General features: G+C 73.1%; 59 protein-coding genes (1 of these 59 running past the window's edge). 49 read left to right on the top strand and 10 right to left on the bottom strand.

From position 1 onward, the window contains the following. The 26 genes from fusA to map form a co-directional block, all read left to right on the top strand. Positions 1–1,186, top strand: the 3' portion of a protein-coding gene (fusA, locus tag VMF70_00815) for an elongation factor G (protein ID HTT66543.1). It extends 911 nt beyond the left edge of the window; 1,186 of the gene's 2,097 nt are visible here — the last part of the coding sequence; its start codon lies off the left edge, out of view; the stop codon is at positions 1,184–1,186. Positions 1,187–1,191: 5 nt separating this feature from the next. After that, positions 1,192–2,400 carry an elongation factor Tu gene (gene tuf / locus VMF70_00810; GenBank protein ID HTT66542.1) on the top strand — a complete coding sequence of 403 codons (1,209 nt, stop codon included), beginning with the start codon at positions 1,192–1,194 and terminating at the stop codon, positions 2,398–2,400. A gap of 5 nt (positions 2,401–2,405) precedes the next feature. After that, positions 2,406–2,714: a 30S ribosomal protein S10 gene (gene rpsJ / locus VMF70_00805; GenBank protein HTT66541.1), complete on the top strand. Its 309-nt coding sequence runs from the start codon at positions 2,406–2,408 to the stop codon at positions 2,712–2,714. A gap of 2 nt (positions 2,715–2,716) precedes the next feature. Then, positions 2,717–3,340 (top strand): 50S ribosomal protein L3, encoded by a 624-nt coding sequence (gene rplC, locus VMF70_00800; protein HTT66540.1) that lies wholly within the window; start codon positions 2,717–2,719, stop codon positions 3,338–3,340. Continuing rightward, entirely contained in the window at positions 3,337–4,272 is a 936-nt protein-coding gene (gene rplD, locus VMF70_00795) for a 50S ribosomal protein L4 (protein HTT66539.1), read from the top strand. Before rplC ends, rplD begins: the two co-directional genes overlap by 4 nt. Before the next feature lie 3 nt (positions 4,273–4,275). Further along, entirely contained in the window at positions 4,276–4,575 is a 300-nt protein-coding gene (gene rplW / locus VMF70_00790) for a 50S ribosomal protein L23 (GenBank protein ID HTT66538.1), read from the top strand. 4 nt (positions 4,576–4,579) lie between these two features. Next, positions 4,580–5,419 (top strand): 50S ribosomal protein L2, encoded by an 840-nt coding sequence (gene rplB / locus VMF70_00785; protein ID HTT66537.1) that lies wholly within the window; start codon positions 4,580–4,582, stop codon positions 5,417–5,419. Next, positions 5,419–5,763, top strand: a complete 345-nt coding sequence (gene rpsS, locus VMF70_00780; protein ID HTT66536.1) for a 30S ribosomal protein S19 — start codon at positions 5,419–5,421, stop codon at positions 5,761–5,763. The genes rplB and rpsS overlap by 1 nt, the downstream gene beginning before the upstream one ends. Next, the gene (gene rplV / locus VMF70_00775) at positions 5,760–6,116 is read left to right on the top strand and encodes a 50S ribosomal protein L22 (protein ID HTT66535.1); all 357 of its coding nucleotides are present in this window, start codon (positions 5,760–5,762) and stop codon (positions 6,114–6,116) included. Before rpsS ends, rplV begins: the two co-directional genes overlap by 4 nt. A 2-nt stretch (positions 6,117–6,118) precedes the next feature. Then, positions 6,119–6,778 carry a 30S ribosomal protein S3 gene (gene rpsC, locus VMF70_00770; GenBank protein HTT66534.1) on the top strand — a complete coding sequence of 220 codons (660 nt, stop codon included), beginning with the start codon at positions 6,119–6,121 and terminating at the stop codon, positions 6,776–6,778. A gap of 2 nt (positions 6,779–6,780) precedes the next feature. After that, positions 6,781–7,191 carry a 50S ribosomal protein L16 gene (gene rplP / locus VMF70_00765; GenBank protein ID HTT66533.1) on the top strand — a complete coding sequence of 137 codons (411 nt, stop codon included), beginning with the start codon at positions 6,781–6,783 and terminating at the stop codon, positions 7,189–7,191. 4 nt (positions 7,192–7,195) lie between these two features. Beyond that, positions 7,196–7,420, top strand: coding sequence for a 50S ribosomal protein L29 (rpmC, locus tag VMF70_00760; protein HTT66532.1), 225 nt, complete (start codon positions 7,196–7,198; stop codon positions 7,418–7,420). Next, a complete protein-coding gene (rpsQ, locus tag VMF70_00755) occupies positions 7,417–7,692 on the top strand; it encodes a 30S ribosomal protein S17 (GenBank protein HTT66531.1) in 276 nt (91 codons plus the stop codon). The genes rpmC and rpsQ overlap by 4 nt, the downstream gene beginning before the upstream one ends. A gap of 9 nt (positions 7,693–7,701) precedes the next feature. After that, positions 7,702–8,070, top strand: a complete 369-nt coding sequence (rplN, locus tag VMF70_00750) for a 50S ribosomal protein L14 (protein ID HTT66530.1) — start codon at positions 7,702–7,704, stop codon at positions 8,068–8,070. Between the two features lies 1 nt (position 8,071). Beyond that, positions 8,072–8,461, top strand: coding sequence for a 50S ribosomal protein L24 (rplX, locus tag VMF70_00745; GenBank protein ID HTT66529.1), 390 nt, complete (start codon positions 8,072–8,074; stop codon positions 8,459–8,461). Positions 8,462–8,467: 6 nt separating this feature from the next. Then, on the top strand, positions 8,468–9,187 hold the full coding sequence (gene rplE, locus VMF70_00740) for a 50S ribosomal protein L5 (protein ID HTT66528.1): 720 nt from the start codon (positions 8,468–8,470) through the stop codon (positions 9,185–9,187). Positions 9,188–9,204: 17 nt separating this feature from the next. Continuing rightward, positions 9,205–9,390: a type Z 30S ribosomal protein S14 gene (locus VMF70_00735; protein ID HTT66527.1), complete on the top strand. Its 186-nt coding sequence runs from the start codon at positions 9,205–9,207 to the stop codon at positions 9,388–9,390. A gap of 49 nt (positions 9,391–9,439) precedes the next feature. Further along, complete coding sequence (rpsH, locus tag VMF70_00730; GenBank protein ID HTT66526.1) at positions 9,440–9,832, top strand: 30S ribosomal protein S8; 393 nt, start codon at positions 9,440–9,442, stop codon at positions 9,830–9,832. A 9-nt stretch (positions 9,833–9,841) separates the two neighbouring features. Continuing rightward, positions 9,842–10,390, top strand: a complete 549-nt coding sequence (rplF, locus tag VMF70_00725) for a 50S ribosomal protein L6 (protein HTT66525.1) — start codon at positions 9,842–9,844, stop codon at positions 10,388–10,390. Between the two features lies 1 nt (position 10,391). Beyond that, positions 10,392–10,763 (top strand): 50S ribosomal protein L18, encoded by a 372-nt coding sequence (gene rplR / locus VMF70_00720; protein ID HTT66524.1) that lies wholly within the window; start codon positions 10,392–10,394, stop codon positions 10,761–10,763. Positions 10,764–10,766: 3 nt separating this feature from the next. Then, a complete protein-coding gene (gene rpsE / locus VMF70_00715; protein HTT66523.1) occupies positions 10,767–11,393 on the top strand; it encodes a 30S ribosomal protein S5 in 627 nt (208 codons plus the stop codon). Beyond that, positions 11,383–11,601, top strand: a complete 219-nt coding sequence (gene rpmD / locus VMF70_00710; protein HTT66522.1) for a 50S ribosomal protein L30 — start codon at positions 11,383–11,385, stop codon at positions 11,599–11,601. Before rpsE ends, rpmD begins: the two co-directional genes overlap by 11 nt. Further along, positions 11,601–12,059 (top strand): 50S ribosomal protein L15, encoded by a 459-nt coding sequence (gene rplO, locus VMF70_00705; protein HTT66521.1) that lies wholly within the window; start codon positions 11,601–11,603, stop codon positions 12,057–12,059. The genes rpmD and rplO overlap by 1 nt, the downstream gene beginning before the upstream one ends. Positions 12,060–12,062: 3 nt before the next feature. Beyond that, a complete protein-coding gene (gene secY / locus VMF70_00700; protein ID HTT66520.1) occupies positions 12,063–13,376 on the top strand; it encodes a preprotein translocase subunit SecY in 1,314 nt (437 codons plus the stop codon). A 199-nt stretch (positions 13,377–13,575) separates the two neighbouring features. Further along, positions 13,576–14,136, top strand: coding sequence for an adenylate kinase (locus tag VMF70_00695; protein ID HTT66519.1), 561 nt, complete (start codon positions 13,576–13,578; stop codon positions 14,134–14,136). Beyond that, positions 14,133–14,903: a type I methionyl aminopeptidase gene (gene map, locus VMF70_00690; protein HTT66518.1), complete on the top strand. Its 771-nt coding sequence runs from the start codon at positions 14,133–14,135 to the stop codon at positions 14,901–14,903. Before VMF70_00695 ends, map begins: the two co-directional genes overlap by 4 nt. Before the next feature lie 28 nt (positions 14,904–14,931). Here map and ftcD read toward each other — a convergent pair whose 3' ends face one another. Together ftcD and VMF70_00680 are read right to left on the bottom strand one after the other, a co-directional pair. Further along, positions 14,932–16,437 carry a glutamate formimidoyltransferase gene (gene ftcD / locus VMF70_00685; protein HTT66517.1) on the bottom strand — a complete coding sequence of 502 codons (1,506 nt, stop codon included), beginning with the start codon at positions 16,435–16,437 and terminating at the stop codon, positions 14,932–14,934. 60 nt (positions 16,438–16,497) lie between these two features. Continuing rightward, entirely contained in the window at positions 16,498–17,331 is an 834-nt protein-coding gene (locus tag VMF70_00680; protein HTT66516.1) for an inositol monophosphatase family protein, read from the bottom strand. Between the two features lie 35 nt (positions 17,332–17,366). On the opposite strand from VMF70_00680, the gene trpS reads away from it, so the two are divergent. The 5 genes from trpS to VMF70_00655 are packed head-to-tail and all read left to right on the top strand — an operon-like array spanning position 17,367 to position 22,783. Then, positions 17,367–18,350 (top strand): tryptophan--tRNA ligase, encoded by a 984-nt coding sequence (trpS, locus tag VMF70_00675; protein ID HTT66515.1) that lies wholly within the window; start codon positions 17,367–17,369, stop codon positions 18,348–18,350. Then, a complete protein-coding gene (locus tag VMF70_00670) occupies positions 18,347–19,381 on the top strand; it encodes an NAD(P)-dependent oxidoreductase (GenBank protein ID HTT66514.1) in 1,035 nt (344 codons plus the stop codon). The genes trpS and VMF70_00670 overlap by 4 nt, the downstream gene beginning before the upstream one ends. Further along, entirely contained in the window at positions 19,382–20,563 is a 1,182-nt protein-coding gene (locus tag VMF70_00665) for a PilT/PilU family type 4a pilus ATPase (GenBank protein HTT66513.1), read from the top strand. After that, entirely contained in the window at positions 20,560–21,462 is a 903-nt protein-coding gene (locus VMF70_00660; protein HTT66512.1) for a dihydrodipicolinate synthase family protein, read from the top strand. Before VMF70_00665 ends, VMF70_00660 begins: the two co-directional genes overlap by 4 nt. Before the next feature lie 37 nt (positions 21,463–21,499). Further along, on the top strand, positions 21,500–22,783 hold the full coding sequence (locus VMF70_00655) for an adenylosuccinate synthase (protein HTT66511.1): 1,284 nt from the start codon (positions 21,500–21,502) through the stop codon (positions 22,781–22,783). 52 nt (positions 22,784–22,835) lie between these two features. On the opposite strand, the gene VMF70_00650 is transcribed toward VMF70_00655, so the two are convergent. The 4 genes from VMF70_00650 to VMF70_00635 form a co-directional block, all read right to left on the bottom strand. After that, a complete protein-coding gene (locus tag VMF70_00650) occupies positions 22,836–25,130 on the bottom strand; it encodes a polysaccharide biosynthesis tyrosine autokinase (protein ID HTT66510.1) in 2,295 nt (764 codons plus the stop codon). A 65-nt stretch (positions 25,131–25,195) separates the two neighbouring features. Continuing rightward, entirely contained in the window at positions 25,196–25,672 is a 477-nt protein-coding gene (locus tag VMF70_00645) for a hypothetical protein (protein ID HTT66509.1), read from the bottom strand. Continuing rightward, entirely contained in the window at positions 25,669–26,529 is an 861-nt protein-coding gene (locus VMF70_00640; protein HTT66508.1) for a hypothetical protein, read from the bottom strand. The genes VMF70_00645 and VMF70_00640 overlap by 4 nt, the downstream gene beginning before the upstream one ends. After that, the gene (locus tag VMF70_00635) at positions 26,529–26,807 is read right to left on the bottom strand and encodes a PqqD family protein (GenBank protein HTT66507.1); all 279 of its coding nucleotides are present in this window, start codon (positions 26,805–26,807) and stop codon (positions 26,529–26,531) included. Before VMF70_00635 ends, VMF70_00640 begins: the two co-directional genes overlap by 1 nt. A gap of 205 nt (positions 26,808–27,012) precedes the next feature. Here VMF70_00635 and VMF70_00630 point away from each other — a divergent pair, with 205 nt between their 5' ends. From VMF70_00630 to VMF70_00620, 3 genes are read left to right on the top strand one after another with little or no spacing between them, the layout of a single operon-like run. After that, a complete protein-coding gene (locus VMF70_00630; protein HTT66506.1) occupies positions 27,013–28,347 on the top strand; it encodes a glycine--tRNA ligase in 1,335 nt (444 codons plus the stop codon). Continuing rightward, on the top strand, positions 28,344–29,798 hold the full coding sequence (locus VMF70_00625; protein HTT66505.1) for a hypothetical protein: 1,455 nt from the start codon (positions 28,344–28,346) through the stop codon (positions 29,796–29,798). Before VMF70_00630 ends, VMF70_00625 begins: the two co-directional genes overlap by 4 nt. Before the next feature lie 20 nt (positions 29,799–29,818). Continuing rightward, positions 29,819–30,535: a hypothetical protein gene (locus VMF70_00620; protein HTT66504.1), complete on the top strand. Its 717-nt coding sequence runs from the start codon at positions 29,819–29,821 to the stop codon at positions 30,533–30,535. A 57-nt stretch (positions 30,536–30,592) separates the two neighbouring features. Here the strand turns inward: VMF70_00620 and VMF70_00615 are convergent, their stop codons facing one another. Further along, positions 30,593–31,069: an Hsp20/alpha crystallin family protein gene (locus VMF70_00615; GenBank protein ID HTT66503.1), complete on the bottom strand. Its 477-nt coding sequence runs from the start codon at positions 31,067–31,069 to the stop codon at positions 30,593–30,595. Between the two features lie 198 nt (positions 31,070–31,267). On the opposite strand from VMF70_00615, the gene VMF70_00610 reads away from it, so the two are divergent. The 9 genes from VMF70_00610 (at position 31,268) to VMF70_00570 (ending at position 38,821) form a co-directional block, all read left to right on the top strand. Continuing rightward, positions 31,268–31,546 (top strand): hypothetical protein, encoded by a 279-nt coding sequence (locus VMF70_00610; protein HTT66502.1) that lies wholly within the window; start codon positions 31,268–31,270, stop codon positions 31,544–31,546. Further along, positions 31,543–31,815 (top strand): hypothetical protein, encoded by a 273-nt coding sequence (locus VMF70_00605; GenBank protein HTT66501.1) that lies wholly within the window; start codon positions 31,543–31,545, stop codon positions 31,813–31,815. The genes VMF70_00610 and VMF70_00605 overlap by 4 nt, the downstream gene beginning before the upstream one ends. A gap of 58 nt (positions 31,816–31,873) precedes the next feature. After that, complete coding sequence (locus tag VMF70_00600; protein ID HTT66500.1) at positions 31,874–32,788, top strand: histone deacetylase; 915 nt, start codon at positions 31,874–31,876, stop codon at positions 32,786–32,788. A gap of 43 nt (positions 32,789–32,831) precedes the next feature. Next, the gene (locus VMF70_00595; protein ID HTT66499.1) at positions 32,832–33,857 is read left to right on the top strand and encodes a dipeptide epimerase; all 1,026 of its coding nucleotides are present in this window, start codon (positions 32,832–32,834) and stop codon (positions 33,855–33,857) included. Positions 33,858–33,974: 117 nt separating this feature from the next. Beyond that, entirely contained in the window at positions 33,975–36,425 is a 2,451-nt protein-coding gene (gene priA, locus VMF70_00590; GenBank protein HTT66498.1) for a primosomal protein N', read from the top strand. 197 nt (positions 36,426–36,622) lie between these two features. Then, the gene (locus tag VMF70_00585) at positions 36,623–36,988 is read left to right on the top strand and encodes a hypothetical protein (protein ID HTT66497.1); all 366 of its coding nucleotides are present in this window, start codon (positions 36,623–36,625) and stop codon (positions 36,986–36,988) included. Then, the gene (locus VMF70_00580) at positions 36,966–37,466 is read left to right on the top strand and encodes a Fur family transcriptional regulator (protein HTT66496.1); all 501 of its coding nucleotides are present in this window, start codon (positions 36,966–36,968) and stop codon (positions 37,464–37,466) included. The genes VMF70_00585 and VMF70_00580 overlap by 23 nt, the downstream gene beginning before the upstream one ends. A gap of 16 nt (positions 37,467–37,482) precedes the next feature. Then, complete coding sequence (locus VMF70_00575; protein HTT66495.1) at positions 37,483–38,097, top strand: arginine decarboxylase, pyruvoyl-dependent; 615 nt, start codon at positions 37,483–37,485, stop codon at positions 38,095–38,097. A gap of 16 nt (positions 38,098–38,113) precedes the next feature. Next, positions 38,114–38,821, top strand: a complete 708-nt coding sequence (locus VMF70_00570; protein ID HTT66494.1) for a cytochrome c biogenesis protein CcdA — start codon at positions 38,114–38,116, stop codon at positions 38,819–38,821. Between the two features lie 191 nt (positions 38,822–39,012). On the opposite strand, the gene VMF70_00565 is transcribed toward VMF70_00570, so the two are convergent. The 3 genes from VMF70_00565 to ggt are packed head-to-tail and all read right to left on the bottom strand — an operon-like array spanning position 39,013 to position 44,603. Continuing rightward, positions 39,013–40,785 (bottom strand): ABC transporter ATP-binding protein, encoded by a 1,773-nt coding sequence (locus VMF70_00565; protein HTT66493.1) that lies wholly within the window; start codon positions 40,783–40,785, stop codon positions 39,013–39,015. Continuing rightward, entirely contained in the window at positions 40,785–42,851 is a 2,067-nt protein-coding gene (locus tag VMF70_00560) for a S9 family peptidase (protein HTT66492.1), read from the bottom strand. The genes VMF70_00565 and VMF70_00560 overlap by 1 nt, the downstream gene beginning before the upstream one ends. 27 nt (positions 42,852–42,878) lie before the next feature. After that, positions 42,879–44,603 (bottom strand): gamma-glutamyltransferase, encoded by a 1,725-nt coding sequence (ggt, locus tag VMF70_00555; protein ID HTT66491.1) that lies wholly within the window; start codon positions 44,601–44,603, stop codon positions 42,879–42,881. Between the two features lie 84 nt (positions 44,604–44,687). Between ggt and VMF70_00550 the strand changes: the two genes are divergently transcribed. From VMF70_00550 to VMF70_00525, 6 genes are all read left to right on the top strand, one after another. Beyond that, complete coding sequence (locus tag VMF70_00550) at positions 44,688–48,770, top strand: sugar-binding protein (protein ID HTT66490.1); 4,083 nt, start codon at positions 44,688–44,690, stop codon at positions 48,768–48,770. 94 nt (positions 48,771–48,864) lie between these two features. After that, positions 48,865–51,300 carry a PAS domain S-box protein gene (locus tag VMF70_00545; protein ID HTT66489.1) on the top strand — a complete coding sequence of 812 codons (2,436 nt, stop codon included), beginning with the start codon at positions 48,865–48,867 and terminating at the stop codon, positions 51,298–51,300. A gap of 15 nt (positions 51,301–51,315) precedes the next feature. Further along, on the top strand, positions 51,316–52,260 hold the full coding sequence (gene murQ, locus VMF70_00540) for an N-acetylmuramic acid 6-phosphate etherase (GenBank protein ID HTT66488.1): 945 nt from the start codon (positions 51,316–51,318) through the stop codon (positions 52,258–52,260). Continuing rightward, complete coding sequence (locus VMF70_00535) at positions 52,253–53,398, top strand: anhydro-N-acetylmuramic acid kinase (protein ID HTT66487.1); 1,146 nt, start codon at positions 52,253–52,255, stop codon at positions 53,396–53,398. The genes murQ and VMF70_00535 overlap by 8 nt, the downstream gene beginning before the upstream one ends. Then, a complete protein-coding gene (locus VMF70_00530; protein ID HTT66486.1) occupies positions 53,395–54,810 on the top strand; it encodes a glycoside hydrolase family 3 N-terminal domain-containing protein in 1,416 nt (471 codons plus the stop codon). Before VMF70_00535 ends, VMF70_00530 begins: the two co-directional genes overlap by 4 nt. After that, positions 54,810–56,561, top strand: coding sequence for a sodium:solute symporter family protein (locus VMF70_00525; GenBank protein ID HTT66485.1), 1,752 nt, complete (start codon positions 54,810–54,812; stop codon positions 56,559–56,561). Before VMF70_00530 ends, VMF70_00525 begins: the two co-directional genes overlap by 1 nt. Positions 56,562–56,816 lie beyond the last annotated feature (255 nt).

Raw genomic sequence — 56,816 nt, 5'->3', positions numbered from 1 at the left:
CTGCCGCGAGGCGAAGGACGACGCGCCGTTCGCGGCGCTGGCGTTCAAGATCATGACCGACCCGTTCGTCGGGAAGCTGACGTTCATCCGCGTGTACTCCGGCGTGCTGGACTCCGGCTCCTACATCTACAACCCGGTGCGGGACCGCAAGGAGCGGGTGGCCCGGCTGCTCCAGATGCACGCCAACAAGCGCGAGGAGATCGAGGAAGTGCGCGCCGGCGACATCGCCGCGGTCATCGGGCTGCGGGACACCAAGACCGGCGACACGCTGTGCGACGCGGAGGACGCGATCATCCTCGAGGCGATGCGGTTCCCCGAGCCGGTGATCGACGTCGCGATCGAGCCCAAGACCAAGGCCGACCAGGACAAGCTGGGCACCGCGCTGCAGAAGCTGGCCGAGGAGGACCCCTCCTTCCGGGTCCACGTGGACCACGAGACGGGGCAGACGATCATCTCGGGCATGGGCGAGCTGCACCTCGAGATCATCGTCGACCGGATGAAGCGCGAGTTCAAGGTGGACGCCAACGTGGGCCGGCCGCAGGTGGCCTACCGCGAGACGATCCGCAACCGCGTGACCGACATCGAGGGCCGGTTCGTCCGGCAGACGGGCGGCCACGGCCAGTACGGCCACGTGGTCATCAACCTCGAGCCGTCGGAGAAGGGCGCGGGGTTCGTGTTCGAGGACAAGATCGTCGGCGGCGTCATCCCCAAGGAGTTCATCCGGCCGGTGGAGGCGGGCATCACCGAGGCGCTCGAGAACGGGGTGCTGGCGGGCTACCCGGTGGTGGACGTGAAGGTGGAGCTGGTGGACGGCTCGTATCACGACGTGGACTCGAGCGAGATGGCGTTCAAGATCGCGGGCTCCATGGCGTTCAAGGAGGCGGCGCGCCTGGCCAAGCCCGTGCTGCTCGAGCCGGTGATGGACGTGGAGGTCGTGGTGCCCGGCGAGTACCTGGGCGACGTGATGGGCGACCTCAGCAGCCGCCGCGGCCGCATCGGGGGGATGACGCAGCGCGCCGACGCGCACGTCATCGGAGCCTCGGTGCCGCTGGCGGAGATGTTCGGGTACTCGACCACCCTGCGCTCGATGAGCCAGGGGCGGGCGGTGTACTCGATGCAGTTCTCGCACTACGAGGAAGTCCCGAAGTCGAAGGCGGACGAAATCATCACCAAGATGAAGGGTTAACGACCATGGCCAAGGCGAAGTTCGAGCGGACCAAGCCGCACGTGAACGTGGGCACGATCGGACACGTGGACCACGGGAAGACCACTCTCACCGCGGCCATCACCAAGGTGGCCGAGATGCAGGGGCTGGCCAAGTACGTGTCGTACGACGAGGTCGCCAAGGCCTCGGAGTCGCAGGGCCGGCGCGACGCCACCAAGATCCTCACCATCGCCACCAGCCACGTGGAGTACAGCACCGCCAAGCGGCACTACGCGCACGTGGACTGCCCGGGCCACGCCGACTACGTCAAGAACATGATCACCGGCGCGGCGCAGATGGACGGGGCGATCCTGGTGGTGAGCGCGGTCGACGGCCCGATGCCGCAGACCCGCGAGCACATCCTGCTGGCGCGCCAGGTGAACGTGCCCGCCATCGTGGTCTTCCTGAACAAGGTGGACCTGGTGGACGACCCCGAGCTGCTGGACCTGGTGGAGCTCGAGGTGCGCGAGCTGTTGAGCAAGTACGAGTTCCCGGGCGACACGCTCCCGGTGATCCGGGGCAGCGCGCTGAAGGCGCTGTCGGCCAAGGACGTCAACGACCCCGAGGCGAAGCACATCATCGAGCTGATGGACGCGATCGACGCCTCCATCCCCGAGCCGAAGCGCCAGGTGGACAAGCCGTTCCTGATGCCGGTCGAGGACGTGTTCAGCATCACCGGCCGCGGCACGGTGGCCACCGGCCGCGTGGACCGCGGCAAGATCAAGGTGGGCGAGGAGGTCGAGATGGTCGGCCTCGGCGCCACCAAGAAGACCGTGGTCACCGGCGTCGAGATGTTCCGCAAGCTGCTCGACGAGGGGCAGGCGGGCGACAACATCGGCCTGCTGCTGCGGGGCGTGGAGAAGAACGAGATCGAGCGCGGCATGGTGCTCGCCAAGCCCGCCTCGATCACCCCGCACACCAAGTACAACGCCGAAGTCTACGTGCTGACCAAGGAAGAGGGCGGCCGCCACACCCCGTTCTTCAAGGGGTACCGGCCGCAGTTCTACTTCCGGACCACCGACGTGACGGGCTCGGTCGAGCTGCCGGCCGGCGTCGAGATGGTGATGCCGGGCGACAACGTGCAGATGCTGATTCAGCTGATCACGCCGATCGCCATGGAGGAGCAGCTGCGCTTCGCGATTCGCGAGGGCGGCCGCACCGTCGGGGCGGGCGTCGTGACCAAGATCCTGGAGTGACGACGGTGAAAGGCCGCATCCGCATCCGCCTCAAGGCGTTCGATCACGCGGTGATCGACCAGGCCTCGGCGGACATCGTGCGCACCGCGGAGAAGACGGGCGCCCAGGTCTCGGGGCCGATCCCGCTGCCCACCAAGACGCAGCGCTGGACCGTGCTCCGCAGCCCGCACGTGGACAAGAAGAGCCGCGAGCAGTTCGAGCTGAAGACGCACAAGCGGCTGATCGACATCCTGGACTCGCGGCCGCAGACGGTGGATGCGCTCACCAAGCTCGACCTGCCGGCCGGCGTGGACGTGGAGATCAAGGTGGAATAGCGATGGACGCGATCATCGGCCGTAAACTGGGGATGACGCAGCTGTTCGCCGAGGACGGGACCGCGACGCCGGTGACGGTGATCGAGGCGGGGCCCTGCCCGGTCGTGCAGGTGCGGCCCGCGCGCGAGGGCCAGCCGGCGCGCGTGCAGCTCGGCTTCGGCGCCGCCAAGGCGAAGCGCTCGACCAAGGCCGAGCGCGGCCACGCCGCCAAGGCCGGCCTCGACGCCGCGCCCCGGGTGCTGCGCGAGTTTCCCGCGCGCGGCGAGGCGCCCGAGCGCGGGGCCGTGGTCACCGTCGCCGCCTTCGCCGCGGGCGAGCGGGTCAAGGTGACCGGCGTCTCCAAGGGCCGCGGCTTCCAGGGCGTGGTGCACCGCCACCACTTCGGCGGCGGCCCCGCCACCCACGGCAACACCCGCTTCCGCAAGCCGGGCTCGGTCGGCGCCGGCACCGACCCGTCGCGGGTGATCAAGGGCAAGCGGATGCCCGGCCACATGGGCGCCGAGCGGTCCACCGAGATCAACCTGCTGGTGGCCAAGGTGGACGGCGAGAAGAACCTGCTGTACGTGCGCGGCGCCGTCCCCGGGCCGATGCGCGGCATCGTGACGGTGTCGAAGGAGGGCGCGTGAGCGACGCGCCGAACACCCGCCGGCCGGCCGCCGGCGCGGAGGCCGCGCTCGAGGCCCTGGCCTACGCCGCGGACGGCACCCGCCGGCCGCGCGCGGTGCGGCTGCCGGCCGATCCGTTCGACGGCACGGTCCACGCGGCCGCGCTGCACCAGGCGGTGACCACGTTCCTGGCCAACCAGCGGCAGGGCACCGCCCAGACCAAGACCCGCAGCTTCGTCACCGGCGGCAACCAGAAGCCGTGGCGGCAGAAGGGCACCGGGCGGGCGCGGCAGGGCTCCACCCGCTCGCCGCTGTGGCCCGGCGGCGGCACGATCTTCGGCCCGCTCCCCCGCGACTACCGGCGCGGCATCCCGCGCAAGGTGCGCCGGCTGGCGAGGCGCTCGGCGCTGAACGCGCGCGCCCGCGAGGTGGCGATCCACGTCATCGCGCCCCTCCAGTTCGAGGAGCCGAAGACCCGCCGCGTGGCCGAGCTGCTGGGCAAGATGGGCATCGAGGACCGCCGGGTGCTGGTGCTCACCGAGGCGCAGAACCCGAACCTGCTGCTCTCCGCGCGCAACCTCCAGAACGTGGCGGTGATGCGCTACGCCGACGCGTCGGCCTACGACATCCTGCGGGCCGAGGCGCTGGTGATCGAGGAGCCGGCGCTGGGCGCGCTGGAGCCGGGGAGCGAGGCGTCGGCCATCGCGCCGGCACCGCGCGAGAAGCCGCCGAAGCGGACCAAGGCGGAGACCCGGCCGGCCAAGGCCAAGGCCGCGCCGCCGGCCCGGAAGGCGGCGGAGAAGAAGGGCGCGGCCCCGGCGAGGGCGGCCGCGAAGCCGGCGAAGGCCGAGGCGAAGAAGCCGGCGGCCAGGAAGCCGGCGCCGAAGGCGAAGGCGCCCGCGCGCGAGACCAAGAAGGGCAAGTCCGGCAAGAAGCCGGGGAAGAAGGAGTAGGCCATGCCGGCGCTGTATCGCGCGATCGTCAAGCCGCTGGTGACGGAGAAGTCGTCGGCGATGTACGAGAACCGGAAGATCTACACCTTCCGGGTCGACCCCGCCGCCACCAAGCCCGAGATCCGCGACGCGATCGAGCACCTGTTCGCCGTCACGGTGAAGGACGTGCGGACGATGCAGATGCGCGCCAAGGAGCGCCGGGCCGGCGGCCTGGGCCGCGGCCGGACGGGGCGCCGCCCCAAGTGGAAGAAGGCGATCGTCGTCCTGAAGGAGGGCGACGTGATTCCGATCTTCGAGGGCTGACGCCATGGGCATCCGCCAGTTCAAGCCCGTCACGCCGGGCACGCGCTTCCGGATCATCTCGGACTTCGACGAGATCACCAAGAAGGCGCCCGAGGAGTCGCTCCTGGAGCCGCTGCGCTCGCAGGGCGGCCGCAACAACCAGGGGCACGTCACCACCCGCTACCGGGGCGGCGGGCACAAGCGGATGTACCGGCGGGTGGACTTCCGCCGCGACAAGTTCGGCATCCCCGGCAAGGTGGCCGCGATCGAGTACGACCCCAACCGCTCGGCGCGGCTGGCGCTGATCCAGTACAGCGACGGCGAGAAGCGCTACATCCTGCACCCCCGCGGCCTGGCCGTGGGCGACGCGGTCAACTCCGGGCCGGGCGCCGACATCCGGCTCGGCAACGCGGTGCCGCTGGCCGAGGTGCCGCTGGGCACCACGGTGCACAACGTCGAGCTCAAGCCCGGGCGCGGCGGGCAGATGGCCCGCTCGGCCGGCGCCGCGGTCCAGGTGGTGGCCAAGGAAGGCGCGATGGTCACGCTCAAGATGATGAGCGGCGAGGTGCGCCTGGTGCGCGGCGTGTGCCTGGCCACGATCGGCCAGGTGGGCAACGTCGAGCACGAGCTGGAGAGCATCGGCAAGGCGGGCAAGTCGCGCTGGCTCGGCCGGCGCTCCAAGGTCCGCGGCGTGGCGAAGAACCCGGTGGACCACCCGCTGGGCGGCGGCGAGGGGAAGTCGAGCGGCGGCCGGCCGCCGGTGAGCCCGTGGGGCAAGCCGGAGGGCGTGAAGACCCGGCACAAGAAGAAGGCCAGCAACAAACTCATCATCCGCGGCCACAAGCGCGGGAAGGCGACGCGATAATGTCCCGCAGCGTCAAGAAGGGCCCGTTCGTGGACGAGCGGCTGCTCAAGCGGATCCACGAGCTGAACACCAAGAACGAGAAGCGGGTGCTCAAGACCTGGTCGCGGGCGTCCACCGTGACCCCCGACTTCGTGGGCCACACGCTGGCCGTCCACAACGGCAACAAGTTCGTGCCGGTGTACGTGAGCGAGAACATGGTCGGCCACAAGCTGGGCGAGTTCGCGCCGACCCGGCTGTTCCGCGGCCACAGCGGCAAGATGTCGGCCGACAAGAAGGCCAAGCTGGAGGCCGAGGGCGGCGCGCCGGCCGCGACGCCGGCCCCGGCGGCGGCGGCGAAGCCATGACCGAGGCGCGGGCGGTCCAGCGGACGCTGCGCCAGTCGGCGCGCAAGGTGCGGCTCGTGGTGGACCTGATCCGCGGGCGGCCGGTGGGCGAGGCGTTCTCGATCCTCAAGTTCAGCAAGAAGGGCGCCGCGGTGCCGGTGCGGAAGGTGCTGCTGTCGGCCGTGGCGAACGCGAAGATCAAGGCGGAGCGGGCGTCCGAGCGGTTCGACGAGGACCGGCTGTTCGTGAAGACGGTGATGGTGGACGAGGGCCCGACCCTGAAGCGGTTCATGCCGGCGGCGATGGGGCGCGCGACGCCCCTGAAGAAGCGGACCAGCCACGTCACCATCCTCGTGGCGACCAAGGAGCGTTAGCGGTGGGACAGAAGACGCATCCCCATGGTTTCCGGCTCGGCATCGTCAAGCCGTGGCGTTCCCGCTGGTTCGCGAACCGGGACTTCCCGGCGCTGCTCAAGGAGGACGAGCTGATCCGCACCTACCTGCGGACCCGGCTCCAGCACGCGGCCATCAGCGACGTGCACATCGAGCGCAAGCCGGGCAAGGTCCTGGTGACGGTGCACACCGGGCGGCCGGGCGTGGTGATCGGCAAGCGCGGGGCCGAGGTGGACAAGCTGCGCGACGAGCTGGCGCAGCTCACCAGCAAGGAAGTGGGGATCAACGTCGAGGAGATCAAGCGCCCCGAGCTGGACGCGCAGCTGGTGGCCGACAACGTCGCGCACCAGCTGGCGCAGCGCATCAGCTTCCGCCGCGCGATGAAGCGCGCCGTGCAGTCGGCGATGCGGATGGGCGCCCAGGGGATCAAGATCAAGTGCGGCGGGCGGCTGGGCGGGGCGGAGATCGCGCGGGTGGAGGGCTACCACGAGGGGCGGGTGCCGCTGCACACGCTGCGGGCCGACGTGGACTACGCCACCGCGACCGCCAAGACGACCTTCGGCACCATCGGCGTCAAGACCTGGATCTTCAAGGGCGAGGTCGTGGAAGACGCGCGCGGCCGCACCTACAGCACGGGGGCCTGAGCATGCTGGCGCCCAAGCGGGTCAAGTTCCGCAAGCAGATGAAGGGCCGGATGCGGGGGGTCGCGACCCGCGGCCAGACCGTGGCGTTCGGGCACTTCGGGCTCCAGGCGCTGGAGGCGGGGTGGGTCACGAACCGGCAGATCGAGGCGGCCCGCGTGGCGATGACGCGCAGCATGAAGCGCGGCGGCAAGCTGTGGATCCGGCTGTTCCCCGACAAGCCGATCACCAAGAAGCCGGCCGAGACGCGGATGGGGAAGGGCAAGGGCAACCCGGAGGGCTGGGTGTGCCCGGTGAAGATCGGGCGGATGCTGTTCGAGATCGAGGGCATCGAGGAGGCGCTGGCCAAGAAGGCGCTGGCGCTGGCGTCGGCCAAGCTCCCGATCAGCACCCGGTTCGTGAAGCGGGAGGTGTGAGGCAGTGGCACTGACCAAGCTCACCACGGTGCAGATCCGCGAGCTGACGGATGCGGAGCTCACGGCCAAGCTGGCCGAGTACGAGAAGGAGTCGTTCGGCCTGCGCTTCAAGGCGGCGACCGAGGTGCTCGGCAACCCGATGGATCTGAAGACCGCGCGGCGCACGGTCGCCCGTCTCAAGACGGTGCTGGCCGAGCGCGCCGCCAAGGCGAAGGCGAAGGCCCCATGAGCGAGGCTCGGCAGGAGCGGCCGCGGGCGCAGCGCAAGACCCGGACGGGCACGGTCGTGAGCGACCGGATGAACAAGTCGGTCGTGGTGACGATCGGCCGCCGCGTGACCCACGGCCTGTACGCGAAGCAGGCGACGCGCAGCAGCCGGGTGGTGGCGCACGACGAGCGCAACGAGGCGCACGTCGGCGACCTGGTGCGGATCATGGAGACCCGGCCGCTGTCGAAGACCAAGCGCTGGCGGGTCGTCGAGATCGTCGAGCGGGCGAAGTAGGAGGCGGCCGTGGTCCAGCAGGAATCGATCCTCAGGATCGCCGACAACTCGGGCGCGAAGCGGGCCCTGGTCATCCGGGTGCTCGGCGGCTCGAAGCGCCGGTACGCCGGGCTGGGCGACGTGGTGATCGTCGCCATCAAGGACGCCCTGCCGACCGGCACGGTGAAGAAGGGCGAGGTCGCGCGCGCGGTCGTGGTGCGCACCGCCAAGGAGACGCGGCGCAAGGACGGCAGCTACATCCGGTTCGACGAGAACGCCGCGGTGATCATCGACGAGCAGGGGGAGCCCCGGGCGACCCGCATCTTCGGGCCCGTGGGCCGCGAGCTCAGGGAGAAGCGGTTCATGAAGATCGTGAGCCTGGCGCCGGAGGTGCTCTAGCATGCGCCGGCTGGTGTATCGCAAGCGCGAGCGCGCCAAGGGGAAGCCGGTGCGGCGGGCGCGGGCCCGGCTCCACATCACCAAGGGCGACCTGGTGGTGGTGATCTCGGGCGAGGAGAAGGGCAAGCGCGGCAAGGTGCTGCGCGCGCTGCCCGCCAAGGGCCGGGTGGTGGTGGAGGGCGTGAACATCGTCAAGCGCCACCGCCGGGCGCGGCAGCAGGGCGAGGAGAGCCAGATCGTGGAGTTCGCCGCGCCGATCGCCGCCTCCAAGGTGATGCTGATCGATCCCAAGGACGACCACCCGACCCGGGTGCGGCGCCGGGTGGACACGGACGGGACGGTCGAGCGCGTGTCGGTGCGCTCGGGCGAGCCGATCCCGCGGAACCGGTAAGGGACCATGGCGGAAGAGACGAAGCCGGAAGCGGCGGAGCCCAAGGCCGCGAAGCCTCCCAAGCCGCCGCGCGAGCAGAAGGGCGGCAAGAGCGGGGGCAAGGGCAGGGATGCGGAGGCGGCGGCCGAGCCCAAGGGCCCGCCGGTGGTGTACGAGCCGGCGCCGCCGGCCCGGCTCGCCATCACCTACGCGGAGCGGGCGCGGCCGGCGCTGGCGCGCCGGTTCGGCTTCACCAACCCGCACCAGATTCCGCGGGTCGTGAAGGTGGTGCTGAACGTCGGGCTCGGGGAGGCGCAGAAGGCGCCCAAGGCGCTCGAGGCGATCGTGGCCGAGATGGGCCAGATCACCGGGCAGAAGGCGATGGTGACCCGGGCCAAGAAGGCGATCTCGAACTTCTCGCTCCGGGCCGGGATGCCGATCGGCGCCAGCGTGACCCTGCGGGGGGCGCGGATGTGGGAGTTCCTGGACCGGTTCATCAACATGGCGGTGCCGCGCATCCGCGACTTCCGCGGGCTGCCGACCCGGAGCTTCGACGGCCGGGGGAACTACACCTTCGGCATCAAGGAGCAGATGATCTTCCCGGAGATCGACTTCGACAAGGTCGAGCGGATCCACGGGATGGACATCACGATCGTGACCAGCGCCGGCCGCGACGACGTGGCGATGGCGCTGCTGCGGGAGCTGGGCGTGCCGTTCCACGGCGAGCAGCCGGTGGACGTGAGCTGATTCGAGGCGGGGGAGCGATGGCCAAGAAGTGCTGGATCGAGAAGGTCAAGCGGGCGCCGAAGTTCAAGGTCCGCGCGTACCACCGCTGCCAGCGGTGCGGCCGCTCGCGCGCGACCCTGCGCAAGTTCGGCCTGTGCCGCATCTGCTTCCGGGACCTGGCCCTGCGCGGCGAGATCCCGGGCGTCCGGAAGAGCAGCTGGTGACCGCGGATCGGACCGTCCGGTTGAGGAGGAGTCGAGCGAACCTATGAGCATGACCGATCCCGTCGCAGACATGCTGACCCGGATCCGCAACGCGTGCCTGGCGCGGCACCGGCGGGTCGACGTCCCGGTGTCCAAGCTCAAGGTGGAGATCGCGCGGTTGCTGCGCGACAACCACTACATCCAGGAGTTCAGCGTCCTGGACGACGGCCGCCACGGCCTGCTGCGGCTGTACCTCAAGTACCACGACGGCGACGAGCCGGTGATCCGCGAGCTGAAGCGCGTGTCGGCGCCGGGCCTCAGGCGCTACGTCGGCGTGCGGCAGATCCCGCGGGTCCGCAACGGCCTCGGGATGGCGATCCTCTCGACCCCGCAGGGGCTGATGAGCGACCGCGACGCGCGGACGGCGCACGTGGGCGGCGAGCTGCTCGCCGTGGTCTGGTAGGAGGGCGCCGTGTCGCGCATCGGCAGGAAGCCGGTTCCGCTGCCCAAGGGCGTCACCGCCACGGTGGCCGGCGGCACCGTCTCGATCAAGGGCCCCAGGGGCGAGCTGACGCACCGGGTGCCGGGCGACCTCGCGGTGAAGCTCGAGGACGGCCAGGTGGTCGTGAGCCGGCCGTCCGACGACGCGTGGCACAAGTCGCTGCACGGGCTCACGCGGACCCTGGTGGCCAACATGGTCGAGGGCGTCACCAAGGGATACGAGAAGTCGCTGGAAATCGTGGGCGTGGGCTACCGCGCCGAGACGAAGCCGTACGGCGTGGCGCTGGTGGTGGGCTACTCCCACCCGGTGGAGTTCAAGGCGCCGGCCGGCATCAAGATCACGGCCGACCAGCCCACGGTGGTGAAGGTATCGGGGAGCGACAAGGAGCTGGTGGGGCGGGTCGCGGCGGAGATCCGCGCCGTGCGGCCGCCGGAGCCCTACAAGGGCAAGGGCATCCGCTACACCGGCGAGCACGTCCGGCGCAAGGCCGGCAAGACCGGGGCGGGGGCCACCAAGTAGCATGAGACCGGTACGCAAGCCCAAGTCGGCGAACCAGCACCGCCGCCGGCGGCACCTCAGGGTGCGGCGCAAGATCAGCGGGACGATGGAGCGGCCGCGGCTGGTGGTGTATCGCTCGCTGAAGCACATCTACGCCCACCTGGTGGACGACGACCGGGGCGTGGTGCTGCTCGGCGTCGCCGACAACTCGGAGAAGGTGGAGCCGGCGGCCAAGGGCAAGGTCGGGCGGGGCTACGCCGTCGGGATGGCCCTCGCCCAGCGGGCGAAGGAGCGCGGCATCACCAGGGTGGTGTTCGACCGGGCGGGCTACGCCTATCACGGGCGCGTCAAGGCAGTCGCCGAAGGCGCGCGCAAGGGCGGACTGGAGTTCTAGAGGATGGCCAGGGAGCCAGGGCAGCAGGGACAGCACGGGCCGCACGGGCCGCAGGGGCCGCAGGGCCAGCACCGCGATGCGCCGCGCCGCGACCGGCGCGACCGGGACCGCGACCGCGAGAGCGAGCTGATCGAGAACGTGATCAGCATCAACCGCGTCGCCAAGGTCGTGAAGGGCGGCCGGCGCTTCAGCTTCAATGCGCTGGTGGCCGTGGGGGACGGGGCGGGCCACGTGGGCGTCGCGACCGGGAAGGCGAACGAGGTCAGCGAGGCGGTGCGCAAGGCGGTCGAGGCCGCGCGCCGCGCGCTCGTGGGCGTGCCGCGCACCGGCGCGACCATTCCGCACGAGATCATCGGCAAGCACGGCGCGGGCCGGGTGCTGCTCAAGCCGGCGGCGTCCGGGACCGGCGTCATCGCCGGCGGGCCGGTGCGCGCCGTGCTCGAGTGCGCCGGCGTCCAGGACATCCTGACCAAGAGCCTGGGCAGCAACAACCCGCACAACATGGTGCGGGCCACGCTCGACGGCCTGAAGCACCTCACCACCGTGCAGCGGGTCGCCAAGGAGCGGGGCGTCGAGGTGTCGTCGCTGGGGTACCGGGCGCGCCAGGGGGAGCCGGGCCGTGCCAGCTAAGTCGAAGGCGCGGGCGGCCGGGGGCCGGCTGCGGGTCGAGCAGGTGCGGAGCGGCATCGGGCATCCGGCGGCGCACCGCCGGACCCTGCGCGCCATCGGCCTCAAGCACCACCAGGACGTCGTGGTGGTGGTGGACTCGCCGTCGCTCCGCGGCATGCTGAACCAGGTGCGGCACCTCATCGAGGTGACGCCGGTCGGGGAGGGCTGATGGCCGACAAGGTCGTCGAGAGGGTCGGTCTCGACACGCTGAAGCCGCCGAAGGGCTCGGTCCACCCGCCCAAGCGGCGCGGCCGCGGCCCCGGGTCCGGGCACGGCAAGACGTCCGGGCACGGGCACAAGGGCCAGAAGGCCCGCACCGGGGGGCACGTGCGCCCCGGGTTCGAGGGCGGGCAGATGCCCCTGATCCGGCGCGTCCCGAAGCGCGGGTTCACGAACCCGTTCAAACAGGCCGCGCAGCCCGTGAACCTCAAGGCGCTCGGCGCGTTCGCCGGCCGCGAGGTGACGGCGGCCGCGCTGGCCGAGGCGGGGATCGTGGCCGACGCGGACCGGCCCGTCAAGGTCCTGGGCGACGGCGAGGCGCCCCAGGGGCTGGTGATCAAGGGGCTCGCCGTCTCCGCCCCGGCGCGCACCAAGATCGAAGCCGCCGGCGGGAGAATCGAGGAGTAGCCGGTGACCGCGCCGCGGATCCCGAACCTGTTCAAGATCCCCGAGCTCAAGGAGAAGATCCTCTTCACGCTCCTGTGCCTGCTGCTGTACCGGGTGGGCTCCCACATCACCGTGCCGGGCGTGGACGTCAACGCGCTCACGCAGTTCTTCAAGAGCCAGGGCGGCGGTCTGCTGGGCATGTACGACATGTTCGTGGGCGGCGGGCTGTCGCGCGCGACCGTCTTCGCCCTCGGCATCATGCCGTACATCTCGGCCAGCATCTTCTGGCAGCTGATGGGCGCGGTCTTCCCGTACGTCGAGAAGCTCCAGCGGGAGGAGGAGGGGCGGAAGAAGATCACCCAGTGGACGCGCTACCTCACCGTCGGGCTCGCCGCCGGACAGGCGTGGGGCATCGCGATCTTCATCGAGGGCGTCGTCCAGGGCGCGGTGGCCGCGCCGGGCTGGGGCTTCCGGCTCACCACGGCCTTCGTGCTCACCGTGGGCGGCGTGTTCGTGATGTGGCTCGGCGAGCAGATCACGGAGCGCGGCCTCGGGAACGGGATGAGCCTGCTGATCTTCTTCTCGATCGTGCAGGGCGGCTGGCCGGCGATCGGCAAGACGGCGGAGTACCTGCGCACCGGCGCCGTGGACTGGCCGCGGCTCGTGGTGCTGGCCTTCATCATGCTGATCGTGGTGTGGGTGACCGTGGCCATCACGGTGGCGGCGCGCCGCATCCCGATCCAGATCCCGCGCAAGGTGATGGGCCGAGGACGGATCCGCGAGGGGCAGAAGTCGTTCATCCCGCTGCGGATCAACTCGGCCGGCGTGATGCCGATCGTGTTCGCGCAGTCCATCATCATCGTGCCGGGCACCCTGGCCCAGTTCTCCAACGTGCAGGCGCTGAAGGACCTGGCGGAGTACTTCCAGCCGGGCTCCTGGGTGTACTACGTGCTGTACACGGTGCTGATCGTGTTCTTCACCTACTTCTACACGGCGATCATCTTCAATCCGGTGGACCTGGCGGAGAACCTCAAGAAGCAGGGCGGGTTCATCCCCGGGGTGAAGCCCGGCTCGCGCACCGCCGAGTACATCGACCACGTGCTGTCGCGCGTCACGCTGCCCGGCGCGATCTTCCTCACGGCGATCGCGGTGATGCCGATCATCATCTTCGACAGGTTCAACGTCCCGTTCCGGTTCGGCGGCACGGCGCTGCTGATCGTGGTGGGCGTCGCGCTCGACACCGTCCAGCAGATGCAGCAGCACATGATCCTGCGGCAGTACGACGGGTTCATGAAGGAGGGAAGGGTCAGATTCCGCGGGCGGCAGAGATACATGTGACGGAAGGTGAGAGGTGAGAGGTGAGGAGTGAGAGGCTCCCGTGAGAGGTGAGAGGTGAGAGGCGGCGGTGGGCCTCTCACCTCTCGCGTCTCACCGGCCGTGACCCCTTGACCTTCTCACGCTCTGCCTCTCACTTCTCACCTGCCCGTCTCACCGCTCACCTTTCACCTCTCACGCTCTTCGGGCCTTCATGCACCTCATGATCCTCGGAGCCCCCGGCTCCGGCAAGGGGACGCAGGGCAAGCTGCTGGCCGAGCATCTCGGGATCCCCCAGATCTCGACCGGCGAGCTGCTGCGGGCGGCCGTGAAGCAGGGAACGCCCCTGGGCCGCCAGGCCAAGGGCTACATGGACCAGGGGCTGCTGGTGCCCGACGACGTGGTGCTCGGGCTGATCCGCCAGATCCTGGAGTCGAAGGAGGGGGCGCGCGGCGTGCTGATGGACGGCTTCCCGCGCACGGTGCCCCAGGCGGCGGCGGTGGACCGGATGCTGGCCGGCCGCGGGGACCGGGTGGACGTGGTCCTGCTGCTCGAGGTCGCCGAGGACGAGCTGGTGCGGCGGCTGCTGGGGCGCGCGGCCAAGGAGGGCCGCAGCGACGACAACCTCGAGTCCATCAAACAGCGCCTCAAGGTGTATCACGAGCAGACGGCGCCGCTGGTGGCGCACTACGACGGGCAGGGCGTCGTGAAACGGGTGCCCGGGACGGGCGGCGTGGACGAGATCCAGGTCAGGGTGCGGGAGGTCGTGGGGGCCGTGGCGTGATCACCATCAAGTCGTCGCGCGAGATCGAGCTGATGACGCGGGCCGGCCACGTCGTGGCCGACGTGCTCGCGCTGGTGCGCTCGCGGGCGGCCGCGGGCGTCTCGACCTGGGATCTGGATCAGCTCGCCGAGGAGTTCATCCGCTCCCACGACGGCGCGACGCCGTCGTTCAAGGGGCTGTACGGGTTCCCCGCCACGCTGTGCACCTCCCTCAACGCCGAGGTGGTGCACGGGATCCCGAGCCGCAAGCGCCTCCTCGCGGAGGGCGACATCCTCAGCGTGGACGTCGGCGCCTGCATCGGCGGCCTGCACGCCGACGGGGCGCTGACCGCGATGGTGGGCGAGGTGGCGCCCGAGACGCGGAAGCTGCTCGAGACGACGGAGCGTGCCCTCGCCGCCGGCATCGCGGCCGCGCGCGCCGGCGGGCACGTGGGCGACATCGGGAGCGCGGTGCAGCGGGTGGCGGAGGCCGAGCGCTACGGCGTGGTGCGGGAGCTGGTGGGCCACGGGATCGGCAGCCAGTTCCACGAGGAGCCGCAGATTCCGAACTACGGGATGCCGCACCGCGGCCCGCGGCTGCTGGCCGGGATGACGCTGGCGATCGAGCCGATGGTCAACCTGGGCCGGCCCGAGGTGCGCACCCTCCCCGACAAGTGGACGGTGGTCACCGTGGACGGTTCGCTCTCGGCCCACTTCGAGCACACGGTGCACGTCACCGAGAACGGGCCGCAGATCCTGACGCTCCCCTCGGCGGTGCCGGTCGGGTAGACGCGCAGGACTTCGGAGTCCTCGCCCGTCAGCCGCCGATCGCCGCCTCCACGAACCCCGTCGCGCGGGCGACGTCGCCCTCAGCCTCGGCGATCAGTCGCCGGGCCTCCTCCACCAGCGGGGCCGCCTCCGCGGGATTCGGCATCCCGGCCACGTTGATCCGCACGTTGTAGGCGGCGCCGCGTGCGGCCGCACCCGCCAGCAGCGCCCCCACGCCCGCGTCGCTCACCGCGTTCCGGTTGCCGGCCTCCGCCGCCCGCGCCGCCAGTTCAGCCACGTCACGGGCCGCGCGCAAGGTCTCCAGCGGCACCCGGGCCGCCCCGATCAGCGCCCTCTGAATCGCATCCTTGCGCGGCGCCTCGGGCTCCCTGGCCAGCGCATAGGCCGCGCTCACCGCGTTGAACGCCGCCGCGTCCTCGTCCCCCAGGCGCATCAGCCGCACCCTGAGCGCCTCCGCGCGCTCGAGCAGCTGTCGGAACTCGCCGTCCACGGCCGCGTACTTCTTGCGCCCCACGGTCAGCCGCCCCACCATCGCCGCCAGCGCGGCCGCCATCGCGCCGGCCACCGCCGACACCGTGCCGCCGCCCGGCGCGGGGCTCGACGACGCCACCGCGTCCATCCAGTCACCGAGCGTCGGGCCCGCGGTCGAGCGCACCTTGGCCTCCAGCACGTGCGCGGCCACCGGCTCCCGCAGCCGCAGGTGCCGCTCCGTCGCGCCGTGCAGGCAGCGCTCCGGCACCATCCCCACGATCTCGCTCCATGCCGCCTCGGTGCCCAGATCGCGCGCGGCCGCCGCCACGGCCTCGAACGCCACGTGCGGCGGCGTCACGTCGATGTCCACCAGGTTCATCGAGACCTGCGCCTCGCCGCCCACCAGCAGCCCGAGCGCCTTCACCGCCGGCAGGCCGCCGGTGGCGGTGCGGACCTTCTTCGCGATCGCCTTGGCGACCGCCGGGTCGGCGGTCCCGAGGTACACGTTGTAGGCCACCAGGAACGGGCGCGCGCCCACCGCCACCGCGCCCGCCGACTCGTGGATCCTCGCCGGCCCGAAGTCCGGCGCGTGCGCCGGATCGGTGCCGATCAGCTCGCGCAGGCCCTCGAACTCGCCCTTCCGCACGTCGGCGAGGTTCGCCCGCTCGGGCCGCGTCGCCGCCCGCTCGTACAGGTAGACCGGGATCGCCAGCTCGGCGCCCACGCGCTCGCCGAGCCGCCTGGCCAGGGCCACGCAGTCGTCCATCGTCGCGCCCTCGAGCGGGATGAACGGCACGACGTCCGCGGCCCCCATCCGGGGATGCTCGCCCCGGTGCGTCCGCAGGTCGATCCGCTCGGAGGCGAGCTTCACGCCCCGGAAGGCGGCCTCCACCGCCGCATCGGGTGGCGCCACGAACGTGAAGACGGACCGGTTGTGGCTGGGGTCGGCCTGGGCGTCGAGCAGCCGCACGCCGGGGACGGAGGTGAGGGCGGAGCGGAGGGCGTCGAGCAGCTCGGCGTTCCGGCCTTCACTGAAATTGGGGACGCATTCGACGAGGGGCATGGCAGGTCAGAGTGAGAGGTGAGGGGTGAGAAGTGAGAGGTTCAAGTGAGCGGTGAGAGGTCAGGTGAGAGGTGAGACGGAGTCCGTCTCGTTCAGCAGCTTGAGGAGCCACCCGTGAATCGCCGGATTCCCGGCCACGATGGGGCCCTGGCGGACGACGTCGGTCTCGCCGGCGAGGCCCGTCACCAGTCCTCCCGCCTCGCGCACGATCAGCGTGCCGGCGGCCACGTCCCACGGCGCGAGCGACAGCTCCCAGAAGCCGTCGAACCGGCCGGCCGCGACGTCGCACAGGTCGAGCGCCGCCGAGCCGGGACGCCGGACGCCGCCGGCGCTCCCGACGACGGCCGCGAACTGCTCCCGGTAGCGCGGCCACTCGTCCATGAACCGGTACGGGAATCCGGTACCGATCAGCGCGAGCCTCGGCTGGGCCACGGCGGACACGTGGAGGCGCGCCTCGTCCTGCCACGCGCCGCCGCCCTCGAGCGCGTGATAGCGGATGCCCGTCGACACGTGGTGCACGACGGCCGCCACGTGCCGCCGGTCCACCAGCGCGCCGATGGACACGGCGTACCAGGGGAAGCGGTGGAGGAAGTTCGTCGTGCCGTCGAGCGGGTCCACGACCCACGTGAGTCCGGAAGGCAGGCTCGCCGCGCTCGCACCTGCCGCGACCGGCGTCAGCTCCTCGCCGACGATCGCGCCGCCGGGGAACGCGCGCGTCAGGGTCTCGGCGATCAGCCGCTCCGCCTCCCGGTCCACCTCGGTGACGAAGTCCGCACGCCCCTTCTCGGACCACTCCTCGGGCGCGAGCCGGCCCTCCTCGCGGCGCAGGAACGCCGCGGCCCGATCGGCCGCAAGTTGCGCCGCCGCCAGCAGTTGGCGCGCCTCGAGTTTCACTTGCCACACCTCCCGCGGTTCCTTAGCTTGCCCTGATGCACCGGGTCTTCAGCGGCATCCAGCCCTCGGGCGAGCTGCACGTCGGCAACTACCTCGGGGCGGTGAGGAACTGGGTCGCCCTGCAGTCGGATCACGAATGCATCTTCAGCATCGTGGACCTCCACGCGATCACCCAGCCGTACGAGCCCAGGGAGCTGGCCGGCCGGACGCTGGAGATGGCGGTGGGCCTGCTCGCGGCCGGCATCGATCCGGAGCGCGCCACGCTGTTCGTCCAGTCGCACGTGCCCCAGCACACCGAGCTGGCATGGGCCCTGGGCGCCGTCACCCCGCTCGGCGAGCTGGAGCGGATGACCCAGTTCAAGGACAAGTCCGCCCGCGAGGAGACCGTCCCCGCCGGCCTGCTCAACTACCCCGTGCTGCAGGCCGCCGACATCCTGCTCTACCTGGCCGACCGGGTGCCGGTCGGCGAGGACCAGCTCCAGCACCTGGAGCTGGCCCGGGAAATCGCCCGGCGCTGGAACGCGCGCTACGGCACGGAGTTCTTTCCCGAGCCCCAGCCGCTGCTGTCGAAGGCCCGCCGCATCGTCGGCCTCGACGGCAAGGCGAAGATGTCCAAGAGCCTCGGCAACACCATCGGCGTCCTGGACACGCCGGAAGTGATCTGGGAGAAGCTCCGGCCCGCGATGACCGATCCCGCGCGCAAGACCAGGCGCGACCCCGGCACGCCGGAGATCTGCAACATCTATTCCCTGCATCAGCACCTCTCCACGCCGGCCCAGATCGAGCACGTCGCGACGCAGTGCCGGACGGCGGGATGGGGATGCCTCGACTGCAAGCGCGTGCTGGCGGACAATATGATAGCGGCCCTCGCCCCCGTCCGGGAGCGTGCCCTGGAGCTGAAGGCGCGGCCCGAGCGCGTGCGCGACATCCTCGCCGCGGGGGCCGGGCACTGCCGGACGCTGGCCGAGAAGACGCTGCGCCGGGTGCGCGACCTGATGGGGTTCGCGCCGTCGGCGTGACGACGCCCCGCCGCCTGGTGCTGGACCTCGCGTCGCAGCGGCCGCTGTGGCGGCCCCCCGAGACGTTCCTGCGTGCGCTGGCCGCCGCCGCGGGCGACGCCTGGCGGGTGGAATCGGTGGCGGCCGCGAACGACAGCGACGGGGACGGGGCGGGCGGCTCGCCGGAGGCCGTGGCTGTTGCCGCCGGGGCGGAGATATACATTGGGTGGGGCATCCCCGAGGCGGTGCTCGAGGCCGGGCGCGGGACCCTGCGCTGGGTGCACAGCGCGGCCGCGGGGGTGAGCGGGAGCCTCGGCGCGGCGCTGCGGCAGTCGGGCGTGGTGTTCACCAACTCGGCCGGCGTGCACGCGGAGCCGATCGCGGAGTGGGTGCTGGCCGCGGTGCTGCACTTCTTCCGCGCGATGGACCTCGCCGCGGCCGCGCAGCGCGAGCGCCGCTGGGCGAAGGCGGAGCTGACCGGGCTGCCGAGTCCGTTCCGGGAGCTGGCGGGCAGCCGCGTGGCGGTGTACGGCCTGGGGGGCATCGGGCGCGCCGTGGCGGCGCGGCTGGCGGCGCTCGGCGCCGCGGTGCGCGGCGTGCGGCGCCGGCCGGCGCTGGGCGGGCCGGCGGGCATCCCGGTCGTGGGACCGGGCCAGGCGACGTGGGCGCTCGAGGGCGCGGCGGCGCTGGTGGTGGCGGCGCCGCTCACGGGCCATACGCGCGCGGCGATCGGCGCGGCGGAGCTGGCGCTGCTCGCCGACGGCGCGGTGGTGGTGAACGTGTCGCGCGGAGCCGTGGTGGACGAGGCGGCCCTGCTGGCGGCGCTCGGGTCCGGCAAGCTGCGCGGCGCCGCGCTGGACGTGTTCGAGCGCGAGCCGCTGCCGCCGGAGCACCCGTTCTGGGGCCATCCGCGCGTGCTGGTGCATCCGCACGTCGCGGCGGCGACGGCGGGCTTCTGGGCCCGCGAGCAGGCGCTGGTGCTCGAGAACTGGACGCGGTACCGGGAGGGGCGGGAGCTGTTGAACGTGGTGGACACGGGCGCGGGGTACTGAATGGAGAAGATCATCAAGGCCGCGGTCGATCGCGGGGCGTCGGACCTGCACATCAAGGCGGGCGACGTGTTCCGCGCGCGGATCGACGGGAAGCTCGTCCCCCTCACCAAGCAGCGCCTGACGCCGGAGCAGACGAAGGCCATCGCGCTCCAGTTCATCCCCAACGTCGAGGACCAGGCCCGGATCGACCGGATCCAGGACTACGACTGCTCGTGGGGCGCGCCGGGCATCGGCCGGTTCCGGGTGAACATCCTGCGGCAGCGGTCGTCGTTCATGATCGTGATGCGGGTGATCCCGTTCGAGGTGCCGACCTTCGAGTCGCTCCACCTCCCGCCGGTGCTCGCCACCGTCGCCGCCGCCGAGCGCGGGATGATCCTGGTGACCGGCGTGACGGGCTCCGGGAAGAGCTCCACGATGGCCGCGATGATCGACTGCATCAACCGCACCCAGCAGAAGCACGTGGTCACCCTGGAGAACCCGATCGAGTTCCTGCACCGGGACATCAACTGCAGCCTGACCCAGCGCGAGGTCGGGACCGACACCGAGAGCTTCCGCACCGGGCTCCGGGCGGCGCTGCGCCAGGACCCGGACGTCATCCTGATCGGCGAAATGCGCGACCCCGAGACGGTCGACACGGCGATGAAGGCGGCGGAGACCGGCCACCTGCTGGTGTCCACGCTCCACACGCCCGACGCGACCACCACCGTCGCGCGCGTGGTGGGGATGTTCCCGCCGGAGGAGCAGGATATCGTGCGCGTCCGGCTCGCCGACACCCTGCACGCCGTGGTCTCGCAGCGGCTGCTGCGGCGCAAGGACGGCCACGGGCGGGCGGCCGCCGTCGAGGTGATGCTGGTCACGGCGACGATCAAGGACCTCATCCTGGACAAGAACCGCACCGGCGAGATCCGGGAGTTCATCGCCGAGGGCCGCGAGCAGTACGGGATGCAGACCTTCGACCAGCACCTGATGGAGCTGGTGCAGGAGGACGTGGTGGACTACGACGTCGCGCTGGCGCACGCGACGAACCCGTCCGACTTCGAGCTGCAGATGAAGACCTTCCGCCGCCGCTCCCGGCTCTCGACCAAGGCGCGGGTCCCGGCCGACCGGGGCTCGGGCGCCAAGGCCGCGCCGGAGCGGCCGGAGGGCTTCACCGACGACCTGTCGAGCATGCTGCCCTCGTGAAGGCCGAAGCGCTGCACGGAGTCCTCGCACCGGTCACCACGCCGTTCGACCGCGAGACGGGCGACGTGGCGCCGGTCGCGCTGCGCTCGGCGGCGCGCGAGCTGCTGGCCCGCGGGCTGCACGGGATCGTGGTGAGCGGGAGCACCGGCGAGGGGCCGCTGCTCGACGACGACGAATCGGCGCGCCTGGTCGAGTGGCTGCGGGACGTGGTGCCCGACGACCGCTGGCTGGTGGCCGGCACCGGCGCGGAATCCACCCGCGCCACGATCCGCGCCACCGAGCGCGCCGCGGCGGCCGGCGCCGACGCGGCGCTGGTGCGGCCGCCGGCCTATTTCGGGCCGGCGCTCTCGCCGGCGGCGCTGGTGGGCCACTTCGTGCGGGTGGCCGACGCCAGCCCCATCCCGATCCTGGTCTACAACATCCCCAAGCACACCCACGTGATGCTGCAGGACGGCGTGCTGCGCTCGCTGGCCGAGCACGAGCGCATCGCCGGCTTCAAGGATTCCTCGGGCGACCTCAAGCTGCTGGCCGCCTATCGGGCGGCGGCGCCGCGGCTGCGGGCCCTGGTCGGCTCTGGCTCGCTGTTCTACCCGGCGCTGGAGCTGGGGGCCGACGGCGGCATCCTGGCCGTCGCCTGCTTCGCCGCCGAGCAATGCGCGCGGCTGTATCGCGCCTTCCGCGCCGACGACCGCCGGTCGGCCGGCGCGGAGCAGGAGCGGCTGGTGCCGCTGGCGCGCGAGATCGTCGGGGAGCTGGGCGTGCCGGGCGTGAAGGCGGCGATGGACCTGGTGGGCCTGGAGGGCGGCCCGGTGCGGCCGCCGCTGCTGCCGCTGGACGCCCGCCAGCGCTCGCGCGTGGCGGACCTCCTGGCCACGGCCGGCCTCAAGGCCGCGGCCTAGGTCACCCGACACCCTTACCCCCGACACCCTTCTGCTGATGTTCTCCCCCGACATCCGCTGCATCGTGGTGGTCGGCGCCCAGTGGGGCGACGAGGGGAAGGGCAAGGTCGTGGACGCCCTCGCCGAGCGCGCCCAGCTCGTGGTGCGCTACCAGGGCGGCGCGAACGCGGGCCATACGGTGGACGCGCCGGGCGGCGAGTTCGTGCTGCACCAGATCCCGGCCGGCATCCTGCATCCGGGCACGGGCTGCGTCATCGGCAACGGCGTGGTGCTCGACGCCGAGACGCTGTTCCACGAGATCGACGCCCTCGTCGGGCGCGGCGTCACCGTCCAGGGCCGGTTGACGGTCAGCGATCGCGCGCACCTGGTGCTGGCGTACCACAAGCTGCTCGACGCCGAGAGCGCGCGCAGCAAGAAGATCGGCACCACCGCCCGGGGCATCGGTCCCGCGTACGAGGACAAGTACGGGCGGCGCGGCGTGCGGGTCGGCGACCTCCGACACCCCGAGATCGTCGCCAAGCTGGTTCGTGCCGGCTGCGAGCGCGCCAACGCGATGCTGGCCCAGTCGGGCTCGCGCAAGCGGTGCGAGCCCGGGGAGGTGGAGGGCCTGCTATTGGAGCTGGCGCCGCGCCTGCTGCCGTTCGTGGGCGACGCGGGCAAGCTGGTCGCGGACACCCTCGCTGCCGGCGGCCGCGTGCTGCTGGAGGGCGCGCAGGGCGCGCTGCTCGACGTGGACCACGGCACCTACCCGTTCGTCACCTCGTCCCACACCACGGCGGGCGGGGCGGCCGTGGGGGTGGGCATCGGGCCGACGGCGATCGACGCGGTGCTGGGCATCGTGAAGGCCTACACCACCCGCGTGGGCAACGGCCCGCTTCCGACCGAGGCGGCGCCGGCGGAAGGGGAGCGGCTCCGCTCGCTGGGCGACGAGTTCGGTGCCACGACGGGGCGGCCCCGGCGGTGCGGCTGGTTCGACGCGGTCGTGGTGCGCTACGCGGCGCGCGTCAACGGGCTCTCGGGACTCGCGGTCACCAAGCTGGACGTGCTGGACAGCTTCGAGACGGTGCCGGTGTGCACGCACTACCGGCTGGGCAGCGAGCGGCTCGACGAGCTGCCGGACAACGTCGCGACCCTCGATGGCGTGGAGCCGGCGTACGAGCTGATGCCGGGCTGGCGGCGGACGACCGGCGAGGCGCGGCGGCTCGCGGACCTGCCGGATGCGGCGCGGCGCTACCTGGACCGGCTCGAGGAGCTGGCGGGCACGCCGGTGAAGTACGTGGGCGTGGGAACCAGGCGGGAGCAGCTCATCGCCGTCGAATGATGGGCCGTGACCGTCCCGACGGCCCCGACGTCGGAACCCGCGTCGTCCTGCTTCAGACCCCCAGCTTGCCCCGCAACGCCGCGAGGCGTCCCGGCGGTCCCGCCGGATGCCCGTAGTCGTAGTAGTAGTAGCGGTCGCGCGCCTTCTCGACGCCGTTGAGGACGGTGCCGGCCACCCGGGCCTGCACCCGGCGGAACAGCTCGACGGTGCGCTGCGCGGCCACCTCCTCCGTCTCGCCGGCCCGCAGCACGATGATCACCGCGTCGGCGCCCGCGCCGAGCACGGTGGCGTCGGTGACGGCCAGCGCCGGCGGCGTGTCGAAGATCACGTAGTCGTACTGCGTCCGCAGCTCGGCAAGGAGCCGGTGCATCGCCTCCGAGCCCAGCAGCTCGGACGGATTGGGCGGCAGCGCGCCTCCCGGGAGCACGTCGAGGCCCCCGATGACGTTGGGCCGCACCGCCTCGCGCAGCGTGGCGGTGCCCACCAAGATGTCGGTGAGCCCGGGCTCCTGCACCAGGTTGAAGGCGCGGTGCACCAGCGGCCGCCGCAGGTCCGCGTCCGCGAGCAGCGTGTGCGCGCCCTGCTGGGCCAGCGTGATCGCCAGGTTGGCGGCGGTGGTGCTCTTGCCCTCGCCCGGGCCAGGGCTGGTGACGCAGATGACCTGCAGGCCGCGCTGCTCGGCGCGGACGAACGTGACGTTGGTCCGCAACGCCCGGTACGCCTCGCTGGTCGGATCGTCCGGCGCCGCCCGCGTGATCAGCGGGATCGCGCCGTGCCGGCGGCCGTTGCGCCGGTCGTGCCCGCCGCGCGGATCGACCGGGATCAGGCCCAGCACCGGCACCTCGAGCGCCCGCTCGATGTCGGCCGACGACTTGATCGTCTGGTCGAGGTACTCGAGGAAGAACGCGCTCACCACGCCGAGGAACAGGCCGATCAGCAGGCCGATCGTCACCTTCTGGCGCGTGCCGATCCCGATCCGCGACGCGACGGTCGCCGTCTCGACGATGTCCACGTACGGCGAGATGGTGGCCGACGAGATCTGCGCCGCCTGCAGCTGGGTCAGCAGGTAGCGGTAGGTGTCGTTGTACAGGGACGCGTCCAGCTCCAGCTGCCCGATCCGCGTCTCCTTGCCCGGGTAGGCGGCCAGCTGGCCCCGCAGGTCCGCGATGCGCGCGTCCACGGCGGCGACGTCGGCCTGGAGGCTCTGCTCGGTCGCCTGCGCCGCCTGCCGCAGCGCGCGGCCCGCCTGCTGGATCCGCTGGTCCAGCGCCTGCACCGAGGGGTTGTCCTCCCGCAGGCCCAGCGTCCCGGCCGTGAGGCTGCGCCGGTCGTCGTAGAGCTTGAGCAGGTTCTGCATCTGGAAGGCGATGGCCGTGTTCTTGTCGATGTCCGGCATCGCCGCCAGCCGGTTCAGCACGTCCAGCGTCACGTTCCCGTCGGACGTCGGCCCCAGGATCCCCTGCAGCAGCGCCAGGTCCTCCCGCCGCTCCTGCTTCTCGCGCTCGAACAGCTGCAGCGAGTTCAGCAGGGCCTGCTCCTCGGCGCTCAGGTCGGTCGCGTGCTGGGTCTCCTTGTACTGCTGGAGCGCCGCCAGCGCCTGCCGGTACTGGCCTCCGGCCTCGTCGAGCGAGCTCTTGAGGAAGTCCTCGCGCTGGGCCGCCGTCTGGCGCAGCCGCGCCACGCCGTTCCAGCGCAGGATCTCCAGCGCCTGGTTGAGGACGTCCGGAGCGAGCGACGGGTCCTCGCCCTCGTACCAGGCACCCACCACCGTCGTGCCCGACTGGACGTCGAAGCCCATCCCCCCGCGCACTTCGCCCGAGGCCGTCACCGGCGCGACGATCGCGAACCGGATGGTGCGCGTCACGTCGGCGGGCCGGACCACGAAGCGGAACCCGTGCACCGTGTCGACCACCGGCACCGCGTAGCTCCCGGCGTCGAGGACCCTGCCACGGGCGTCCTGCACCTCATAGCCGGCCGGTCCCTTGAGGACGAGCGCGAAGGTGTCGTTGGGCGCGGCGAGCGCGACCCGCACGTTGTCGAGGACGTTGGCGCGTCCGATTCGCCCGTCCAGCAGCCGGAGCTGGAGGCCCAGCGAGTCCGCCACCGCGAGCGCGAGGTTCTGGGTCTTCAGGAACAGCGCCTCCGACAGCACCGGGTCGGTCTTGATGTCGAGCTCGTTGACCTGCGGCTCCTCGAGCCGCGTGGCCCCGTACTTCTTGGAGCCGACCTGGAACGAGGCGTCCGAACGGTAGCGCGGCACGGCGCGACGCGCGGAGGTGTAGGCCGCGACCACCGCAACCACGGTGACCACACCGACGATCTTCCAGTGCATCGCCAGGACGCGCACGATGTCCCGCAGGTGGACCTGGCGCTCGGGGCTGAGGCCGTGGGTCCGGCCGCTCGGTGACGGGCTCAGAAAGGCCTCCGCTGTTCAGACCGCAAGCGTTCGTACAGGCTGCTCCTCGACTGGAGCACGGAATCGCGCAACGTGGCGTAGGGACGCGCGCCGTAGGGCCGGCCGAACGGAGAGGCCTGGTACGGCGAGTAGAGCGGGTTCGGGTTCAGGTCGAACAGCGGAATGGCCTGCGGGCTGCGGGCGAGCGGTGAGGCCTGCGCGCCCTGGAGGTCGGCGGTGGGTGCGCGGGCGCCGTTGGAGCAGTACGGAGCGCCGAGGCACGGCTCGCACTGGCAATTGAGGATCTGGTTCATCGTGCAGGCCCGGCACCGGCCGCCCGACTTCTTGGTGCACGGCGGGCAGGACGCGGCGGCGGCCGTGCGCGCGGCCAGGGCGATGGTGAGGACGGTCGGCACGCTCCAGCGCGCGAGCGCGCCGAGCATCTCGCGCCGGCTGACTTCGCCGCCGGCCGTCGGAATTGGGCCGGGGCTCACCGCGCGGCCTCCCGCTCCAGGGCCGCGGCCACCGCGGCGGGGTCGCCGCCGACGGCGCGGTAGGCGGCCACGTCGGCCAGACAATCGAGTAGACGCACCGTCAGGTCCTCCTGCCGCGGCGCATCGCCCGCGGCCTCGCCCAGCACTCTCTGCGTAACGTACACTGCGGCCTCGCCCTCGCTCGTCCGCACTACCCCCGGGGAGCCCGCCCGGTCGCGCGGATCGAGCAGGAGGACGGCCCACGGCCGCCCGGCGTCCGCCTGCCAGCTACGGCGAAATGCCGCAGGGCTGACATAATAGGAACCGGCGGCAAGAACCGTTCCGACCACCGCTGCCGCGCAGCGGCCCGCGATCAAGGGCATCTGCCGCAACGAGTTCGCATCGAGCTTCACCGACCGGCCGACCGCGGAGAACGCTCCGTCGGCTGGTGCAAACCGCACCACGTCGTCACCGAGCATCCGATGCCCGCGGAGCATCAGGTGAGCGACGAGCGTGGACTTGCCGGACCCCGAGTCGCCCACGATCAGGACGAGGCGGCCCCCGATGTCCACGCCGCCCGCGTGCAGGAACACGACGTCCGGGGTCGGCTGGTTGAGGAGGTCCTCCGTCGCGCGCCACTCGAGAAAGGCCCAGGCGTCGCCGAGGGCGGCCGGCCCGAACTCCGCCCGCGCCGGACTCGTGGCCACCCAGCCCTCGGCCGCGCCGCGGGGCGCGCGTCGCAGCGCGTAGCGGAGGGTCGGCTCGAGCGTGGTCGCCGGCTCCGCGTGGTACAGGGCGGCCAGCGCCCGCGCGGCGATGGGGTCGTCGCTCGCGAACTCCAGGACCTGGGGCGCGACGGCGATCCGCCGCTCGCGCACTAGCGCAGCAGGCCCTCGTCGGCGAACCGGCGGAGCACGTCGTCGATGTCGTCCTTGATGCGGGTGATGTCGAGGCCGGGCACGTCCCTGACGATCGCGTCGGCGATTGCCGATCGCTCGAAGGTCCCGTCACAGTAGGTCCAGATGACGGCGGCGGTGAGGTTGAGGACGTGGGCTTTCGCCCGCGCCGCATCGTAGAGCACCCACTCGGAGCCGACCCGCCTGAGCAATAGGTCGGGCCGCGCCACCGGGCGCGAAAGGACGCCAGCTTCGGTCATGAAACGCCAAGATAGGAAACTGTGGCGGATTGCACAACCCTCTCGCGGACTTCCGGTTACGCCACTTCCGGCCGGGAGGGCGCCGGGTGCGCGCGCCGGGGGGGCCCCGGGCCACGCGCGGGCGAGACGCTGCTTGCTCGCACCGTCGGACCGGGGGTAATTTCCTCCGCCTCCTCCAACCTCCACCTCGGGTTCAGCAGGGCTCATGGCGGACAGCGATCGCATGGAGAAGCTGGTGTCGCTGGCGAAGCGGCGCGGCTTCGTCTTCCAGTCGTCGGAGATCTACGGCGGCCTCGGCTCGGTGTGGGACTACGGTCCCCTGGGCGTCGAGCTGAAGCGCAACATCAAGGACCGCTGGTGGCGCGCGATGGTCCACGCCCGGGACGACATCGAGGGCCTGGACGCCGGCATCCTGATGTCGCCGCGGGTGTGGGAGGCCTCGGGCCACGTGGCGGGGTTCACCGACCCGCTGGTGGACTGCAAGCACTGCAAGCAACGCTTCCGCGGCGACGACCCGCGCATCAAGGGCACGCCGGGGCAGCCCGACGCGCAGTGCCCCGCCTGCGGCACCCGGGGCTCGCTCACCGCGCCGCGGATGTTCAACCTGATGTTCAAGACGTTCATGGGGCCGGTGGAGGAGGACGCGGCGGTGGTGTACCTGCGGCCGGAGACCGCGCAGGGCATCTACGTCAACTACCTCAACGTGCTCCAGGGCTCGCGGCAGAAGATCCCGTTCGGCATCGCGCAGATCGGGAAGGCGTTCCGCAACGAGATCACGCCCGGGAACTTCATCTTCCGGACCCGCGAGTTCGAGCAGATGGAGATGCAGTTCTTCGTGCGGCCGGGCGAGGACGAGAAGTGGTTCGAGTACTGGCGCGAGCAGCGCATGGCCTGGCAGGCGGCGCTGGTGCGCGACGCCGCGAAGCTGCGTTGGCACCAGCACGGGCCCGGCGAGCTGGCGCACTACGCCAAGGCGGCCTACGACATCGAGTTCGAGTTCCCGTTCGGCTGGCAGGAGTTCGAGGGGATCCACAACCGCACCGACTTCGATCTGTCGCGCCACCAGCAGGCGTCCGGCAAGAAGCTCGAGTACTTCGACCAGGAGCGGAACGAGCGCTACCTGCCGTACGTGATCGAGACCTCGCTCGGCGCCGACCGCCTGGCCCTGGTCGTGCTGTGCGACGCCTACGACGAGGACACGGTCGAGGGCGAGGCGCGGGTGGTGCTCCGCTTCCGGCCCGAGATCGCGCCGATCAAGGCGGCCGTGCTGCCGCTGGTCAAGAAGGACGGGATGCCCGAGATCGCCCGCCGCATCTACGACGAGCTGCGGGGCCGCTTCACGATGTTCTACGACGACGGCGGCTCGATCGGGCGCCGCTACCGCCGGCAGGACGAGGCGGGGACGCCGTTCGCCGTGACGGTGGACGGCCAGACGACCCAGGACGGCACGGTGACCGTCCGGCATCGCGACACGCTGGTGCAGGACCGCATCGCGGCGGCGAGCCTCGCCACCTGGCTGGCGGAGCGGCTGGCCCCGTGATGGTCGAGGAGCTGCGGCGCCGCGGCGAAGCGATGTGCGGCGAGCTGGGCCAGGAGAGCTACCGCACGGGCGCGGGCCTCGCGGCCGAGTCGCATTTCGCGGAGATCTTCGGCCGCTACCCCGACCTGGCCGACGACGCGGCCGTCGCCGCGGCGCGCGGCCACCGCGAGCTGCTCGAATGGGTGGTGGACAACCGGGTGGGCCGGGCGGTCGCGGCGCTCGACGATCGCCTGCACGCCTGGGAGGCGCAGGCCGTGCTGCCCCTGGAGGACGGCGAGACGCTGCCCTACCAGCGGGCCGCGATCGAGATCGCGAACGAGCCGGACCGGGCACGCCGGCTGGCGATCGACGCCGTGCGGCGCTCGCTCCTCGCGGCGCCGTCCGCCATCCGCCGCGAGCGGCTGGAGACCGAGCGCGACCTGCTGGCTGGGCTCGGGCTGGGCGACGTCGTGGCGGCGCGCTCCCGCCTCTCGGGCGTGGACCTGCCGGCCCTGGGCGAGGCGTGCGCCGGCTTCCTCGCCGGGACCGAGAATGTCTACCGCGACACCCTGCGCGAGCTGCTGCAGCGCGAGCTGCGCCTGGAACCCGGCGACGCCGACCGGGCCGACGCCGCGTACCTGTTCCGCGGCGCGGGGTTCGACGAGTTCTTCCCCGGCGGCGAGCTGGTCTCGACGGCGCGCCGGCAGCTGGCGGAGATGGGGCTGGACGCGGAGGCCGGCGGGCGGATCCGCTACGACGCGGACGACCGCGAGCGCAAGCGCTCGCGCGCGTTCTGCTCGCCGGTCAAGGTGCCGGACGAGGTGTACCTCGTCATCCGGCCGTTCGGCGGGCAGACCGACTACCGGGCGTTCTGGCACGAGCTGGGCCACGCCCAGCACTTCGCGAACATCGCGCGCGCTCTGCCGTTCGAGCACCGCTGGCTCGGCGACAACTCGGTCACCGAGGCGTTCGCGATGCTGTTCGAGCACATGGTCGTGGCGCCGGGGTGGCTCGCGCGCTTCACCCCGCTCGCGGGGGAGCGGCGGCGCGCCTTCGAGCGCTCCCAGGCCTTCGCGCTGCTGGCGATCCTCCGGCGCTACGCCGCGAAGCTCCGCTACGAGCTGGCGCTGCACCGGGCCCCGGGCCTGGGGGCGGGCGTCCAGGCGTACGCGCCGCTCCTGAGCGAGGCGACCGGATTCCGGTACGCGGACGAGGACGCGCTGCTGGACCTCGACGACGGCTTCTACGCGGCTCGCTACCTGCGGGCCTGGCAGCTGGAGGCGCTGCTGGCGGCCTCGCTGCGGGAGCGGTTCGACGAGGACTGGTTCCGGAACCCGCGCTGCGGCGCCTGGCTGCTCGAGCTGTTCTCGCGGGGCCAGCGCGACGACGCCGTCGCCCTGGCCACGGGCGTGCTCCGCCGCCGGCTCGACTTCGGTCCGCTGATCGAGCGCGCCGAGGCGGCGCTGGCGTAGCGGCGGCGTTCTCCGGCGGCATGCGGCGGCGCGACTTCGAGGCGATGGTCCGCGGGATGATCCGCGAACTGCCGCCCGAGTTCCGCGAGGGGATCGTCGAGGTCGAGGTCACGCCCAAGCGGGTGCCGCACCCGGTGCGGGCCGGCATCTACACCATGGGCGAGTGCGTCCCCCACGTCTTCGGCGCGCCCGGCGACGAGGGCGCCCAGCTCCGCTCCACCGTCTACCTCCACCACGGCTCGTTCGCGGCACTGGCGGCCGGCGACGCGAGCTTCGACTGGCGGCACGAGGCCTGGGAGACGCTCACCCACGAGGTGCGCCACCACCTGGAGTGGCGGGCCAACGAAGCCGCGCTCGAGGCGTTCGACGACGCGGTGGAGGCCAACTACGCCCGGCAGGAAGGCGAGCCGTTCGACCCGCTGTTCTTCCGGGACGGCGAGCGGGTCGCGCCGGGCGTGACCAAGGTCGAGGACGACGTGTTCGTGGACCGGCCGCTCGGCCGTCGCGCCTGGCGGCGCGCCGCGGGCACCTCGCTCGAGTTCGGCTGGCACGGGCGCACGTACCGTGTCGCCCTGCCCGAGCGCGTCCCCGACGTGCTGTTCGTCACCGTGGACGGGGTCGAGCCGGAGCCGGCGGGGGAGCTGGTGGTCGTGGTGCGCCGGCGGCCCGGATGGCGGGACCTGTTCCGGAGGCCGGAGGTGCGGCGGGTCGAGTTGCAGGGAACTGTCGGCGGGTAGTGGGTGGTGGTCGTCGTCCCCACCACCCACGACCGGCAACCCGCCAACCATCTCGGGTTATTTCGCGCTCTCGACCTTCACTTCGATCTGACGGGGCTTGGCCCGCTCGAGCTTCGGCAGCCGGACCGTCAGCACGCCGAGGTCGTAGGTCGCCTTGATGTGCTCGGCGTCCACCGTCGAGGGCACGGTGAAGGAGCGCTCGAACACGCCGTAGTACCGCTCGTAGCGGTGAGCGTGGTCGGTCTTCTCCTCGGCCGTCTGGCGCTTCTCGCCGCGGATCGTGAACAGGTTGTTCTCGACCGAGATCTTCACGTCCTCCGGCTTGATGCCCGGCAGCTCGGCCGTGATCTGGACGGCGTCCTTGTCCTCGACCACGTCCACCGGCGGGGTCCACGGGCCCACCAGCGAGGCGCCGTCGTCCTGCGTGGACAGCGGCCAGCCGCGGAACGCCTCGTCGAGGAGGCGGCCCAGGCGGCCGTTGATCGTCGGCACGCCGTCGAACAGCGGGTGGGTGGAACGGGTGATGGCGAACATCGTGCAACCTCCTGTCTCGTCGCTTACCTTGTCCTGGTGCGGCCGGCCACCGTGGCCGGCTTCCGCATGCGTGGAAGGCAAGGGGCGTGCCCGTTCCCGGGCCCCGGAACCGGCCATCGCGGCGGGCCCGCCGGTCATTCCTGCAAGGCGCGAGTCAGGGCGGCAGACGGCGGCGGCCCACGAACCAGGAGCGAAGGCATGATCTACGAGACGTCCACCACCCTGCCGCCGGGCGAGGTGCTCCGGCGCGCCAAGGACTTCTTCTCCACCCGGGTGCCCGCGACGGGGGCCTTCCTCGAGCGGGAGAGCGCGGCGCACGTGGCGTTCCGCGGGCAGGGGGGCGAGGAGATCGTCATCGCGGCCGCGCCGGCGGCCTCGGGCTCGACGGTGCGCGGCTCGACCCTCCTGTTCGATCAGCAGGTGCGCCGCTTCCTCTCCACGCTGGACGAGGCACCGCCCGGGACGGTGACGCCGTGACGCCGGTGCCCACGACCCTGCGGCTCCGGGTCACGGTCGCCGACGCGTGGCAGGTGTACCCGCTCGAGATGCGGGCGAACGAGAAGATCGCGGCGGTGAAGCAGCGGTCGCTGGCCGCGGCGCGCATAGGCGCGGCCCGCGCTCCCGAGTTCGTGGTCAAGTACGGCGGGGCGCTGATCGCGAACGAGGCGCGGTCCCTCGCGGACCTGGCGGTCCCGGACGGGGCGGCGTTGGTCGTGCTGCCGGCGCGCCGGCGCGCCGTGCGATGAGCCCGTGCCCCGGCGGCCGACGGCAATGCGGGAGCCGGGGGCGCCGCCGGAGGGGCGCGTGACGGTCAGCCTGGTCACCCACCGGGCGTGCCTGGAGCACTGCACCCCGCCGTGGCATCCGGAATCGCCGGCGCGGCTCGAGGCGGTGCGGGCTGCGCTGGCCGCGGGCCCGGTGGAACAGGGCATGGCGCACTGGGTGGAGGCGCCGCACGCCGAGCGCGACGACGTGCTGCGGGTGCACGCCGCGGACTACCTCGCCCGCCTCGAGGCGCTCGACCGCGGCGGCGGCGGCGCCCTCGACCCCGACACCTACCTCGGACCCGGCTCGCTGGAGGCGGCGTGGCGCGCGGCGGGAGCGGTGGTGCGGGCGGCCGAGCTGGCACTCGCCGGCGGCGGCGCCGCCTTCTGCCCCGTGCGGCCGCCCGGCCATCACGCCACGCCGTCGCGCGCCATGGGATTCTGCCTGCTCAACAACGCCGCGGTCGCGGCGCAGACCGCCCTCGAGCGGCTGGGTGCGGAGCGCGTGCTCGTCGTGGACTGGGACGTCCACCACGGCAACGGCACGGCCGACGCGTTCCGCGCCGAGCCGCGGGTGCGCTACGTGTCGCTGCACCAGTGGCCCTACTACCCGGGCACCGGCGCGGAGGACGACGTCGGCGCGGGCAACCTGTTCCACGTCCCGCGGCCGCCCGGGCTGCCGCGCGAGCGCTACGTGGCCGACCTGCTGGGCGCCGTGGACCGCGCGGTCGCGGGATTCCTGCCGTCGCTGGTGATCGTCTCCGCCGGCTTCGACGCGCTGAACGGGGATCCGCTCGGCGGCTTCACGCTGGAGCCCGACGACTACCACGACCTGACGCACGCCATCCGGCGCCGGGCGTCCGGCGCCGCGATGATCTCGGTCCTCGAGGGCGGCTACGATCCCGCGCGGCTGGCCGCCGCGGCGGTGCGGCACGTGCAGGCGCTGGCGACGTGAGGCTCCGGGGGGCCGTGCCGGCGCCTCGTCGGCGGAGCGAGGGGTGAGCGTGGCGCTGAAGCTGGCGTTCGAGGTCCTCGAAGTCCGGACGCGTCATCCGTTCACGATCGCGCGGGGCACGAACGAGTCGTACCGGCGGGTGTGGGTGCGGCTCGCCGACGCCGATGGCGTGGAAGGCTGGGGCGAGGCGGACCCGTCCCCGTACTACGGCGAGACGGCGGAGACCGTCGCGGCGGCCCTGCACCGCCTCGAGCCGGTGCTGCCGTCCGATCCGTTCGACCTGGAGGGCGCCGAGGCGGCGATGGCCCGCGCGCTCGCGGGCAACGCGTCCGCCCGGGTCGCGCTGTCGGCGGCGCTTCACGACCTCGCGGGGAAGCGGCTCGGAGTGCCGCTGTGGAAGCTGTGGGGCCTCGATCCGGCCCGCGCGCCGCTCTCGTCCTTCACGATCGGCATCGCCGAGCCCGACGTGGTGCGCGCCAAGGTGCGCGAGGCGGCGGCGTGGCCGATCCTCAAGATCAAGGTCGGCACGCCGCACGACGAGCGCATGCTGCGCGCCGTGCGCGAGGCGACGGACAAGCCGTTGCGGGTGGACGCGAACGCGGGGTGGTCGGCCGAGCAGGCCATCGCGCGCCTGCCGCTGCTCGAGGAGATGGGCGTGGCGCTGATCGAGCAGCCGGTGGCGCCGGACGATCTCGCGGGCCTCGCCGCCGTGCACCGCGCCTCGCGCATCCCGATCGTCGCCGACGAGTCGTGCCGGGTGGCGTCGGACATCCCCGGGCTCGCCGGCGCGGTGGACGGGATCAGCATCAAGCTGGCCAAGTGCGGCTCGCTGCGCGAGGCCCTGCGGATGGTGGCGGTCGCGCGTGCCCACCACCTGTCGGTGATGGTGGGCTGCATGGTGGAGACCTCCCTCGGCATCACCGCGGCGGCGCACTTCACGCCGCTGCTGGATCTGGTGGACCTCGACGGGGCCGCGCTCCTGGCGCACGACCCGTTCGCGGGCGCCTCGATCGACGGGGGCCGGATCGCGCTCCCGACCGCACCGGGGCTCGGCGTCACGCGACGGTGATCTCACGGCGGCCGAGGCGGATGGGGCGGGCGGCGCGAAGCACGCGCGTCGGGCTGCCCAGGCCACTCACGGCGCGATGACTCCGCGGCGGCCGAGGCGCATCGGGCGGGCGGCGCGATGAGCAGCGGGTTCGTCGACGTCGCCCTGCCGCTCGCCCTTCCCACGCCCCTGACCTACGCCGTGCCGGCCGGCCTGGCCGGGCCGGTGACGCCGGGCTGCCGGGTGGTCGTGCCCGTGCTGCACCGCGAGATGATCGGCATCGTGACGGCGGTGGACCGGCCGGCGCCGCAGGCGCGGGCCCGGGACCTCCTCGCGGCACCGGACCCGGAGCCGGTGCTCGGGCCGGACCTGCTGGCGCTGGCGCGGTACGTCGGCCACCGCTACGCGGCGCCGCCGGGGCTGGTGCTGCGCGCGATGCTGCCCGCCGCGCTGTTCTCGGTGGGGCAGCCCGTGGTCGTCGTCGCGGCGGGGGCGCTGGAGAGCGCGGGCGCCGCGGCGCTGCGCCGCGCGCGGGGACCGGCCGCCCAGGCCCTCGCGCGCCTCCTCGCGCGGCCCGGCCGCGCGATCCCGCTCGCCGCCGTGCGGCGCGCGGGCGGCGGAGCGGGCCTGAGGCTGGTGCGGCGGCTGGCGGCCGACGGCCTGGCGCAGCTGGTGACGAGGCCGCCGCGCACCGCGCCGGCGGAGCGGGGCGAGCGGATGCTCGAACTGGCGGCCCGCTACGACCACCTGATGGATCTCGACCGGCGGTTCGCGCGCGCGCCGAAGCAGCGCGAAGCCTACGAGGTGCTGCTCTCCCTCGGGGGGCGGGCGGCCGCGGCGGCCCTGGAGCGGCGCGGGCTCTCGCGGGCGGTGCTGGCGGCGCTGGTGGAGCGCGGCGACGCCCGGAGCGTGGTGGAGGCGCGGGTCCGCGACCCGTTCGCGAGCCTCGCGCCGAGCCTGCCGCCGGCGGAGCCGACCCAGTCGCAGCGCGCGGCGGTCGCGGCGCTCGGCGCGCTGCCGCCGGGCGGCGCGGCGCTGCTGTTCGGCGTCACCGGCAGCGGGAAGACGCTGGTGTACCTCGAGTACCTGCGCGGCGTGGTCGCGTCGGGGCGCGGCGCGATCGTGCTGGTGCCGGAGATCGCCCTCACGCCGCAGACGGTGGCGCGCCTGAAGGGCGTGTTCGGCGACGACGTCGCCGTGCTGCACAGCGGCCTGTCGGACGGCGAGCGCTACGACGCGTGGCGCGCGCTCCGCGAGGGACGGCGGCGGGTGGCCATCGGTGCCCGGTCGGCGCTGTTCGCGCCGATCCCGCGCCTGGGGGCCATCGTGCTCGACGAAGAGCACGACGCCTCCTACAAGCAGGGCGAGGCGCCGCGCTACCACGCGCGTGAGGTCGCGCTGCGCCGCGCGGCGCTGGCCGGCGCCACGGTCGTCCTGGGGAGCGCGACGCCGTCGCTCGAGAGCTGGGCGGCCGCCGGGAACGGCGCGCTCCGCCTCGTCGAGCTTCCCGAACGGGTGGGCGCCCGCCCGCTTCCGCCGGTCCAGGTGGTGGACCTGAGGAGCGCACCGCGGGTGGCGGGGTCGCTCGCGGTGCCCTGGAGCGAGGCGCTGGACGCCGCGGTGCGGGGCGCGCTGGAGCGCGGCGAGCAGGCGATGGTGCTCCTCAACCGCCGCGGCTTCAGCCGGTTCGTGCAGTGCCCCTCGTGCGGCCGGGTGTGGGACTGCCCCAACTGCAGCGTCGCCCTCACCTACCACCGCGCGCCCGCCGCGCTCCGCTGCCACCACTGCGCCCACCGGGAGAGCCCGCCCACGGCGTGCCCCGACTGCGGCGCCGAGGTCCACCGTTACCGGGGCGCCGGGACGCAGCAGGTCGAGGACTTCATGGCGGAGCGGTTCCCCGCGGCGCGGATCGCGCGGATGGATCTCGACAGCACCGGCGAGCGCTGGGCACACCAGCGCATCCTGGAGCGGGTGGAGGCCGGGACCGTGGACGTCCTGGTCGGCACCCAGATGATCGCCAAGGGCCTGGACTTTCCGCGGGTCACGGTGGTGGGCGTGGTGGACGCCGACGTCGCGCTCAACCTGCCGGACTTCCGGGCGGCCGAGCGCACCTTCGACCTGCTGACGCAGGTCGCCGGGCGGGCCGGCCGGGGGCCGCTGGGCGGGCGGGTGATCGTCCAGACCTGGGCGCCTTCCCACCACGCCATCGTGCACGCCGCCGGCCACGACGTCCGCGGGTTCGTCGAGGCGGAGCTGGCCGAGCGGCGGAACCCGCCGTACCCGCCGCACGTGCACCTGGCCAACGTCGTGCTGAGCGGCCGGGACGAGCGGGTCGTGGCGCGGGCCGCGGAGCGCGTGGGGGCGTGGCTGCGGGCGTTGCTCGCCGCACGGGCCGACGTGCACGCGGCCGTGCTGGGGCCGGCGCCCTGTCCGATCGAGCGGGCACGGGACCGGTGGCGCTGGCACCTGCTGGTCAAGGCGGCCGACGACGGCGCGCTGACGCGGCTCGCGGGCTACCTGGCGGCGCGCGCTCCCGTGCCGGCCGGCGCGCGCCTGGTCGTGGACCGCGACCCGGCATCCCTGCTCTGAGACGCGGTATTGAACTCGCCTACGGCCGTTCGTATTATTCGCGCCGCTCATGGCCCGTCAGCCCCCTTCGCGTCCCGTTCTTGCGGCGGGCCCTCCTCGATGAAGGCGGAAGGCGCGTCGTGCTCGCAGCTGCCGGCCGATGGGGACTTCCCCGGCGGCCGGCTTCTTCTTGGGCGCGGGCGGGGGCGGGGGCGGCGGTGAGCGAGGCGGTGGAGCGGCTCCTGGAGGCGCTGGCGGAGCGGATGCCGCGCGAGGAAGTGGAGGCCGTGTACGCGTTCCCGCCGGTGCGCCGCGAGGGGCGCGAGCACGCAGTGGCCGTCGTGAGCCGGATCGTGGGCGGCGACCGGCGCCTGGTCTACCGCGCGCGCTTCGTGGTGTCGCTCAAGGGGCCCGAGCGGGGCCGGGTGGCGGTGACGGTCGAGGAGACGGCCGAGGCGCCGGCCGGCCTGCTGCCCGAGGTGCTCGAGGGCGTGCGGCGGCGGGCGGACGAGGCGGGCGACGCCGAGCCCGTGGATCTCACCGCGTGGAAGGCGGTCCAGGGTGAGCGTTCCACCACCGAGTGAGCAGTCCCAGCTGGACGAGTTCCGCCGCTACCTGCGGGAGCACAGCCTGCCGGTGACCACGCAGCGCGAGCAGGTGGCGGAGGTGGTGCTCGATTCCCGCGGCCACCTGTCGGTGGAGGACATCGAGCAGCGGCTGCGCGAGCGGGGGCTCCACATCGGCAAGGCCACCGTGTACCGCACCCTCGACATCCTGGCGCGGAGCGGCATGATCAGCGAGCGGGATTTCGGCGAGGGCTTCCGCCGCTACGAGCGGGTGCCCGGCCACCCGCACCACGAGCACCTCATCTGCATGCGCTGCGGCACCGTCACCGAGTTCACCAACGAGCGGCTGGAGCGCCTCAAGGCGCTGGTGGCCGAGGAGTACGGGTTTCAGCACCATCATCACCGGCTGGACATCTACGGCCTGTGCCGGGATTGCCAGCTCAAGGACGCCGCGGCGCCCTCCTCTCCAACCCCGTCGCAGTCCGACCAGAGGTAGCGAAGTGTTCGATCCCATGCATTTCGTGCCGACCAAGGGGTTCCTGACCCGAGGCGTGGGCCGCCACAAGGAGAAGCTGACCAGCTTCGAGATGGCGCTGCGCGACGCCGGCATCGAGAAGTGCAACCTGGTGCGCGTCAGCTCGATCTTCCCGCCGCACGGCAAGCTGGTGACGCGCCAGGAAGGCGTGCAGCTGCTGCGGCCCGGCCAGGTGGTGTTCGCGGTGCTGGCCGAGATGGCGACCAACGAGCCGAGCCGGATGGTGGCGGCCTCCATCGGGCTGGCCATCCCGGCCGACCCGAACCACTACGGCTACATCTCCGAGCACCACGCGTACGGGCAGAAGGAGGAGATCGCCGGCGACTACGCCGAGGACCTGGCGGCGTCGATGCTGGCGACGACCCTGGGCGTGCCGTTCGACCCCAACCAGGCGTGGGACGAGCGCCGCGCGGTGTACCTGATGTCGGGCGACATCGTGAAGACGCGCAACGTGACCCAGACCGCGGAGTGCGGTCCCGACGGGCTGTGGACCACGGTGGTGGCGTCGTGCGTGTACGTCGAGTTCAACCAGGTGGGCGAGGCGCCGCCCGCGCCGCCGCCGGCCCCGCCGCCGCCGAAGCCCGCCGCCTAGCCGGCGGGCGCCGCGCGTGGCCGTAGCGTTCCTCGCAGGGCTGCTGTCGTTCCTGTCGCCCTGCGTGCTGCCGCTGGTGCCGAGCTACCTGTCCTTCGTCACGGGCGTGAGCGGGGTCGCCGAGCTGGGCTCGCGCCGCCACCTCGCGCTCCTCCACGCGGCGCTGTTCGTCATCGGCTTCTCCCTCATCTTCGTCGCGCTGGGCGCCACGGCCACCGAGCTGGGCCTGCTGCTCAAGTCCTACCAGCGCTGGGTCGAGCGCGTCGGCGGGGTCGTGATCGTCGCCCTCGGGCTCTACACCCTCGGCGTGCTCCGGATCGGCGCGCTCTCCCGCGAGGCGCGCATCCAGCTGTCCGACAAGCCGCTCGGCTTCCTCGGATCGGTGCTGGTGGGCGTCGCGTTCGGAGCCGGATGGACGCCGTGCATCGGGCCGATCCTGGGCTCGATCCTGCTGTACACCTCCAGTCGCGCCGACCTGGGGCAGGGCCTCGCGCTGCTGGCCGCGTACTCGCTCGGCCTCGCCATCCCGTTCCTGGTCGCGGCGTGGGCGCTGGAGGGCTTCCTGCGCTGGTTCCAGCGGTTCCGGCGCTACATCGGCTGGGTCGAGCGGGTGGCGGGCGTCCTGCTGGTGGCCGTGGGGCTGCTGCTGGTGACGGGGAGCTTCACGCTGCTGTCGGGATGGCTGCAGGGGCTGACGCCCGAATTCCTGCGCAGCCGACTCTAGTTCCGAAGTCGGTTGTCCGACGTCCGAATTCAGAACAGTTCCCAGACGCCAAGGTGTCAGTGGTTGCCAGATGAGTATTCAGGAGCCAGTCCAGTTGTCGTTACTGACCTCTGGTCTGGCCCCTCTCGTCTTGCCTCTTGTAACCACTGGCAACTTGGCGTCTGGCAACTGTTCTGTCCACCGATCTCCTTCTAGCCTGCCTTCTCTAGTGATTCTTCGAGCTGTTGCCGGCGGAGCAATTGCCAGTATCTGCCCCGCCTCTCGAACAGCTGCTCGTGCTTGCCGGTCTCGACGACGCGGCCCTGCTCGAGCACGACGATCAGGTCGGCGTCGCGGATGGCGGTGATGCGGTGCGAGACGACCAGCGTGGTCACGCCCACGAGCGTCCGCTTCAGCTCCCGCAGGATCGCGGCCTCGGTGTCGGTGTCCACCGCCGACAGCGCGTCGTCGAGGACGACCACCTCGGGCCGGCGGGCGAGGGCGCGGGCGAGCGCCGCGCGCTGCTTCTGGCCGCCCGAGAGGTTGATGCCGCGCTCGCCGAGCATCGTCTCGTAGCCGCCGGGGAAGGCGATCACCGTCTCGTGCAGCTGGGCCACGCGCGCGGCTGCCTCCGCCGCGGCGCGGTCCGGGGCCCCCACCTCGATGTTCTCGCCGATGGTCTGCGAGAACAGGAACGTCTCCTGCGGGACGAGGCCCACCGCGCGCCGCAGGTCGGCCAGTGCCAGCGTCCGCAGCGGCAGGCCGTCCAGCAGCACCTCGCCGCGGTCGGGGTCCGCGAGCCGCGCGACCATCTCCACCAGCGTGGTCTTGCCCGCACCGGTCGCCCCCACCACGGCAACCCACGCGCCGGACGGTGCGGCGAACGACACGTCCTGGAGCGCCCACCCGCGGTCGCCGTGCTGGCCGTCGGCCGGCCGGGGCACCGGGTAGCGGAACCACACGCCGCGAAACTCCACGCTGCGCCCGCCCCGGGCCGGCGGGAGGGCGAGCGGCAGCGGCGGGCTGGTGATGGTGGGCCGCTCGTTCATCAGCTGCTGGATCCGGTCCATCGAGGCGGCGCCGCGCTGGAAGATGTTGATGACCCACCCGAAGGCGATCATCGGCCAGACCAGCAGCACGAGATAGGTCGTAAAGGCGATGTACATGCCCAGGGTGACCGTGCCGCGCACCACGAGCAGCGACCCGAACCACAGCGTGAGCACGCCGCCGAATCCGCCGAAGAACGTGATCAGGGGGAACAGGGCGCCGAAGGTCTTGGCGAGCCGCATGTTCCGCCGCAGGTACTCGAGGTTCAGGGCCGCGAACTTCCGGGTCTCCGCGTCCTCCTGCCGGTAGGCGCGCACCACCCGCACGCCGCTGAGGTTCTCGTGGGCCTGCGTGGTCAGCGTCGCGAAGTGCTCCTGCACCGACTCGAAGCGCTGGTGGATGGTGCGGCCGAGCAGGATCATCACGCTCGGCATCCCGAGCAGCGGGACCAGCCCGAGCGCAGTGAGGCGCCAGTCGATCCGGACCATCAGCGGGATGGCCATCACCGCGCGGCTCACCGTGTCGGTGAGGTACATGATCGCGGGACCCGCGGCCATCCGCACGGCCGAGAGGTCGTTGGTCGCCCGCGCCATGATGTCGCCGGTCGGCGTGCGGTGGAAGAACGAGGGCTGCAGGGTCTCCAGGTGCTGGAACAGCGCGTTCCTCAGGTCGTACTCCATCCACCGGCTGACCGCGTTGAGGATCTGCCGCATCCCGAATCGGGCGGCGCCCCCCAGCAGCGCCGCGCCGACGAGGCCGGCGGCCATCGCCACCAGCACGCGCGACGCGCCGGGCCGGCCCAGCGCGTCCACGCCACGGCGCAGGAAGTCGGGCGTCGCCAGCGTGAATACGTTGGCCACCACCACCAGCAGCAGGCCGACGGCCATCCGGCCGAGGTAGGGCCGGTAGTACGGGAGCAGCGCCTTGAGGCTGCGCATCAGCGCTGCGGCGGCGTCCCGGGGCTGAGGTAACGCGCCAGCCACTCCTGCACGGTGGTCCACCACACCAGCTGGTCCTGCAGCTTCAGCACCCAGTGCCCTTCGTCCGGGAAGTAGAGGAAGCGCGAGGGCACGTTCTGCCGCTGCAGCGCCGTGAACGCCTGCATGCCCTCGGTCGCCGGGATGCGGAAGTCGAGCCCGCCCTGGACCACCAGCTCCGGCGTGCGCATCGCCGAGGCGAACCGGTCCGGCGACCAGCGGTCGTAGTCGGTGCGGTCCGCCCACGGCGGTCCACCCAGGTCGTGCTCGGGGAACCACAGCTCCTCGGTGGCCCCGTAGAACGAGCTGAGGTTGAAGTCGCCGTCGTGCGCGACCAGCACCTTGAAGCGCGTGGTGTGGCCGTTGATCCAGTTGACCATGTGTCCGCCGAACGAGCCGCCGGCCGCGCCCATCCGGGTCGAGTCGACGTACGGCAGCGCCGCCACCACGTCCACGCCCTTCATGATGTCCTCGTAGGCCTTGCCCCCCCAGTCGCGTGCGATCTCGTCGATGAACCGCTGGCCGAAGCCGGTGGAGCCGCGGGGGTTGGGCATGAACGTCACGTAGCCGGGTGCGGCGAACATCGCCGGGTTCCAGCGCGGGTGGAAGTCGTCGGTCCACGCCCCCTGCGGCCCGCCGTGCACCAGCACCAGCAGCGGGTAGCGCCGGCTCGGGTCGAAGCCCGGCGGCCTCAGGAGCCAGCCGAAGACGCTGTCACCCCCGGCACCGAGCCAGCCGATCTCGGTGGCCGCCGGCAGGTCGAGCGTCGCCAGCAGCGCGGCATTGAGGTGCGTCACCTGGAGCGGCGGGGCCGGATGCTGGTGATCGATGCGCCACACGAACACCTGCGGCGGCTTGTCCATCCCGTCGCTCACGTACGCCATCACGTCGTGGGCGCCGTCGCTCCCGAGCGAGAGCTGCGATGCGTCGCCCCCGGGATGGATGTGATGCACGTCGCCGCCGATGGTGATGTGGAAGATGCGGTTGGCCTGGCGGTCCTCGGCGATGGCGATCAGGCCCTGGGAGCTGGGCTCCCAGGCGTACTCGCCGATCCAGCGGTCGAACGCCTTGGGCAGCTCCCGCACCGCGCCGCTGGCGAGATCCTTCACCATCAGCCGGAAACGGTCCGACTCGTAGCCGGCCGTGGCCTGCGACAGGAAGGCCAGCCAGCGGCCGTCGGGCGAGTAGGCCGGCCCCGACTCGGCGCCGGGCAGGTCCGCCGTCAGGTTGACCGGCTCGCCGCCGGCGACCGGCACCGTGTAGATGTCGGAGTTCGTGGTCCACGCCTGGTCGCGCCCCACCTTGGTGGTGAACGCCAGCTGCTTCCCGTCGGAGCTCCATGCGTAGTCGGCCGTGCCGCCGAACGGAGGCACCGGCGTGTCGTAGTCCTTGCCCGCCAGCAGGTCGCGCGGCGTCCCGCCGCCGGCCGGCACGACGAACAGGTGGCTCCGCGTGCCGTCGTCCCAGGACATCCAGTGGCGGTACAACAGGTGGTCGTAGATCCGCGGCGCGCCGGGGTTGCCGTCGGCGGCGTCGGCCCGCCGCCCGTTGCAGGCGTCGTCGGCGCAGTCGGGGTACACCGACGAGACGAACGCGATCAGGCCGCCGGCCGGCGACCACAGCGGGCCGTCCGCGCCGGTCGGGAGGCTGGTGAGCTGCCGCCGCGTGCCGGTCGCCGGCTCGTAGATCCACACCTGCGGCGTGCCGCCGCGGGTGGTGACGTAGGCGAGCGCCTTGCCGTCGGGCGACCAGCGCGCGCTACGGCCGCCCAGGGAGTCGGTCGACACGCGCCGCGCCTCGCCGCCGGTCACGCCTGCCAGCCACAGGTCGGTGCGCTTGCGGTACGCGGTGAGATCGGGCTCGGTCACGTTGTAGGCCACCCACCGCCCGTCGGGGGAGATCGCAGGCTCGCCGGGACGCGCGATGCTCAGGAACTCGCGCACGGTCATGGGGTGGCGCTGCTGCGCGCGGGCCGGGTGGGCCGCGGCGGCGAGCGCGAGGACGGCGAGGGCGATGCGGCGTGTCATGGCGTGCCTCCGGCTGTGGTGATCGGTCTACCACCCCGCCGCGCCGCCTCCGCGGCGCGGGTCCGCCAGGCCCTGCAGGCCCTGCGGGGTCACGAGAACGGTGTTGACGTCGCCGATGAACAGCGGCCGGGCGCGGAACCGGTAGCCCATGGCCGCGAGGACGCGGCGCTGGTCGGCCGTCAGCCCGCCGCGCTCCCAGTACACCGAGTCGGGCTGCGCCTGGTGGTGGATCCGCGGCGCCGCGATCGCCTGCTCGAGCGACATGCCCTGGTCGATCAGGTTGGAGACGACCTGGGCCACGGCGCTGATGATCCGCGGGCCGCCGGGCGATCCCGTCACCAGGGCCAGCCGCCCGGCCGGATCCAGCACGACGGTGGGCGCCATCGCCGAGAGCATCCGCTTGCCCGGCGCGATCGCGTTCGCCTCGCCCTGCACCAGCCCGTACAGGTTCGGGGCGCCGGGCCTGGTGGTGAAATCGTCCATCTCGTCGTTGAGCAGGAAGCCGGCCCCGTCGACCACGAGCGCCGAGCCGAAGTCGTCGTTCAGCGTGGTGGTGACGGCGGCGGCGTTCCCCTCGGGGTCCACGACGGAGAAGTGAGTGGTGTGCTGCCCCTCGTCCACGGCCGGCACGTCGCCCGTCGGCGTGGCGCGATTGTCGTCCACGCCGCGTGCCAGCGCGGCGGCGTACGACTTGCTGGTGAGCCGGGCGACCGGCATGGTCACGAAGTCGGGATCGCCGAGGGCCGTGTTGCGGTCCGCGAAGGCGCGCCGCATCGCCTCGATCTCGAGGTGCATGAGCGCGGCGGATCCGTACCGCGGCAGCGGGCCGGAGGCCTCGAGGATGTTGAGGATCTCGGCCAGCGTCACGCCGCCGCTCGATGGCGGCGGCATCCCGATCACGCCCCAGCCCCGGTAGGTCGTCTCGAGCGGCGCGCGCCACCGGGCGCGGTAGCCGCGCAGGTCGGCGAGGGTGATGATGCCGCCGCTGCGGTGCATCTCCGCCACGATCTGCTCGGCGACGTGCCCGCGGTAGAAGACGTCGGGCCCCGAGTCGGCGATGGCCTCCAGGGTCCGCGCCAGGTCGGGCTGGCGCAGGGTGTCGCCCACCCGCGGGCGCCGCCCGCCCGGGAGCAGGGCGGCGACCGACGAGGGGAACAGCCTCAGGCGCCGGACGACGGTGTCGTTGTAGGCGGCCGCGCGGTGGGCGTCGAGCACCACGCCGTCGCGCGCCAGATCGACGGCCGGCGCGACCAGGTCGCTCCACGGCAGGCGCCCGAAGCGGCGGTGCATCTCGGCGAGCCCGGCCACGCTGCCGGGCACGCCGGCCGCCCGCGCGCCCGTGACGCTCCCGGCGAACGGTCCCGCGGCACCGACGTACATGTCGGCGCGGGCCGCCGCAGGGGCGGTCTCGCGAAAGTCGAGCGCGTAGTCGCGGCCGTCGGCGGCGCGGTAGACGAGGAACCCGCCGCCGCCGATGTTGCCGGCCCGCGGGTGGACCACGGCGAGGGCGAAGGCGACGGCGACCGCCGCGTCGACGGCGTTGCCGCCGCGGCGCAGCACCTCGACCCCCACCTCGCTGGCGCGCGGATGGTCCGACACCACCATCGCGTAGCGGCCGGCCACGGGCGCCGGCGGCGTCTGGTACCGCCAGGCGGCGGGGAAGGTCCGGTGCGATGAGGTCTGGAGTCCGGCGCCGGGCGCGCCGCATCCGGCCGCCAGCACGGCCAGCAGCAGTGCCCCGGGTCGTGGCATGGCAGGAACGCTAGCCGCGGCGCCGGGACGGCGCCAGCTTTCGTGCGTGGTCCGGCGCGCGCCGTCTCCACCGGAGGAACCGCGATGACCCGCATCCCGATCGTACCGCACCCGCTCGCCCTTCCGCTGCTCGTGGCCGCCGCCCTGGCGGCCCGCGCGGCGTCCGCGCAGCCGGCGCCGCGCGCCTACGTCTGCTATCGCGCGCACGGTGCCCCGCGCATGGACGGCTCGCTGGACGACCCCGTGTGGCGCGCCGCCCCGTGGTCGGAGGCGTTCGTCGACATCGAGGGCGACGTTCGGCCCTCGCCCCGCTTCGCGACGCGAATGAAGATGCTGTGGGACGACGCCTACCTTTACGTGGGCGCCGAGCTGCAGGAGCCCGACGTGTGGGGCACGATCACCCGGCGGGACGCCGTCATCTTCCACGACAACGACTTCGAGATGTTCATCGACCCCGACGGCGACGCGAAGGACTACGCCGAGCTGGAGATCAACGCCCTCAACACCGTGTGGGACCTGTTCCTGGAGAAGCCCTACCGCGAGGGCGGCCACGCGGACGACGCCTGGAACATCGAGGGCCTGAGGACCGGGGTGAAGGTCCTGGGGACGCTGAACCACCCCGGCGACGCGGACTCCGGGTGGACGGTGACCATCGCGATTCCCTGGCGCGCGCTGGTGCGGGCGAGCCACACCACCGAGGCCCCGCGCCCGGGGCAGCGGTGGCGCATCAACTACTCGCGCGTGGAGTGGCTCACCGACGTGGCCGGCGGCGCGTACCGGAAGGTGCCGGACCTCCGGGAGGACAACTGGGTGTGGTCGCCGCAGGGGATGGTGGACATGCACCAGCCCGAGCACTGGGGCTTCGTCGAATTCTCGGCGACCCGCGCCGACCGGCGTCCGCCCGCAGCGCCGGGGCTGCCACCGGCCGTGCCGCCGCGCGGCGCGCCGCCGTCCGCGCGGGCGCCGGCCGTGCCGGTGCTGAGCGGCTACCTGGCGGACGTGGCGGGCGCCACCATCGCCTACCACTCGCCGCACCCCGAGGCGGAGACGGCGCTGCTGGCGCGCGCGCGCCGCGAGGTCCGCTCGGTGACCTGGCTGACCGACACCGTGCCGGCGTCGCTGACGGCTGACACGGTGACGTTCGTGTGGATCGCCGGCCTGGCGGGCAGCAAGGGCGTCCACGCGTTCGACTTCGCGATCGGCGGGCGGCACCGCCTCACCTTCAGCAGCATCCGCGACTCGATGGTGCGGGACTGGTCCGTGGCCGACTCGGCGGGCGGGCGCCTCGCCTTCCGCACCACGCTGGTGGACCAGTTCCAGGACGTGTTCGGCTACATGACGCTGCGACTGCCGCGGTCGCAGCTGACGCCGGGGCGGCCGGTCGAGCTGGCCGTGACCGGCGCCGACGCGGAGAGCAACGACTGGTACATGACCTTCCGGCACCGCCTCGCCGTCCATCCGCGGGTGGCGCAGGACCCGGTGCTGGTCCGCGACGGCGACACCACGGCCGCGCAGCTCCGGGTGATCCTCGACAACCTGGCCAACTACCACCGCGCGACGGTGACGGTGGGCGACCGGCCGGCGGTCGGCGCCACGCTCGGGTTCGGCGGCAACGTCGTGCACGCCGTGGCCCCCGCGGTCACGGGCGCGGGCTCGGTCCGGGTGGTGGTGCGCCTCGACGGGGTGCCCGCGCTCGACACCGCGGTGGCGCTGCGGAGCGTGCCGCGGCGCGACGTGTACCTGCTGCCGTACTCCCACAACGACATCGGCTACTCCGACCTGCAGGACCGGGTGCGCGCGAAGCAGTGGCGGAACATCGAGGACGCGCTGGCGCTGATCGACCGCACGCGGGACTACCCGCCGGAGGCGCGGTTCCGCTGGAACGTCGAGGTGCTCTGGCCGGTGGAGAGCTGGCTGGCGCAGGCCTCGCCCGCGGACCGGGCGCGGTTGTTCGCGGCGGTACGGGAAGGCAGCATCGGCCTCAACGCGTTCGAGGCGGGGGTGCTGTCCGGTCTCGCGACCGCGCCGGAGATGACCCACTTCTTCGACTACGCGCGGCGGCTCAGGCGGGAGGACAGCCTCCCGATCACCACGGCGTTGATCTCGGACATCCCCGGGCAGTCGTGGGGAATCGTCACCGCGCTCGCGCAGAGCGGGATCCACCGCTTCGCCATCGCGCCCAACAACGGCGACCGCGTCGGCTACGTGCTGCAGGACTGGGGCGACCGCCCCTTCTACTGGGTGTCCCAGTCCGGCCGCGACACCGTGCTCACCTGGGTGGCCGGGGCGAGCTACTCGCTGTTCCACGAGGCGCGCATCCGGTTGTTCGGCGAGAGGCGGCTGTTTTCGCTCATGCAGCGCCTCGAGACGGCCGGCTATCCGTACGTGCCGGTGCAGCTCCCGTACACGGTGGACGGCGACAACGGGCCCACCGACCCGGATCTGCCCGACTACGTGCGCGAGTGGAACCGGCGCTACGCGTCGCCGCGGCTGGTGGTCGCGACCCACGCGCAGCTGTTCGACGCGCTGGCGTCGACCGCCGCCGGGCGGATCCCGGTGGTGGCGGGCGACCTCACGGGCTACTGGGAGGATGGGGCCGCCTCGACCGCGCGGGAGACGGCGCTGGCACGCGCGGCCTCGAGCCGGCTGGTGCAGGCCGGTGCGCTGTGGGCGATGCTGGCGCCGGCGCGGTTCCCGGCGGCCGACGACTACGCCGCGTGGCGCGACGTGGTGCTATGGGACGAGCACACCTGGGGGGCGGCGGCGAGCATCGAGACGCCCGACGCGCCCGACGTCGTGGCCCAGTGGCGCTACAAGCAGGCGTTCGCCTTCGGCGCCGACAGCCTGTCGCGTGCGCTCGCGGCGGGCGCGCTGGCGACGCGGGGCGCGTCGGTGCCGGGTGCGTTCGACGTGTTCAACACGTCGTCGTGGGCGCGCACCGACCTGGTGCGCGTGCCGGCGGAGCTGAGCCGCGCCGGCGACCGGGTCGTGGGGCCCGACGGCCGCGCCGTCCCCTCGCAGCGGCTCGCGAGCGGCGAGCTGGCGGTGCTGGTCAGCGTGCCGCCGTTCTCGGCGCGCCGCTATTTCGTGCGGGCGGGCCGCGCCGCGGGCCGTGGCGACGCGCGCGCCGAGGGCGCGACCGTCCGCAACCGCCTGGTCGCCGCGGGTCTCGACAGCGCGAGCGGCGCCGTGGCGGGCCTGATGTGGAATGCGCGCGACGCGGACCTGGTGGACCCGTCGCACCGGCCCCTGCTCGCGGACTACCGCTACGTCGCCGGCCGCGACTCCTCCGCCGCCGCCGGTCCGACCGACGGGCGCTGGCGGGTGGCGGAGCGCGGGCCGCTGGTGGCCGCGCTGGTCACCGACGCCCGCGCGCCCGGCGCCCGCACGCTCCGGCGCGAGGTGCGGGTCGTGAGCGGGCTCGGGCGCGTCGACGTCGACGTGACGATCGACAAGACCGCCGTGCGCACGCCCGAGGGCGTGCACGTCGCCTTCCCGCTGCGGGTCCGGGGCGGCCAGGTGCGGTTCGACGTGGCGTCGGCCGTCGTGCGCCCGGACTCCGACCAGCTCCCCGGCTCGGCGCGGAACTTCGTCGAGGCGCAGAGCTGGGTGGACGTGTCCAACGACAGCCTCGGCGCGACCGTCACGACCCCCGACGCGCCGCTGGTGGAGATCGGCGGGATCAACGCCGAGTCCCCGTGGATGCGGGCGATCCCGCCGTCGCAGACCTTCTACGCATACGTGATGAACAACTACTGGCACACCAACTACAGGGCCGACCAGGAAGGTCCGGTGACCTTCCGCTATTCGATCCGTCCGCACGGCGCGTTCCGCGCGGACGCCGCGGCGCGGGCGGGCGCGGAGGCGCGCGAGCCGCTGCTCGTGGCCCCGGCGGCGGGCCGCCGCCCCGCGGCGGAGCCGCTGCTGCGCGTGGCCCCCGATGCCGTCCTGGTCACGGCGCTCCGGCCCGGCGCCGACGGACGGTCGTGGATGGTCTCCCTGGCGAACCCGACGTCGGCCGAGCAGCGGGTGACGCTGCGGTGGCGGCGCGGGATCCGCGCGGCGCTGACGGCGAGCGACAGTGACGAGCGTGCGGGCGCGCCGATCGCCGCTGCGCTCGTGATCGCGCCGCACGGCACGGCGGTCGTGCGGGCGGAGCGGCGGTGACGAGGCGCCGGCGGCTCTGGCGGCGGCATTCCGGCGGGCGTAACCTTACGGTCGCGCCGATGACGACCGCCCCGCCGAGACACCGCTCCCGCTGATGCCGGCGCGCAAGAAAGGCGTCGCCCGGCGCGCGCCACGCTCCCCGAAGGCGGCGCCCGACGCCGATTCGGCCCTCGAGCCGCTCCGCCAGGCGCCGGAGCTGTGGCAGTCGCTGTTCGAGAACTCCCCGGACCTGGTCCTGATCGTGGACCGGGAACGGCGCGTCTCCTACGTGAACCGCGTGCCAGCCCACCTCGCCCGCCGCGACGTCGTCGGCGGGAGCGTGTTCGACCTGCTCGCGCCGGCCCACCGCGCGGCCGCCGAGACCGTGCTCGACCGCGTGTTCCGCACCGCGAGGCCGGCGATCCGCGAGTTCCCCGCGGCCGGCCCGGCGAACGCCGCCACCCTGTACGAGGCGCGGGTACTGCCCATCGTGCGCCAGGGACGCGTGGGCGCGGTGCTGCTCACGGCCGTGGACGTCACCGAGCGCCGCTGGGGGGAGACGCTGCAGAAGGCGACCCAGCGGATCTCGGAGGCAGCCCTCACGGTCCCGGGCCTGCCGGAGCTGTTCGGCGCGATCCACGGCATCGTCGGCGAGCTGATGCCCGCGGGCAACTTCTACATCGCGCTGTACGACGCCGAGCACGACCTGGTGAGCTTCCCCTACTACGTGGACGAGGTGGACCGCGAGTATCCGCTGCCCAAGCGGCCGGGGAAGGGGCTGACCGAGTACGTGCTGCGGACCGGCCGCGGCATCCTGGTGACGCCGGAAGTCCAGGCGAAGCTCGAGGCGCAGGGCGAGGTGGAGCTGATCGGTGCGCCGTCGATCGACTGGCTGGGCGTGCCGCTCGTCACCGGGGGCAAGACCATCGGCGTGCTGGCGGTGCAGACCTACAGCGAGGGGCTCCGGCTGGGCGAGACGGAGCTGAGCGTCCTCCGGTTCGTCTCGACGCAGATCGCGATGGCGATCGAGCGCAAGCGCGCCGCCGACGCGTTGCGTGACAGCGAGTCGCGGCTGCGGGCGCTGGAGAGCGCGACGACCGAGGCCATCCTGCTGCACGAGAACGGGCGCATCGTCGAGGTCAACGACGCGTTCGTGCGGCTGTTCGGGTACGACGACCTCCGCCAGGTGATCGGCCGGTCGATCCTCGACTTCGGCACCGCCGAGGGCCGGGTGCGGGTGCTCGAAGCGATCCGCGACGGGCGGGTGACGGCCTACGAGGCGGAGGGCCTGCGCAAGGACGGCTCCGCCTTCGTCGCCGAGCTGTCGGCGCGGATGGCGCAGTATCGCGGGCGGCCGATCCGGATGGTGGCGATCCGGGACGTCACGCAGCGCAAGCGCGCGGAGGAGGCCCTCAAGAGCAGCGAGCGCATCTTCCGCGCGGTGATCAGCAGCGTGCCCATCGTGCTGTTCGCGTGGGACCCGCAGGGGACGTTCGTGCTGTCGGAGGGGAAGGGCCTCGAGACGCTCGGGCTCAAGCCGGGAGAGCTGGTCGGCCGCTCGGTGTTCGACGTGTACCGGGACCACCCGGAGATCCTCGCCGACGCGCGCCGCGCCCTGGCAGGCGAGGCGTTCAGGACCACGGCGATCGTCGGGGCGGCACATTTCGAGCTGTGGTACTCGCCGGTGCGCGACGAGCGCGGCGCCGTCACCACGGTGATCGGCGTGGCGGCGGACGTGTCCACCCGGGTGGCCCTCGAGGGCCAGCTGCGCCAGGTCCAGAAGATGGAGGCGGTCGGGCGGCTCGCGGGCGGCATCGCGCACGACTTCAACAACCTGCTCACCGCGATCCTGAGCTACGTGGATTTCCTGCTGGTGTCGCTGGGTCCGGAGCATCCGGCGCGCGACGACGCGGAGGAGGTGCGGCGGGCTGCGCTCAAGGCGGCCGACCTCACCCGCCAGCTGCTGGCGTTCAGCCGCCGCCAGGTGCTGCAGCCCCGGCTGCTGGACCTCAACGCCATCGTGCGCGAGATGGAGAAGCTGCTGCGCCGGCTGATCGGCGAGGACGTGGCGCTCGAGACCAGCCTGGCCCGGGACATCGGCCTGGTGCGGGCCGACCCGAGCCAGCTGGAGCAGGTCGTGGTGAACCTGGCGGTCAACGCCCGCGATGCGATGCCCGAGGGCGGGACCCTGTCGATCGAGACCGGCGGCGCGGACGCCGACGAGGTGCGCGCGCACGGGCGCGCGGCGGTCGAGCCCGGCCGCTACGTGATGCTGCGGATCCGGGACTCGGGCCAGGGCATGGACGCCGAGACCCGGTCGCGACTGTTCGAGCCCTTCTTCACGACCAAGGAGCAGGGGCGCGGCACCGGGCTGGGCCTGGCCACGGTGTACGGCATCGTCAAGCAGAGCGGGGGGTACATCTGGGTGGACAGCGAGACGGGCCGCGGCACCACGTTCACGATCCACCTGCCGCGGTTCGCGCCGTCGGCCGCCCCGGTCGCGCCGCCGGACGCCGGCGACTCCCCTCCCGCCCGCGGTGACGGCGCGTAGTTTCCCCGCCGGCCCATGACGTCGCCCTCCGCCTCGCACGACCCCCGGCTCACGGAGCAGCGGAACCCCGACACCGCCGACATCGACGTCGCAGATCCGGCGCGCATCGTCGAGCTGCTGAACCGCCAGGACCGTCTGGTGCCGGACGCGGTCTGGGCGGTGCGCGACGAGGTGGCCCGCGCGATCGAGATGGTCGAGCGCGCCTTCCGCGCCGGCGGGAAGCTCGTGTACGTCGGCGCGGGCACCAGCGGCCGGCTCGGGGTGCTCGACGCGTCCGAGTGCCCGCCGACGTTCGGCACGCCGCCCGAGATGGTGCAGGGCGTGATCGCCGGTGGCGCGGCGGCGCTGGTGCGCGGGTCCGAAGGCGCGGAGGACGATCCCGACGCCGGCGCGGAGGCGATGGACGCCAGGGCCGTGGGTGCCGCCGACGTGGTGTTCGGCATCGCCGCGAGCGGCACGACGCCGTACGTGCGGGGGGCGCTGGCACGCGCGGCCGCCCGCGGCGCCAAGACGATCCTGCTGTCGTGCACCGATCCGCCGCGCGAGCTGCTGGTGAACGCGGACCTGGCCATCCTGCCGAAGGTCGGTCCCGAGGCGCTCACCGGCTCGACCCGGATGAAGGCCGGCACGGCCACCAAGCTCGTGCTCAACACGGTCACCACCGGCGCGATGATCCGCCTGGGCCGCGCCTACGGGAACCTGATGGTGGACATGGTCGCGCTGTCGGACAAGCTCAAGGACCGGGGCGAGCGGATCGTGATGGAGGTGTGCGGCGTGGACCGCGCGGCCGCGCGCCGCGCGCTGGGGGAGGCCGGCCTGCACGTCAAGACGGCCATCGTGATGCTGAAGCGGGGAGTGGATCGCGCGGAGGCCGGGCGGCTGCTGGCCGCGGCCGGGGGCTACGTGCGGCGCGCGGTCGGCGAGCCGCCGCCGGTCGGCGGGAGCGCCGGCCGTGGCTGAGGCCCGGCTCCCGGTGCTGGCCGTGGGACTGATGTCCGGGACCTCGCTGGACGGCGTGAGCGCGGCCCTGGTCAGGATCGGCGAGCCGGCCCCGGAGGCGTACGCGCTCGAGCTGCTCGCGTTCGTCACCACGCCGTTCAGCGACGCGCAGCGCGACCGCATCGGCAACACCATCAGCGGCGGCAGCGCCCGCGAGCTGGCGCTGCTCGACGCGGACCTGGGGCAGTGGTTCGCCGACGCGGCGCTCGCGGTGCTGGCGCGCGGCGGCGTCGCGCCGTCCGCGCTCGGGTTCGTCGCCTCGCACGGCCTGACCGTCTGGCACGAGCCGCAGCGGGCGAGCCTCCAGCTGGGGAACGCGGCGGCCATCGCGGAGCGGCTCGGCGTGCCGGTCGTGTCCGACTTCCGCTCGCGCGACGTCGCGGCCGGCGGCCACGGCGCCCCGCTGGTGCCGCGCGCCGACCGGCTGCTGTTCGCCCGGCCCGACGGCCCCCGCGCGCTCCTCAACCTCGGCGGCATCGCCAACTTCACCGTGGTGCCGGCGCGTGGCTCCGGCGTGCCGGTGCTCGCGCTCGACACGGGCCCGGGCGTGATGGTGATCGACGAGTGCGTGCGCCGGCTGTTCCCCGGCCGCCGGTTCGACGAGGACGGCGCCATCGCGCGCACCGGCCGCGCCGTGGCGGGCGTGGTCGAGGCCGGCCTGGCGCACCCGTTCTTCGCCGAGGCGCCGCCGCGCTCGACCGGGCGCGAGGTGTTCGGCGTGGCCTACGCCCACCGGCTCATCGCCCAGTGCCGGGAGCACGCCGCCTCGCCGGCCGACACGGTCGCCACCGCCGTGGCGCTGACGGCCCGCGCCATCGGCGAGGCGGCGGAGCGCTTCATCCCGCCCCAGCTGCGGCCGCTCGACGTGGTGCGCTCCGGCGGCGGGGCCCGCAACCCGGCGCTGGTCGCCGCGGTCGCCGAGGCGTGGCGCGGCCCCGAGCACCGGGCGTTCGACGAGCTGTTCTTCGACGGCGACGCCAAGGAGGCGGCGGCGTTCGCCTTCCTCGGGCACCTCGCCCGGTCCGGCCGTCCCGGCAACGAGCCGGCCGCCACCGGGGCCCGCGGGCCGCGCATCCTCGGCTGTCTCACCCCGGCGTGAGGCCGCTCGCCGCCCTGGTCCTGCCGGCCATCCGCTGGGACCCGGAGCGCGGCTTCGCCCCGGCCCTGCCCGCGGTGGAAGCGGCCCTGACGCTCGGGGTCGGCGGGTTCATCGTCTTCGGCGGCGAGCGCGGCGCGGTGCGCGCCCTGACGCGCGACCTCGCGGCGGCGGCGCCGCATCCGCTGCTGGTCGCGTCGGACTTCGAGCGCGGCGCCGGTCAGCAGGTGGCCGGTCTCACGTCCCTGCCGCCGGCGCTGGCGGTGGCGTCGCTGGGCGACGACGCGGTCGCCGAGGCCGCGGCGCTCACGGCCGCCGAGGCGCGGGACGTCGGCGTCTCGTGGGCGTTCGCCCCGGTGGCCGACCTCGACGTCGAGCCCTCCAACCCGATCGTCCAGACGCGCGCCCTCGGCGGCGACGCCGGAACCGTGGGCCGCGCCGCGGCCGCCTGGATCGCCGCGTGCCAGGCCGCCGGCGTGCTGGCCTGCGCGAAGCACTTCCCCGGCCACGGCCGCACCACCGCCGACTCCCACGCCGAGCTGCCCGTGGTTTCCGCGCCGCGCGCGGCGCTCGAGGCCGACCTGCTGCCGTTCCGCCGCGCGGTCGGCGCCCGGGTCGCCGGCGTGATGACGGCCCACGTCGCGTACCCGGCGCTGGATCCGGCCGGCGTCGCCGCGACCCACTCGCGGGCCATCCTCCACGACCTGCTGCGGCGCGAGCTGGGCTTCGAGGGCCTGGTCGTCACCGACGCCCTGATCATGGAGGGCGCGCTCCGCGGGACGGCCGAGCGCGAAGGCGCGGTGCGCGCGCTCGAGGCCGGCTGCGACCTGCTGCTCTATCCCAAGGACGTGGCGGGCGTCGTCGCCGCGCTCGAGTCCGCGGCCGCGTCCGGCGCGCTCGATTCGCGCCGGCTCGAGGCATCGCGGGAACGGCGCCTGGCGGCGTGCGGGCGGGCCGCGCCTTCGCGCGCGGCGAGCGACCCGGAGCTGGCGCGCCACGGCGAGCGGGCGGACGTGCTGGCGCGGGCGGCCGTGCACCTGGTGCGGGGCGAGGCACGGGCGGTGCGGGACGCCGTGGACCTCGTGATCGTCGACGACGACGCCGGCGGCTCCTACCCCGTGCCGCCGCGCACCGGCCTCGCCGATGCGCTGGCGGCGCGGGGCGTGAGCGTGGCGCGGGGCGCCGCGCGGGTCGTGGCGGTGTTCTGCGACGTGAAGGGCGGGAAGGGCCGTGCCTCGCTGTCGGTGGAGAGCCGGCGGAGCCTGGCGCTGGCCCTGGCGGAGCCCGCCACGGTCGTCCTGTGCGCGCATCCCCGCCTCGTGGCCGAGATCCCGGGGCCGGGTCCCGTGTGGTGTGCCTGGTCGGGCGACGGGGTAATGCAGCGGGCCGCGGCGGAGCGCCTGCTGGCTCCCTAGTGCGCACGCTCGACTGGATCGTCGTCGCCGCCTACCTCGGGGGCACCCTCGCGCTCGGGATGTGGCTCGCGCGGCGCGGCTCGCGGAGCCTGGCGGAGTTCTTCGTGGGCGGGCGCGCCATCCCGTGGTGGCTGGCCGGCGCCTCGATGGCGGCCACGACGTTCAGCGTGGACACGCCGCTGTACGTCACGGGCGTGGTGGCCCGGCGCGGGGTCGCCGGCAACTGGGAGTGGTGGAGCTTCGCCTTCACCCACGTGCTGATGGCCGTGGTGCTCGCGCGGCTGTGGCGCCGGGCCACGATCATGACCGACGCGGAGCTCATCGAGCTGCGCTACGGCGGCCGGCCCGCGGCGATCCTCCGGGGCACCCGCGCGCTGCTGTTCGCGATCCCCATCAACTGCCTGGGCATCGGCTACGCGATGCTGGCGATGCGGAAGGTCATCGTCGCGCTCGGGGTGCTGAACGCCCTGCCGCTGCCCGGTGACCCGCAGCGGTGGGCCGTGGTGGCCATCGTGGTGGTCACGCTGATCTACGTGGCGGCGGCGGGGTTGTGGGGCGTGGTGACGACCGACTTCCTGCAGCTCGGCCTCGCCCTGCTCGGCGCCGTGCTGGTGGCGGGCTTCGCGCTCGCCGACATCGGCGGCCTCGGCGCGCTGCGCGAGCGGCTGGTGCAGGCGGGACACGCGGGCGCGCTGCGGCTGGTGCCGCGGCCCGGCGACGCGGCGCTGCCGTTCGGGACGTTTCTGGCCTACATCGGCATCCAGTGGTGGGCCTACCGGGGCGCCGACGGCGGCGGGCTGTTCGTGCAGCGCCTCTCGTCGGTCCGGGACGAGCGGGCGGCGGAGCGCGCGGCGGGGCTGTTCAACGTGATCCAGTACGTCGTGCGCACCTGGCCCTGGGTCGTGGTGGCGCTCGCGGCGCTGGTGGTGATGCCGGGGCTCAAGGACCCGGAGGCCGCGTATCCGCTGATGATGCTCCACTACCTGCCGGTGGGCGTGCTCGGCCTGGTGCTGGCCTCGCTGATCGCCGCCTTCATGTCCTCCGTGTCCACGCAGGTCATCTGGGGTGCGTCGTACGTGGTGCGCGACCTCTACCAGCGGTTCGTGGCCCGGCAGTCGTCCGAGGCCCGCCTGGTGCTGGTGGGGCGGGTCGCGACCGTGGGGATCACGGTGCTGTCGGCGGCCGCGAGCTTCGCGATGAGCGACGTCGGCAAGATCTTCCGGTTCATCATCCTGATCGGCAACGGCTCGGGCACGGTGCTGCTGCTGCGGTGGTTCTGGTGGCGGGTGAACGCGTGGGCGGAGTGGGCGGCGCTGCTGGTGGCGCCGCTCATCGCGCTGCTCGCCACCTTCGTCCCGGGCCTGGCGGACCTGAGCTTCGGTGCCAAGCTGGCGGTCACTGCGTTCGGGGCGGTGGCGGTGTGGGTGCCGGTGATGCTGCTGACGGCGCCGGAGTCGCCGGCGGTGCTCGAGGCGTTCTACGCCCGGGCGCGCCCGGGCGGACCGGGGTGGCGCGGGCTGCGCGCGAGGGTGGGCCTGGCGCCGTCGTCGCCGCTGGGGAGGGACTTCGCCGAGGCCGCGGCGACGCTGGCGATGGTGCTGGGGGCGATGCTGGCGGTGGGTGGGGTGGTGGTGGGGTCGACGGGTTGGTCGGTGGGAGCCGCGGGCGCGATGGTGGTGGGGTGGGGGGTGAGGAGCAAGGTGAAGGTGAGAGGTGAGACGGGAGAGGTGAGACGGACGGGTAAGAGGTGAGAGGGGAAGGGCGTGAGAGGTGAGAGGTGAAAGGCGAGAGGCGAGAGAGGTGAGAAGTGAGAGGCGAGAGGCGAGAGACGTGAGAAGTGAGAAGTGAGAAGCGAAAGGCGTGAGGGGTGAGAGGCGAAAGCCGTGAGAGGTGAGATGCGAAAGGCGTGAGAGGATGCGAGCCTCTCACGCCTTTCGACCACTCACTTCTTACCTAGCCTCTCACCTCTCGCCTGCGCTTCTCACTTCTCACCTGGCCTCTCACCT

Source organism: Gemmatimonadales bacterium, assembly GCA_035502185.1.
In the GTDB taxonomy this organism is placed as follows: domain Bacteria; phylum Gemmatimonadota; class Gemmatimonadetes; order Gemmatimonadales; family JACORV01; genus Fen-1245.
This window is presented reverse-complemented; position numbering and strand designations above follow the sequence as displayed.

Bases quoted from the DNA above. Each gene is read 5' to 3' on its own strand.
- tuf (HTT66542.1), top strand. From the start codon at position 1,192: ATGGCCAAGGCGAAGTTCGAGCGGACCAAGCCGCACGTGAACGTGGGC.
- rplC (HTT66540.1), top strand. From the start codon at position 2,717: ATGGACGCGATCATCGGCCGTAAACTGGGGATGACGCAGCTGTTCGCC.
- rplW (HTT66538.1), top strand. From the start codon at position 4,276: ATGCCGGCGCTGTATCGCGCGATCGTCAAGCCGCTGGTGACGGAGAAG.
- rplB (HTT66537.1), top strand. From the start codon at position 4,580: ATGGGCATCCGCCAGTTCAAGCCCGTCACGCCGGGCACGCGCTTCCGG.
- rpsS (HTT66536.1), top strand. From the start codon at position 5,419: ATGTCCCGCAGCGTCAAGAAGGGCCCGTTCGTGGACGAGCGGCTGCTC.
- rplV (HTT66535.1), top strand. From the start codon at position 5,760: ATGACCGAGGCGCGGGCGGTCCAGCGGACGCTGCGCCAGTCGGCGCGC.
- rplP (HTT66533.1), top strand. From the start codon at position 6,781: ATGCTGGCGCCCAAGCGGGTCAAGTTCCGCAAGCAGATGAAGGGCCGG.
- rpsQ (HTT66531.1), top strand. From the start codon at position 7,417: ATGAGCGAGGCTCGGCAGGAGCGGCCGCGGGCGCAGCGCAAGACCCGG.
- rplX (HTT66529.1), top strand. From the start codon at position 8,072: ATGCGCCGGCTGGTGTATCGCAAGCGCGAGCGCGCCAAGGGGAAGCCG.
- rplE (HTT66528.1), top strand. From the start codon at position 8,468: ATGGCGGAAGAGACGAAGCCGGAAGCGGCGGAGCCCAAGGCCGCGAAG.
- VMF70_00735 (HTT66527.1), top strand. From the start codon at position 9,205: ATGGCCAAGAAGTGCTGGATCGAGAAGGTCAAGCGGGCGCCGAAGTTC.
- rpsH (HTT66526.1), top strand. From the start codon at position 9,440: ATGACCGATCCCGTCGCAGACATGCTGACCCGGATCCGCAACGCGTGC.
- rplR (HTT66524.1), top strand. From the start codon at position 10,392: ATGAGACCGGTACGCAAGCCCAAGTCGGCGAACCAGCACCGCCGCCGG.
- rpsE (HTT66523.1), top strand. From the start codon at position 10,767: ATGGCCAGGGAGCCAGGGCAGCAGGGACAGCACGGGCCGCACGGGCCG.
- rplO (HTT66521.1), top strand. From the start codon at position 11,601: ATGGCCGACAAGGTCGTCGAGAGGGTCGGTCTCGACACGCTGAAGCCG.
- VMF70_00695 (HTT66519.1), top strand. From the start codon at position 13,576: ATGATCCTCGGAGCCCCCGGCTCCGGCAAGGGGACGCAGGGCAAGCTG.
- ftcD (HTT66517.1), bottom strand. From the start codon at position 16,437: ATGCCCCTCGTCGAATGCGTCCCCAATTTCAGTGAAGGCCGGAACGCC.
- trpS (HTT66515.1), top strand. From the start codon at position 17,367: ATGCACCGGGTCTTCAGCGGCATCCAGCCCTCGGGCGAGCTGCACGTC.
- VMF70_00665 (HTT66513.1), top strand. From the start codon at position 19,382: ATGGAGAAGATCATCAAGGCCGCGGTCGATCGCGGGGCGTCGGACCTG.
- VMF70_00655 (HTT66511.1), top strand. From the start codon at position 21,500: ATGTTCTCCCCCGACATCCGCTGCATCGTGGTGGTCGGCGCCCAGTGG.
- VMF70_00635 (HTT66507.1), bottom strand. From the start codon at position 26,807: ATGACCGAAGCTGGCGTCCTTTCGCGCCCGGTGGCGCGGCCCGACCTA.
- VMF70_00630 (HTT66506.1), top strand. From the start codon at position 27,013: ATGGCGGACAGCGATCGCATGGAGAAGCTGGTGTCGCTGGCGAAGCGG.
- VMF70_00620 (HTT66504.1), top strand. From the start codon at position 29,819: ATGCGGCGGCGCGACTTCGAGGCGATGGTCCGCGGGATGATCCGCGAA.
- VMF70_00615 (HTT66503.1), bottom strand. From the start codon at position 31,069: ATGTTCGCCATCACCCGTTCCACCCACCCGCTGTTCGACGGCGTGCCG.
- VMF70_00610 (HTT66502.1), top strand. From the start codon at position 31,268: ATGATCTACGAGACGTCCACCACCCTGCCGCCGGGCGAGGTGCTCCGG.
- priA (HTT66498.1), top strand. From the start codon at position 33,975: ATGAGCAGCGGGTTCGTCGACGTCGCCCTGCCGCTCGCCCTTCCCACG.
- VMF70_00575 (HTT66495.1), top strand. From the start codon at position 37,483: ATGCATTTCGTGCCGACCAAGGGGTTCCTGACCCGAGGCGTGGGCCGC.
- VMF70_00565 (HTT66493.1), bottom strand. From the start codon at position 40,785: ATGCGCAGCCTCAAGGCGCTGCTCCCGTACTACCGGCCCTACCTCGGC.
- VMF70_00560 (HTT66492.1), bottom strand. From the start codon at position 42,851: ATGACACGCCGCATCGCCCTCGCCGTCCTCGCGCTCGCCGCCGCGGCC.
- ggt (HTT66491.1), bottom strand. From the start codon at position 44,603: ATGCCACGACCCGGGGCACTGCTGCTGGCCGTGCTGGCGGCCGGATGC.
- VMF70_00550 (HTT66490.1), top strand. From the start codon at position 44,688: ATGACCCGCATCCCGATCGTACCGCACCCGCTCGCCCTTCCGCTGCTC.
- VMF70_00545 (HTT66489.1), top strand. From the start codon at position 48,865: ATGCCGGCGCGCAAGAAAGGCGTCGCCCGGCGCGCGCCACGCTCCCCG.
- murQ (HTT66488.1), top strand. From the start codon at position 51,316: ATGACGTCGCCCTCCGCCTCGCACGACCCCCGGCTCACGGAGCAGCGG.